A 56,386-nucleotide genomic window follows, 5' to 3' on the forward strand; every position below is an offset into this window, starting at 1 on the left:
GTGCGACTGCGGCCGGAACGTACGGGTCGTGCCCTCCGTGCTCGCCCAGGCGCCCATCATGTGCGGCGGCTGCGGGCAGCCCTTCCGGATTCCCGAGGCGGTCACGGTCGGCTGACCTGGAGCGGTGTGGCACAATGGGACGCTGTACTCGACAGTCGCATAGGACCCCTCTCTCCTCCGGCTGGCGCGTCCGTCGGGCATCCGAGTACCGCAACCCCACGTGGCATCTCGTTGTGCCCAACCACGTCAAGACCAGGAGACACCACTCCCGTGGCAGTCAAGATCAAGCTGAAGCGTCTGGGCAAGATCCGTTCGCCTCACTACCGCATCGTCATCGCCGACTCCCGTACCCGCCGTGACGGCCGGGCCATCGAGGAGATCGGTCTGTACCACCCGGTGCAGAACCCCTCGCGCATTGAGGTCGACTCCGAGCGTGTCCAGTACTGGCTGGGTGTCGGCGCGCAGCCGACCGAGCCGGTCATGGCCATCCTCAAGGTCACCGGTGACTGGCAGAAGTTCAAGGGCCTGCCGGCCCCGGCCCCGATGCTCGTCGCCGAGCCGAAGAAGGACCACAGCGGTCTCTTCGACGCCGTCGTGAGCGCCGCGGGCGAGGCGAAGGGTGAGGCCATCACCCCGAAGGCGAAGAAGTCGGAGAAGAAGGACGAGGCCGCTGAGGCCGAGTCCGCTGAGTCGACCGAGGCCTGAGGATGCTCGAGGAGGCCCTTGAGCACCTCGTGAAGGGCATCGTCGACAACCCCGACGAGGTGCAGGTCGCTTCTCGCAACCTGCGCCGGGGGCGCGTGCTGGAGGTCCGGGTCCACCCCGATGACCTCGGCAAGGTGATCGGCCGCAACGGCCGCACCGCTCGCGCCCTGCGCACCGTCGTGGGCGCCCTCGGCGGCCGTGGTATCCGCGTCGACCTCGTCGACGTGGACCAGGTCCGCTGAGAAGCGGTTGAGCACCGGCACGGGCCGGGAAGGGCTTGGGCCCTTCCCGGCCCGTTGTCGCGTACGGAGAGCAGAGAAGGAAACATGCAGCTCGTAGTCGGCAGGATCGGCCGCGCCCACGGCATCAAGGGCGAGGTCACGGTTGAGGTGCGTACGGACGAGCCCGAACTGCGGCTCGGACCCGGCGCCGTCCTGGCCACGGAGCCCGCTTCCGCGGGTCCGCTGACCATCGAGTCCGGCCGCGTGCACAGCGGCCGGCTGCTGCTGCGCTTCGCGGGCGTCGGTGACCGCACGGCCGCCGAGGCGCTCCGCAACACCCTCCTCGTCGCCGAGGTCGACCCGGAGGAGACCCCGGAGGACCCCGACGAGTTCTACGACCACCAGCTGATGGACCTGGAGGTCGTCATGGTCGACGGCACCGTCGTCGGCCGGATCACCGAGATCTCCCACCTGCCGTCGCAGGACCTGTTCATCGTGGAACGGTCCGACGGGACCGAGGTCATGATCCCGTTCGTCTCCGAGATCGTCACGGAGATCGACCTGGAGGAGCAGCGCGCCGTCGTCGACCCGCCGCGCGGCCTGATCGACACCGACGACGCGGAGATCGCGTCTGCGCGTGAGGCGGAGCAGGAGGCCGGAGAGGGCCTCCTGGAAGCGCATGAGGCGGGCTCCGCGGAGGCGCATGAGGCCGGCTCCGAACGGGGCGACGCCTGATGCGCCTCGACATCGTCACGATCTTCCCCGAGTACCTCGAACCGCTGAACGTCTCGCTCGTCGGCAAGGCGCGCGCACGGGGCCGGCTGGACGTGCGCGTGCACGACCTGCGCGAGTGGACGCACGACAAGCACAACACCGTCGACGACACGCCCTACGGCGGCGGCCCGGGCATGGTCATGAAGCCGGAGCCCTGGGGCGAGGCCCTCGACTCGATCATCGAGTCGGGCGAGGGACAGCCCGTCGTCGTCGTCCCGACGCCCAGCGGCAGGCCCTTCACCCAGGAGCTCGCCGTGGAGCTCTCAGAGAAGCCGTGGCTGGTCTTCACGCCCGCCCGCTACGAGGGCATCGACCGCCGGGTCATCGAGGAGTACGGCGACCGCCTCGACGTCCGCGAGGTCTCCATCGGCGACTACGTGCTGGCCGGCGGCGAGGCCCCCGTCCTCGTCATGGTCGAGGCCATCGCCCGGCTGCTCCCCGGCGTCCTCGGCAACGCCGAGTCCCACCGCGACGACTCCTTCGCCCCGGGCGCCATGGCGGACCTCCTCGAGGGCCCCGTCTACACCAAGCCCCCGGAGTGGCGCGGCCGCGGCATCCCCGACGTCCTGCTGAGCGGTCACCACGGCAAGATCGCCCGCTGGCGCCGCGACGAGGCCTTCCGCCGCACCGTGCGCAACCGCCCCGACCTGATCGAGCGCGCGGACCCCGCCGCCTTCGACAAGAAGGACCGCGAGATCCTCTCCATCCTGGGCTGGGGGCCCGGCCCCGACGGCCGATTTGGGCGAGTGGCCCCGGACGTGGAAGAATAAGCCGTTGCCTTGCGCCCGGCGTGCGCCCCTGCCACAGGGGGAACGACGCCCGCCCGGCGTTCCGGCACCATCCCCACTTCAGTACGAATTCCGCTGATGACCTGTGGCATCGGCGAGGAAGCAGACGAACATGTCCTCCCTGCTCGACAACGTCAACGCCGCGTCGCTGCGCACCGACGTCCCGGCCTTCCGCCCCGGCGACACCGTGAACGTCCACGTCCGCGTCATCGAGGGCAACCGCTCCCGTATCCAGCAGTTCAAGGGTGTCGTCATCCGCCGCCAGGGCGCGGGCATCAGCGAGACCTTCACGGTCCGCAAGGTCTCGTTCTCCGTCGGCGTCGAGCGCACCTTCCCGGTGCACAGCCCGATCTTCGAGAAGGTCGAGCTCGTCACCCGCGGTGACGTCCGTCGCGCCAAGCTGTACTACCTCCGTGAGCTCCGCGGCAAGGCCGCGAAGATCAAGGAGAAGCGCGACAACTGAGCTTCTGTCCGGAGTCCGCGCCTGGCCGGATAGGCTTTCGGCTCGATGGACACCGACGTACAGCTTTCGGAGCGCGACCGCTCTCCTCACCCCGCAGAGGGGGAGGAGCAGGGGTCGCGCTCCTCGCGTTTCCCCGCCTCACCGGCGGCCTCGGTCAGGGCCGTCCGGGCATGGCTGCGGGGCGGCGGCCCCCTGCGCCGTGCGGGCGTGCTGCTGACGCTCTGCCTGGTCTTCATGCTGCTGCTGAGCAGCTACGTGGTGCAGCCCTTCCTGATCCCCAGCGGGTCGATGGAGAACACGCTCCGTGTGGGGGACCGCGTCCTGGTCAACAAGCTCGCCTACACCTTCGGGGACGAGCCGGAGCGCGGCGACGTGATCGTCTTCGACGGCACGGGTTCCTTCGTCCAGGGCGGGCCGGCCGAGAACGCGGTGGCGGCGCTGATCCGCAAGGGTGCCTCGTCCGTCGGCCTCATGGGGCCCGCAGCGACGGTCTACATCAAGCGCGTGGTGGGTGTCGGAGGCGACCGGATCACCTGCTGTGACGCCCGCGGCAGGCTGCAGGTCAACGGTCACCCGGTGGACGAGGGCTTCCTCTATCCGGGCGACGAGCCCTCCCGGGTGCCCTTCGACGTCGTGGTGCCCGCGGGGAAGCTGTGGGTGATGGGCGACCACCGGGACGACTCCCGCGACTCGCGTGACCACCTGGGGGAGCCCGGCGGCGGCATGGTGCCGGTGAACAGGGTCGTCGGGCGGGCCGACTGGATCGGCTGGCCCTTCGGCCGGATGAGCGCCCTGAAGCGTCCCGGCGCCTACGCGCGCGTGCCGGAGCCCGACGAGGCGGCCGGGCACGGGGGAAGGCCGGCGGCACGGGGCGGGGCGCACGGGGCCCCGGGAAGCAGCCCGGCCGGGCAGCCCGGCGGACCGGCCGGAGAGCCCACGGAGCCCGCCGGCCACGCGGGGAGGCCCGGTGGGTAACCGGGGACGCACGCTACCGGGCCCGGCAGGCCCCCCGGACGCCGGACCGGCGGGTACGGGCGCCGTCGCCGCCCCGGGCGGCCGTGCGGCGCGGCGCAAGGCGGCACAGCGGGTCAAGCGGCGCCGGCGCCGCTCCGCGGTCAAAGAGGTGCCGATCCTCATAGCGGTCGCCCTGCTGATCGCCCTCGTGCTCAAGACGTTCCTGGTGCAGGCGTTTGTGATCCCCTCCGGCTCCATGGAGCAGACCATCCGGATCGGCGACCGCGTGCTCGTCGACAAGCTGACCCCCTGGTTCGGCTCCCGGCCGGAGCGCGGAGACGTCATCGTCTTCCGGGACCCGGGCGGCTGGCTGGACGGGGAGCAGACGGGCACCGGTCCCGACCCGGTGGGGGTCAAACAGGCGAAACAGCTGCTGACGTTCATCGGCCTGCTGCCGTCGGCGAACGAGCACGACCTGATCAAGCGGGTGATCGGAGTCGGCGGCGACACGGTCAAGTGCTGCGACAAGAACGGCAAAATCACGGTCAACGGAACGCCGCTCGACGAGCCCTACCTGCACCCGGGAAACCCGCCCTCCAAACTCGATTTCACGGTACAAGTGCCCCACGGACGCTACTTCGTAATGGGAGACCATCGCTCCAACTCGGCTGATTCCCGCTTCCACCTGGACGAGCCCGGACAGGGCACCGTGCCGCAGGACCTCGTGGTCGGACGCGCCGTGGTGATCGCCTGGCCGCTGGGCCACTGGCGGCAGCTGTCCGAAAGAGACACTTTCGCATCGGTCGGTGACGCGCCGCCCGCGGAGACGCAAGCACGCGGTTCGCCGCATAGTGTGTCCTCCATGGATCAGCAAGGATTGATCCAACTCCCGACCCCTGCGGAACTCCCGCTCGTTATGGGAGTGGTGGGCCTGCCTCATGCGTACGGCAGGCTGCAGCGTGGAGAGCGGAGCGAGAGGAGTGGATGTGGGGGACTTGGCGGTCGGCGCACGGTCCGGTCACGAAGAGCCCGAAAAGCGGCCCGGGGAGGCTGACGGGTCGCCAGGGGCCGGCGTGCCGGCGGAGGCCATGTCCCAGGCGTCCCAGGAGGCTACGGGCGGACCGGTGCGGACGGATGACGAAGACGTGAGCCCGAGCGGCGACGCCGACGGCGAGGGCACGCGCGGGGCGGCGCCCAAGAAGCAGCGGTCGTTCTGGAAGGAGCTGCCGATCCTGATCGGCATCGCTCTGGTCCTGGCGCTGCTCATCAAGACGTTCCTGGTGCAGGCGTTCTCGATCCCGTCGGACTCGATGCAGAACACCCTCCAGCGCGGGGACCGCGTGCTGGTGGACAAGCTCACCCCCTGGTTCGGCTCCGAGCCCGAGCGCGGCGAGGTCGTGGTCTTCCACGACCCGGACAACTGGCTCGGCGACGAGACCCAGACCCCGCAGCCCGGCCCGCTGGGCGGCGGGGTGCAGAAGGTTCTCAGCTTCATCGGCCTCATGCCCTCGGCCGAGGAGAAGGACCTCATCAAGCGCGTCATCGCGGTCGGCGGGGACACCGTCGAGTGCCAGAAGGGCGGCCCGGTCAAGGTCAACGGCAAGGCCCTGTCGGAGAAGGACTACCTCTTCCCCGACAACACCCCCTGCGACGACCAGCCCTTCGGCCCGATCACCGTCCCCAAGGGCAAGCTCTGGGTGATGGGTGACCATCGTCAGAACTCCCTGGACTCGCGCTACCACCCCAACCAGGACCACGGCTTCGTTCCCGTGAAGGACGCCGTGGGCCGTGCCTTCGTCGTCGCCTGGCCGATCAACCGCTGGTCCTTCCTCGGTGTCCCCGGCACGTTCGACCAGCCGGGGATCAACGCGGCCGCAGCGGCCGCGCCGTCCGCGCTCGGGCTCGCAGGAGCGGTGCCGCTCGTCCTGTGGCGCCGGCGCCGGCTCACCGCACGGAGCGGCACCGAGAGCCTCGTCCGCCGGAGCGCCCCCAGGGACTGACCGGCAGAGCCTCCCGAAGGGCTGACTCGCCTGCATACCGCCCGGTAGTGTGCGGTTCCCGTGCCCCTGGGCATGCGGAGACCGGATCTTCTACGCGGGGCGGGAGCACTGGGATGAGCGGAGCAGGACGTACGGACGACGGCCACGGCCGCGCGGGCAGGGTGCTGTCCGGGCTGGCCGTGGCCGTCGGCTGTGTGCTCTTCCTCGGCGGCTTCGTCTGGGGCGCCCTGCTCTACCAGCCGTACACCGTGCCCACCGACTCCATGGCGCCCACCATCGGCAGTGGGGACCGGGTCCTGGCGGAACGCGTCGGCGGCAGTGACGTACGGCGCGGGGACATCGTCGTCTTCAAGGACAAGGTCTGGGGCGACTCGCCGATGGTCAAGCGGGTCGTCGGCACGGGCGGCGACACGGTCGCCTGCTGCGACGGCCAGGGGCGCCTCACGGTCGACGGCAAGCCGATCGAGGAACCGTATCTGCAGGACAAGGGCCCGGCCTCGCCCACCCGCTTCTCCGTCACCGTTCCCGAGGGACAGCTCTTCCTGCTCGGCGACCACCGCAGCGACTCCGTGGACTCCCGCGGCCACCTCTCCGACGCCTCGCACGGCGCCGTGCCCCGCGCCGCCGTCAAGGCGCGGGTGGACGCCACCGCCTGGCCCGTGGGCGGCTGGGGCATGATGGACAGGCCGGAGTCCTTCGCCGCCCTCCCCGGCGGCACCTCGCAGCCCGGCCCGCTGCCGCTGGTGCTGGCCGCAGTCGTCGCCGGCGCGGTGCTGATCCTGGGCGGTGCGGCGTACGGGCCTGTGGTGCGCATCGTCACGCCGAGGCGCAGGGAGGAGGTGCCCGCCCATGGCCGGTGAAGCGCCCGGCAGCGCCGGCGCGCCGCGCAGGGCGTCCCGGATCGTGCTCCTCGATCCGTCCGACCGCATCCTGCTGATGCACGGCTACGAACCGGGTGACCCCTCGATCACCTGGTGGTTCACGCCCGGCGGCGGCCTGGAGGGTGCTGAGACGTGGGAGCAGGCGGCGCGCCGGGAGCTGACCGAGGAGACCGGGATCACAGAGATCGACCTGGGCCCCGTCCTGTGGCGCCGCACCTGCTCCTTCCCCTTCGACGGCCGCCTCTGGAACCAGGACGAGCGGTACTTCCTGGCCCGCACGGTGCAGCCCGGACGTTGGACGGGCGGCGGCACGGAGCTGGAGCGGCGCAGCGTCACGGGGCTGCGCTGGTGGACCTGCGAGGAACTTCTCGCGACCCGTGAGACGGTGTATCCGACCAGGCTCGCCGGGCTGCTGCGCACGCTGCTCGACGAGGGACCCCCGCGCACACCGGTGCTCCTGGAGACGGAGCGTGCCTGACGCACAATGGGGGGACGCACGGCTGAAGGGGAACATGCCATGAGCGCCGAGGACCTCGAGAAGTACGAGACCGAGATGGAGCTGAAGCTCTACCGGGAGTACCGCGATGTCGTCGGTCTGTTCAAATACGTGATCGAGACCGAGCGCCGCTTCTACCTCACCAACGACTACGAGATGCAGGTGCACTCCGTACAGGGAGAGGTCTTCTTCGAGGTCTCGATGGCGGACGCCTGGGTCTGGGACATGTACCGGCCGGCGCGCTTCGTGAAACAGGTGCGGGTGCTCACGTTCAAGGACGTGAACATCGAGGAGCTCAACAAGACCGACCTCGACCTTCCGGGTGGCTGAGTTCTCCACAACCGACGGGTTATCCACCAAGATCCAACGGGTCCGGGCAGCGGCGGCAGGGTGGGCGCCGGAGGTGGTGCCCGTGAACGCCCGACAGACACTCGGTCGCTACGGCGAGAATCTCGCCGTCCGCAAGCTGGCCCAGGCCGGCATCCTCGTTCTCGAACGGAACTGGAGATGCCGCGAGGGCGAGATCGACATCGTGGCCATGGAGGCCGACACCCTGGTGGTGTGCGAGGTCAAGACCCGCACCAGCGGTGTCTTCGAGCATCCGATGGCGGCCGTCACCCCGGTGAAGGCGGAGCGGCTGCGCCGGCTCGCGGAGCGCTGGCTCGCCTGCCACGGCGGCCCGCCCCCGGGCGGCGTGCGGATCGACCTCGTGGGCGTGATCGTCCCCGGCCGCGGGGCTCCCGCCGTCGAGCACGCCAAGGGGGTGGCGTGATGGGCTTCGCCCGTACGTGCTCGGTGGCGCTGGTCGGGGTCGAGGGCGTGGTGGTCGAGGTCCAGGCCGATCTGGAGCCCGGAGTCGCCGCCTTCACCCTCGTCGGGCTCCCCGACAAGAGCCTCGTCGAGAGCAAGGACCGCGTCCGCGCCGCCGTCGTGAACTCGGGCGCCGAGTGGCCGCAGAAGAAGCTGACCGTGGGCCTGAGCCCCGCGTCGGTCCCCAAGAGCGGCAGCGGCTTCGACCTCGCTGTCGCCTGCGCCGTCCTGGCCGCCTCGGAGCGCCTCGACCCGCGCGAGCTCGCCGACCTGGTCCTGATCGGGGAGCTGGGCCTCGACGGCCGCGTCCGGCCGGTGCCGGGTGTGCTGCCGGCCGTCCTGGCCGCCGCCGACGCCGGCTACCGGCAGGTCGTCGTCCCCGAGCGCACCGCCGCCGAGGCGTCCCTCGTGCCCGGTGTCTCGGTGCTCGGCATCCGCAGTCTGCGCCAGCTGATCGCGGTCCTCACCGACGAGCCGGTGCCCGAAGAGGAGCCACTGCAGGAGGGCCGCCCCGATCCGATGCTCGCGGGGCTCTCGGTGCCCGGAGCAGGGCTCGGGACGGGCGTCCTGCTCGGCGAACGGCAGCCCGACCTCGCCGAGGTCGCCGGACAGCACAGAGCCCGTACGGCCCTGGAAGTCGCCGCCGCAGGACGGCACCACCTGCTCCTCCAAGGCCCGCCCGGAGCGGGCAAGACCATGCTCGCCGAGCGGCTTCCCGGCCTGCTGCCCCCGCTCACCCCGCAGGAGTCCCTGGAAGTCACGGCGGTCCACTCCGTGGCGGGAACGCTCCCCGCCGGTCAGCCTCTCCTCGACCGGGCCCCCTACTGCGCTCCGCACCACTCGGCGTCCATGCCCTCCCTGGTCGGCGGGGGCTCGGGGCTGCCGCGCCCCGGCGCCGTTTCCCTGGCTCATCGCGGGGTGCTCTTCATGGACGAGGCACCCGAGTTCTCCGGACGCGTGCTCGACGCACTGAGGCAGCCGCTCGAATCGGGGCATGTGATCGTGGCCCGCTCCGGCGGCGTCCTGCGGCTCCCCGCCCGGTTCCTGCTCGCCCTCGCCGCGAACCCCTGCCCTTGTGGCAGGCACGGAATGCTGGGCGAGGGCTGCGACTGTGCCCCTCAGGCCGTCAGGCGCTACCGGGCCCGTCTGTCCGGCCCCCTCCTGGACCGGGTCGACCTGAGGGTGACGGTCGAGCCGGTGGCCCGTTCCGAGCTCATGGCGATCGGGGCGGGAGCGGAGACGACCGCCGTGGTGGCCGAGAGGGTCCGCGCCGCCCGGGAGCGGGCCGCCGCCCGCCTCGCGGACATGCCGTGGGCGACCAACAGCGAGGTCCCCGGCCACGAACTGAGGACCCGCTGGCGCGTGGCTCCCGGAGCCCTCGCCGAAGCCGAACGCGACATGGAGCGGGGCATGCTGACGGCGCGTGGCCTCGACCGCGTGCTGCGCGTCGCATGGACGGTCGCCGACCTCGCCGGGCACGACCGCCCCGACGCCGCGGACGTCAACTGCGCACTGGAGCTGCGTACGGGGGTCCACCGCGGCGCCGTCCTGGCGGGGGACCGCCCGTGACCGCCCCCGCCCCCGACGAACGGCTGGCCCGCGCCGCCCTCACCCGCCTGACCGAGCCCGGCGACGAGCGCGTGGGCCGCTGGCTGCGGGAGATAGGAGCGGTGGGGCTGGTGCGGGGGCTCACCGGGGCGGGGCCGGCGCCGCGGGGAGCCGGCAGCGAGCGGCTCGCCGGGTGCCGGCAGCGGGCCGCGGCCCTGGACCCCCAGCGGGATCTCGATGCCGTCGACCGGCTCGGCGGCCGCTTCCTCTGCCCCGGCGACCGGGAGTGGCCCCGGCAGCTGGACGACCTCGGCGACGCCCGTCCGCTCGGTCTGTGGGTGCGCGGCAGCGCCGACCTGAGGCTGTGGGCACTGCGCTCGGTCGCCGTGGTCGGCGCCCGCGCCTGCACCGACTACGGCTCGCATGTCGCGTCGCTCCTCGGCTCCGGGCTCGCCCGGCGCGGCTGGGTGGTCGTCTCCGGAGCCGCATACGGCGTGGACGGTGCAGCCCACAGGGGAGCGCTCGCCGCGGGCGGGGCGACCGTGGCCGTGCTGGCCTGCGGAGTCGACGTGCCTTACCCGCGCGGTCACGCGGACCTGCTCGGCCGGATCGTGGAACAGGGTCTCGTGCTCGCCGAGTTGCCGCCGGGCGGGCATCCCACCCGCAGCCGGTTCGTCCTGCGCAACCGCGTCATCGCGGCGTTGACGCGGGGAACCGTGGTCGTGGAAGCCGAGTACCGCAGCGGTTCGCTCGTGACGGCCCGCCGCGCACGCCGGCTGGGCAGGCAGACCATGGGCGTGCCCGGGCCCGTTACCTCCGGCCTCTCGGCCGGTGTCCACGAACTGCTCCGCGAGGACGCCGTCCTCGTCACCGACGCCGACGAGATCGCCGAGCTCGTCGGCGGCATCGGCGACCTCGCCCCCGAGCGCCACGGCCCCGTCGTCGCCCGTGACCTGCTGGCCCCCGCGGCGTCCATGGTCCTCGAAGCCGTGCCCGGGGGCAGCGGCGGCGACAGGGATCTCATCGCGCGAAACGCGGGCCTGAGCAGGGATCAGACGCTCGCCAGGCTGTACGAGCTGCAGTCGCTCGGCTTCGTCGAACGCCACGACGACCGGTGGAAGTTGGCCGCCCCACCGTCAACATCCGGCACCCCCAAGCCCCCCGGACGGCGCTCGTCCGCGCGGCGAGGCGGTTCTTGACCTGGGGCGATCGGGTGAAAAGGTTAAGGGGACGACCGCGGCCGCCGATAGGCGAGGCCCGTACGGCCACCGGCCCCGCAGTCGCACGCCGGTGCTCCGGCGGGGGAGCTCATCCGCAGACCGACCGGAGAGGACTCATCGCATACCGCAACGCAGCAGTCACGCTACGCTCACGGGATTCCAGCCATTCGTACCACTCGATCCACGTCACAGCAGAACGGCTCAAGACGACGAATGCCCCAGCACACCTCCGGTTCGGACCGCGCGGCGGTGCCCCCCGCGGCGCGCGGCGCCGAGCGCCCTCCCGCACCCTCGACGCTCGATGAGCTGTGGCGGTCGTACAAGACCTCGGGCGACGACCGGCTGCGTGAACAGCTGATCCTTCACTACTCGCCCCTGGTGAAGTACGTGGCGGGGCGTGTCAGCGTCGGCCTGCCGCCCAACGTCGAGCAGGCCGACTTCGTCTCCTCGGGGATCTTCGGACTCATCGACGCCATCGAGAAGTTCGACCCCGCACGGGAAATCAAGTTCGAGACGTACGCCATCACCCGGATCCGCGGGGCGATGATCGACGAGCTGCGCGCACTGGACTGGATCCCGCGCTCCGTCCGCCAGAAGGCACGCGCGGTCGAGCGTGCGTACGCCACGCTGGAGGCCGAGCTGCGGCGCACCCCCACCGAGGCCGAGGTCGCCGCGGAGATGGGCATCGCCATCGAGGAACTTCACGGCGTTTTCAGCCAGTTGTCCCTCACCAACGTGGTCGCCCTGGAGGACCTCCTGCACGCCGGCGCCGAGGGCGGCGAACGGCTGAGCCTGATGGACACCCTGGAGGACACGGCCGCCGACGACCCCGTGGAGATCGCCGAGGACCGCGAACTGCGCCGCCTCCTCGCCCGCGCGATCAACACGCTCCCCGAGCGCGAGAAGACCGTGGTCACCCTCTACTACTACGAGGGCCTCACGCTGGCCGAGATCGGGCACGTTCTCGGCGTCACGGAGAGCAGGGTCAGCCAGATCCACACGAAATCGGTGCTCCAGCTGAGGGCCAAGCTGGCGGACGCCGGCCGCTGACACCGGGCGGGAATCCTCCCTCGGCGTCGTCCCGGCCCCCGGCAATCCGTAAAGTGGGGACGTGCCCAGGATTCGAGCGGCCTCAGTGGCCGAGCACCGGACGATGCAGCGCGGCGCCCTGCTGGACGCCGCCCGCTCCCTGCTGTCCGAAGGCGGCACGGAGGCGCTGACCTTCCCCGCCCTGGCCGAGCGCACGGGGCTGGCACGCTCCTCGGTCTACGAGTACTTCCGCTCCCGGGCAGCCGTGGTCGAAGAGCTGTGCGCCGTCGACTTCCCCGTGTGGGCGGCCGAGGTCGAGGCCGCCATGGAAGGCGCGGACACCCCCGAGGCGAAGATCGAGGCGTACGTGCGCCGGCAGCTGGCCCTTGTCGGCGACCGCCGTCACCGCGCCGTGGTCGCGATCTCCGCCGGAGAGCTGGACCCGGGCGCGCGCGAGAAGATCCGGGCCGCGCACGGCGGGCTCATCGCCATGGTCGTCGAGGCCCTCGAAGGCCTCGGCCACGAGCAGCCGCGCCTGGCCGCCATGCTGCTCCAGGGAGTGGTCGACGCCGCCGTCCGCCGGATCGAGCTGGGCGCGGCCGAGGAGCCCGGACGCATCATCGAGGCGGCCGTGTCCATGGCGCTGCGCGGCGTCAGAGGCTGACCGCCGCCGTACCGGTCCCGCCGGACATGGGCAGCAGCCGGGACGGCGGCCTGCGCAGCATCCACGGCGGCAGCATGGACAAGGGGTCGAGGTAGATCTTCCCTCGCAGCAGCCCCCAGTGCAGGCAGCCCCCGGAGCAGTGCGAGGACCCCGCCTGGAGCGTGCCGATCACCTGGCCCGCCGCCACCTGGTCCCCTTGCTTCACCAGCGCGTCCACCGGCTCGTACGTGGTCCGCAGAGGAGGCTCGCCCGTCCCGGGATGCGTGACCGCCACCACGCCCCGTCCCGCGACGGTGCCGGCGAACGACACCGTGCCGGGCGCGGCCGCCCGTACCGGCTGACCGGCGCGCGCCACGAGATCCACCCCGCGATGCCCGGCGGCCCAGGGCACCGGCGGCGGCCGCCAGGCGCGCATGAGCAGAGGCCGGCCGCCGCGCCCACCGGCGACCGGCCAGGCCCGGTCGCCCCGGTCCGGACCGCCGCCTGCCGGCCCGGATGACCCGGACGGCCCGGAGGGCCGGGGTTCCGCGGCAGGGGACCGGGCAGGGCCGGCAGGCGCGGCGGCGTACGTGCCGGGCGGGGGAGCGGGCACCGGGGCAGGGGCCGCCGACGGTTTCGCCCCCGCGGTCGCACCCCCGGCGAACGCCGCAGCGAGAACACAGAGCGTGACCGCGCCGGCCCCGGCGAGCAGGCGAGTGAAAGATCCGAACCGCGTCAAAGATCCGATGAGAGTCATGCCGGTACGGTGACGGACCCCCGGCATTCGTGGGGATCTTGACGGAGATCTGTGGACTACTCGCGGGTTGTGCACAACGTCGTCACCCGGCCCTTCCCGGGTCCCGTACACTTCTCATGGCGATCCGGGTCACCGGATCGACTTCGCACGCCCCGCTACCGGCGCGTCAGTCCCTTTTCGGGCAGCCCGGTGGCCGTGTCTCTCGGTCCGCGGAACGGTTCTCGCAAGGGCGCCGTCCACGGCAGGCGCGTCGGGGCGTCAGGAGCGGCGGCCGCCCGGCCGTCGTGAAACCGAGTATTTCAAGGAGCGCGGCCATGGCCGTCGTCACGATGCGGGAGCTGCTGGAGAGCGGCGTCCACTTCGGTCACCAGACCCGTCGTTGGAACCCGAAGATGAAGCGTTTCATCTTCACGGAGCGCAACGGCATCTACATCATCGACCTGCTCCAGTCGCTGTCGTACATCGACCGCGCCTACGAGTTCGTCAAGGAGACCGTCGCGCACGGCGGCTCCATCATGTTCGTCGGTACGAAGAAGCAGGCCCAGGAGGCCATCGCCGAGCAGGCGACCCGCGTCGGCATGCCCTACGTCAACCAGCGCTGGCTGGGCGGCATGCTCACCAACTTCTCGACCGTCTACAAGCGCCTGCAGCGCCTGAAGGAGCTCGAGCTCATCGACTTCGAGGACGTGGCCGCCTCCGGCCTCACCAAGAAGGAGCTCCTGGTCCTCTCCCGCGAGAAGGCCAAGCTGGAGAAGACCCTCGGCGGCATCCGCGAGATGCAGAAGGTGCCGAGCGCCGTCTGGATCGTCGACACCAAGAAGGAGCACATCGCCGTCGGTGAGGCGCGCAAGCTCCGCATCCCGGTCGTCGCGATCCTCGACACCAACTGCGACCCCGACGAGGTCGACTACAAGATCCCGGGCAACGACGACGCGATCCGCTCCGTCACGCTGCTCACCCGTGTGATCGCCGACGCCGTCGCCGAGGGCCTCATCGCCCGCTCCGGTGCCGCCACCGGTGACGCGAAGGCCGACAAGGCCGCCGGCGAGCCCCTCGCCGAGTGGGAGCGCGACCTGCTCGAGGGTGAGAAGAAGGCCGACGCCGAGGCCGAGAAGCCGGCCGAGGCCGCTGCTGAGGCCGCTGAGGCCCCTGCCGAGGCTCCGGCCGCGGACGCCGAGCAGGCCTGACAACTCAGTCGGTAGATCACGGCGGGGGACGGCGCACCACGCGCCGCCCCCGTCGTGCACCCGTAGTCACCTAACGACTTTCGAGAGAGATTCACAGACCATGGCGAACTTCACCGCCGCTGACGTCAAGAAGCTCCGCGAGCTCACCGGCGCCGGCATGATGGACTGCAAGAAGGCGCTGGACGAGGCCGAGGGCAACCTCGAGAAGGCCGTCGAGATCGTGCGCGTCAAGGGCCTCAAGGGCGTTGCCAAGCGCGAGAGCCGCACCACCGAGAACGGTGCCGTCGTCTCCGTCATCGCCGACGACAACACCTCCGGTGTCATCGTCGAGCTGAAGTGCGAGACCGACTTCGTCGCCAAGGGCGAGAAGTTCGTGGCCGTCGCCGAGGCCCTCGCCGCCCACGTCGCCAAGAGCGCCCCGGCCGACGTCGAGGCCCTCATGGCCTCCGAGATCGAGGCCGGCAAGACCGTCCAGGCGTACGTGGACGAGGCCAACGCCACCCTGGGCGAGAAGATCGTCGTCGACCGCTTCGCGCGCTTCGACAACGGCTTCGTCTCCGTGTACATGCACCGCACCGCCGCGGACCTGCCCCCGCAGGTCGGCGTCCTGGTCGAGCTGGACAAGGAGAACGCCGAGGTCGCCAAGGACGTCGCGCAGCACATCGCCGCCTTCGCGCCGAAGTTCCTCAGCCGCGAGGACATCCCGGCCGAGACGGTCGAGAACGAGCGCCGCGTCGCCGAGGCCACCGCTCGCGAGGAGGGCAAGCCCGAGGCCGCCCTGCCGAAGATCGTCGAGGGTCGCGTCACCGGCTTCTACAAGGAGAACGTCCTGCTGGACCAGGCGTTCGCCAAGGACAACAAGAAGACCGTCCAGAAGATCCTGGACGAGGCCGGTGTCACGCTGAAGCGCTTCGCGCGCATCCGCGTCGGCGCCTGAGCCGTCAGCAGGGCAGCGATTGACCTGCGACCCGCTAGGGTCGTACGCAGCCGATCCCTCACCGGTCGGCCGCTGATGTGACGAGGAGGCCATTGCCGTACAGGGAACCGAAAGGACCCATCCGGCAATGGCCTTCTTCGTATGTGCACGAGGAGAGCTCCAATGAATCAGGGTGCGGACGCCCGGCAGGCTGCCGACGACACCAGTGCTGACCACGGCTCACGCCGCCGGTTCCTGCTCAAACTGTCCGGCGAGGCGTTCGCCGGCGGGGGCGGCCTCGGCGTAGACCCCGATGTCGTGCACGCCATCGCCCGTGAGATCGCGGCCGTGGTCCGCGAGGGCTACGAGATCGCCGTCGTCATCGGTGGCGGCAACTTCTTCCGCGGCGCCGAACTGCAGCAGCGCGGCATGGACCGGGCCCGCTCGGACTACATGGGCATGCTCGGCACCGTGATGAACTCCCTCGCCCTCCAGGACTTCCTGGTCAAGGAAGGCATCGAGACCCGCGTCCAGACCGGCATCACCATGGGGCAGGTCGCGGAGCCGTTCATCCCGCTGCGCGCCGTGCGCCACCTCGAGAAGGGCCGCGTCGTGATCTTCGGCGCGGGCATGGGCATGCCCTACTTCTCCACCGACACCACCGCCGCCCAGCGCGCCCTGGAGATCCACGCCGAGGCGATCCTGATGGGCAAGAACGGCGTCGACGGGATCTACGACTCCGACCCGAAGAAGAACCCCGACGCGGTGAAGTTCGACGCCCTCGAGTACAGCGAGGTGCTCGCACGGGGCCTGAAGGTCGCCGACGCCACCGCCATCAGCCTGTGCATGGACAACAAGCTGCCGATCCTGGTCTTCGAGCTGCTCGCCGAGGGGAACATCGGGCGTGCGGTCAAGGGTGAGAAGATCGGCACGCTCGTGAGCGACCAGAGCACGCGGGACTGACGACCCGCACAGCCGTCCGCAGGGGCCGGGCCCCGTGCGGACGGCAACTCCGTGCCGTGGGAAGACCTCGGCACGGGGATGGACAACTGCCTGCCGGTCGGACACCGTGCAGGAGAAGACGCGCGCAGGGGCGAGGCTCTGCTTACTGATAACACCAGGAGCAAGTGGTGATCGAAGAGATCCTCCTCGAGGCCGAGGAGAAGATGGAGAAGGCCGTTGTGGTCGCCAAGGAGGACTTCGCGGCGATCCGCACCGGGCGTGCGCACCCGGCGATGTTCAACAAGATCGTGGCGGACTACTACGGTGCGCTGACGCCGATCAACCAGCTGGCGTCCTTCTCGGTGCCGGAGCCGCGCATGGCGGTGGTGACGCCCTTCGACAAGAGCGCGCTCCGCAACATCGAGCAGGCGATCCGCGACTCCGACCTCGGCGTCAACCCGAGCAACGACGGCAACATCATCCGGGTGACCTTCCCGGAGCTGACGGAGCAGCGCCGCCGGGAGTTCGTCAAGGTCGCCAAGACCAAGGCCGAGGACGCCAAGGTCTCGATCCGTTCCGTCCGCCGCAAGGCCAAGGACGCCCTCGACAAGCTCGTCAAGGACAAGGAGTCCGGCGAGGACGAGGTGCGCCGTGCGGAGAAGGAGCTCGACGACACCACCGCGAAGTACGTGGCGCAGGTGGACGAGCTGCTCAAGCACAAGGAAGCCGAGCTCCTCGAGGTCTGATGAACGAGACATCCTGGGGGGCCACGCCGAGCGCCGGATACCGGGGGCCCACCGACCGGGGGCCGTCCTCCGCGTCCTTCTCGGCGGGTCCTGTGCACGAGGCGGGCGTGGCGGCGCAGACTCGGCCCATGCCCATCGTGCCCTCCTCAGGCGGAGACCAGGACGACCGTGACCAGGGGGCCGCCCATCTCCGCGGCCCCCTGTTCCGCGACGAACAGGAGCCCGACATCCGGCCCCACGACCCCGCCCCGGTGCCTGCCTCCCCCGAGTCGCCGAAGGCAGGAAAGAAGAGCGCCGGCCGTGACCTGCGGGCGGCGATAGGGGTCGGCGTCGGCCTGGGCGCGGTCATCCTCGCCTCCCTGTTCATCTACAAGCCCGTCTTCCTCGGCGTGATCGTGATCGCCGTCGTGGTCGGGCTGTGGGAGCTGACCTCCCGCCTCGCGGAGCGCAAGTCGATCCGGGCCCCGCTGGTGCCCCTCGCGGTCGGCGGTGCCGCCATGGTCATCGCCGGCTATGCCAGCGGCGCCGAGGGCGCGTGGGTGGCCGTGGCCTTCACCGCCCTGGCGGTCCTCGTGTGGCGCATGACGGAGTCGCCGGACGATTACCTGAAGGACGTCACGGCGGGCATCTTCGCGGCCTTCTACGTGCCCTTCCTGGCCACTTTCGTGGCCCTCATGCTGGCGGCGGGGGACGGCGCGTGGCGGGTGCTCACGTTCCTGATCCTGACCGTGGTCAGCGACACGGGCGCGTACGCGGTGGGCTGGAAGTTCGGCAAGCGCAAACTGGCCCCGCGCATCAGCCCGGGCAAGACGCGCGAGGGGCTGGTCGGGGCGGTCGCCTTCGCGATGGTCGCCGGCGCGCTGTGCATGCAGTTCCTGATCGACGACGGTGCGTGGTGGGAGGGCCTGCTCCTCGGCCTCGCGGTCGCGGTCAGCGCCACGCTGGGCGATCTCGGCGAGTCCATGATCAAGCGGGATCTCGGGATCAAGGACATGGGCGCGCTGCTGCCCGGGCACGGGGGCATCATGGACCGGCTGGACTCGCTCCTGCCGACCGCGCCGGTGGTCTGGCTGCTCATGGTCGTCTTCGTCGGCTCGGCCTGAAAACCGGGCCAGGTACCCTGGAAGGGCTCGCTGCTCGCGCGGCGGGCCCTTTTCCGGCCCCGCACCAGCGGGGGTGCCCCTGTGAGATCTCCGGGTTCCGGCATCGTCCTGCCGCTGGCTCCGCGATTGCGGAGGTCATCCGCCGTCGTCAATGAGGAGTCCTTGCTCATGGCCCCCGCGCCTGGAGAACTGACGTTCGTCGCCCCCCGCGGGGCCAAACTGCCCCCGCGGCACCTTGCCGACCTTTCGCCGGCCGAGCGCCGCGAGGCCGTCTCCGCGATCGGCGAGAAGCCGTTCCGCGCCAAGCAGCTCTCGCAGCACTACTTCGCCCGGTACGCGCACGACCCGGCGGCATGGACGGACATCCCGGCGGCTTCCCGCGAGAAGCTCGCGTCCGAGCTGCTGCCGGAGCTCATGAGTGTTGTGCGGCACATCTCGTGCGACGACGACACCACCCGCAAGACCCTCTGGCGGCTGCACGACGGCAAGCTGGTGGAGTCCGTGCTGATGCGCTACCCGGACCGGGTCACCATGTGCATCAGCTCGCAGGCCGGCTGCGGCATGAACTGCCCGTTCTGCGCCACGGGCCAGGCCGGACTGGACCGGAACCTGTCGACGGCCGAGATCGTCCACCAGATCGTGGACGGCATGCGGGCCCTGCGCGACGGCGAGGTCCCCGGCGGCCCCGCGCGGCTGTCCAACATCGTCTTCATGGGCATGGGCGAGCCGCTGGCCAACTACAAGCGCGTCGTCGGCGCCATCCGCCGCCTCACGGACCCCGAGCCGGACGGCCTGGGGCTCTCCCAGCGCGGCATCACCGTCTCCACGGTGGGCCTGGTACCCGCCATGCTGCGCTTCGCCGACGAGGGCTTCAAGTGCCGCCTGGCCGTCTCCCTGCACGCGCCGGACGACGAGCTCCGCGACACCCTGGTGCCGGTCAACACGCGCTGGAAGGTCCGTGAGGTCCTCGACGCCGCGTGGGAGTACGCGGAGAAGTCCGGGCGCCGGATCTCCATCGAGTACGCCCTGATCCGCGACATCAACGACCAGGCGTGGCGCGGTGACCTCCTCGGGCGGCTCCTCAAGGGCAAGCGCGTCCACGTCAACCTCATCCCGCTCAACCCCACCCCGGGCTCGAAGTGGACGGCCTCGCGCCCCGAGGACGAGCGTGCCTTCGTGGCGGCGATCGCGGCGCACGGTGTGCCCGTGACCGTCCGGGACACCCGCGGCCAGGAGATCGACGGGGCCTGCGGCCAGCTGGCCGCCACCGAGCGCTGACCGGGCGCCTCAGGCCGGACACCGATCCGTGGAGAGGGCACTGATACGGTGCCCTCTCGCGTCAACGAACAACTCGCACAAATGAACAATCCGACAGGGGAGCGCCCACGGGGCGCTGAGAGTGCGGCACGGCCCGCAGACCCTCGGACCTGATCCGGGTCATACCGGCGTAGGGAGTCAGCTCAACCATGAACACCAATCTGCGGCGTGCCATCGGCACGGCCGCCGTCACCGTGCTCGCCTTTCCGGCCCTGGCCGCGTGCGGGAGCTCGGACGACTCGGGCGGCGGTGCGTCCGACGGCAAGGACAAGAACGTCACCCTGGTCTCCCACGACTCCTTCGTCGCGTCCGACGAGGTCCTGAAGGAGTTCACCCGGCAGACCGGGTACAAGGTCAAGGTCGTCAAGGGCGGCGACGCCGGCCAGGCCGTGAACCAGGCCATCCTCTCCAAGAACCACCCGCAGGGCGACGTCTTCTTCGGCGTCGACAACACCCTGCTCTCCCGGGCGCTCGACAAGGGCATCTTCGCGCCGTACGAGGCCAAGGGCCTGGACAGGGTCCCGCGGAAGCTCCAGGCCGACGCCGGCGAGCACCGCGTCACCCCCGTCGACACCGGCGACATCTGCGTCAACTACGACCGCGCCTACTTCGCCGACCACAAGGTGGCCCCGCCGCAGACTCTGGACGACCTGGTCAAGCCCGAGTACAAGGGCCTGCTCGTCACCGAGAACGCCGCCACGTCGTCCCCCGGCCTCGCCTTCCAGCTCGCCACGGCCGCCAAGTACGGCGACGACGGCTGGCAGGACTACTGGAAGAAGCTCAAGGCCAACGGCGTGGAGGTCGTGGACGGCTGGGAGCAGGCCTACAACGAGCGCTTCTCGGGCTCCGCGGGCGGCAAGAAGGCCAAGGGCGACAAGCCCCTCGTCGTCTCCTACGCGTCCAGCCCGCCCGCCGAGGTGATGGGCGTGAAGCCGCAGCCCGCCGAGGCACCGACCGGCGTTGCCACCGGCACCTGCTTCCAGCAGACCGAGTTCGCGGGGCTGCTGAAGGGCGCGAAGAACCCCGAGGGCGGCAAGGCCCTGGTCGACTTCCTCCTGAGCCGTACCTTCCAGGAGGACATGCCCCTGCAGATGTACGTCAAGCCCGCCAACCAGGACGCCAAGCTGCCCGAGCTGTTCACCAAGTACGGCGCGCAGGTGACCGACCCCGGCACCATGGCCCCCGAGAAGATCGCCAAGAACCGCGACCAGTGGGTCAAGGCATGGTCCTCGCTCGTCCTGAAGTAGACGCGCGGGCCGCGGCACGGGGCCCCGCACGGGGCGCGGGCGGCGGACGGCGCACGGCGGTGCGGCTGGGCCTCATGGCCCTGCCGCTCGCCTTCTTCGGCGTCTTCTTCGCCTACCCCGTCGCCGCGATCGTCCTCCGGGGACTGAAGGACGGCGGAGAGTGGCAGTTCGCCCGCGCCGGGGAGGTCCTGACCGACCCGGCCATCGGACACGTGCTCTGGTTCACCACCTGGCAGGCGGCCGCCTCCACCGCACTGACCCTCGCCCTGGCCCTCCCCGGCGCGTACGCCTTCGCCCGGTTCGACTTCCCCGGCAAGCGCATGCTGCGCGCGGTGGTGACCGTGCCGTTCGTCCTGCCGACCGTGGTGGCCGGCTCGGCCTTCCTGGCGCTGCTCGGGCGCGGGGGGCTGCTGGACGAGTGGTGGGGAGTGCGCCTGGACACCACGGTCTGGGCGATCCTGCTCGCCCACGTGTTCTTCAACTACGCGGTGGTCGTCCGCACCGTCGGAGGCCTGTGGGCCCAGCTCGACCCCCGGCAGGAGGAAGCGGCGAGGGTCCTGGGCGCGGGGCGCTTCGAGGCCTGGCGGCGGGTCACGCTGCCCGCCCTGGCGCCGGCGGTGGCCGCTGCGGCCCTCATGGTCTTCCTCTTCACCTTCACTTCCTTCGGCGTCGTGCAGATCCTCGGCGGTCCGCGCTACGCCACCCTGGAAGTGGAGATCTACCAGCAGACCGCGCAGATGCTCGACCTGCCGACGGCCGCCGTCCTCACCCTGCTGCAGTTCGTGGCCGTGGCCGCGCTGCTGGCCGTCCACGCCCGCACGGTGCGGCGGCGTGAGGCGACCTTGCGGCTCGTCGACCCGGCGCGCACCGCGCGGCGCCCGCAGGGCGCAGGGCAGTGGGCGTTCCTGGCGTCCGTCCTGGCGGTCGTCGCCGTGCTCATCCTCGCTCCGCTCGTGGTCCTCGTCCTGCGCTCCTTCGACGGCCCGGACGGTTACGGGCTGGCCTTCTACCGCGCCCTCGCCTCCGCGGACGGCAACGGCGGCACGTTCGTCGTCGCCCCGCTGGAGGCGATCGGCAACTCCCTCGCCTACGGCCTCGCCGCCACGGCCATCGCGGTGGTGGTCGGCGGGCTCGCGGCCGCGGCGCTGACCCGCCGCGAGGGGCGCCTCGTGCGCGGCTTCGACGCCCTGCTCATGCTGCCGCTCGGCACCTCCGCCGTCACCGTCGGCTTCGGGTTTCTCATCAGCCTCGACGAGCCTCCTCTCGACCTGCGCACGTCCTGGATCCTGGTGCCCCTCGCGCAGGCGCTGGTGGGTGTTCCGTTCGTCGTCCGCACTGTGCTGCCGGTGCTGCGGGCCGTGGACGTACGACTGCGGGAGGCCGCCGCCGTACTGGGCGCCTCGCCGCTGCGGGCATGGCGGGAAGTGGACCTGCCACTGGTCGGCCGGGCCCTCGGGGTCGCGGCCGGCTTCGCGTTCGCCGTGTCCCTGGGCGAGTTCGGGGCGACTGTCTTCATCGCCCGCCCCGACAGCCCCACCCTCCCCGTCGCCGTCGCCAGGCTGCTCGGCCGCCCCGGGGAGCTCACCTACGGGCAGGCGATGGCCCTGAGCACGATCCTGATGCTGGTGTGCGCTGCAGCTCTGCTGGTGCTGGAACGTATCCGCACCGACCGTACGGGGGAGTTCTAGATGGCCCTGCTGCGCCTGGAGAAGGTCGCCGTCCGTTTCGGTGAGCGCGCCGTGCTCGACGCGGTGGACATGGAGGTGGCCGAGCACGAGATCGTCTGCGTGCTGGGCCCCAGCGGCAGCGGCAAGTCCACGCTGCTGCGGGTGGTGGCCGGCCTGCAGCCGACCGACACCGGACGGGTGCTCCTCGCGGGCCGGGACCAGAGCGGGGTCCCCACGCACCGACGCGGAGTGGGCCTGATGTTCCAGGACCACCAGCTCTTCCCGCAGCGGGACGTGGCGGGGAACGTCGGATTCGGGCTGCGCATGAGGGGGACCGGCCGCGCCGAAACGGCGCGGAAGGTCGCCGACCTCCTGGACCTGGTGGGGCTGCCGGGCGCACAGGGCCGTCCCGTCGCGGCCCTGTCCGGCGGCGAGCAGCAGCGTGTGGCCCTGGCACGGGCCCTCGCACCGCAGCCCCGGTTGCTGATGCTCGACGAACCTCTCGGGCAGCTGGACCGCGGCCTGCGCGAGCGCCTGGTGGTCGAGCTGCGCGACCTTTTCGGCCGGCTGGGCACTACGGTGCTGGCCGTCACGCACGATCAGGGGGAAGCGTTCGCGCTGGCCGACCGGGTGGTCGTGATGCGCGACGGCCGGATCGCTCAGGCCGGCACACCTCTGGAGGTCTGGCGGCGGCCGGCGTCCGAGTTCGTGGCGCGCTTCCTGGGCTTCGACAACGTGGTCGAGGCCTCGGTCAGCGGAGATCGCGCGGACACCGCCTGGGGCACGGTCCCCGTCCCCCCTGGCTCGCGCCAGGGCACCTGCAGGCTGCTCGTACGCCCTGCCGGCGTGCGGCTGGTGCCTGAGGCCGAGGGCCTGCCGTGCACCGTCACCGGCCGGACGTTCCGGGGTGATCACGTTGTGCTGATGCTGCGTCCTGCGGACGGCCCCGTGCTGGAGGCGGCATGCGGGCTGCACGGGGCCCCCGAAGCCGGCGACCGTGTGGGCGTCGCCTTCGACGTGGCCGACGTCGTCGTGCTGGGCGGCACTGCCGCCGGTGACGACTGAGCGGCGCGAGCACGCGCGCGGGGTAGGTCTGCGCCGGGGCGGGATACGTCCAAGCCCCGGCTGCCGTGCGGCGGCCGGGGCTCGGGCGATGGTCAGCGCACCGCCGAAGGTTCGAGTTCCTGTGGTTCGGGCTCCGTCACGGGTGTGTCCGGCTCGCCGAACCAGGCGACTGCGACGGCGCCTGCGACCGCCAGTACGAAACCGAGGACGGCGACCCAGGCGAAGCCGGGGCGCGAGTTGTCGCCGAGCAGCAGGACACCGATGATGCCGGGAAGAATGGTTTCGCCGACCACCAGGGCCGCCGTGGCACCGTTGACCGAACCGATCTGCAGGGCCACCGTGTGCAGATACATGCCGACTGCACCGGATATCAGGATCGCGTAGAGCGCCGGGTCGGCGATCAGCGTCGGCAGGTCGAACGGATCGATGCCGTCCAGGATCCGGACGCCCACACCGATCGCACCGAAACCGAGTCCGGACAGCAGGCCGGCCAGGATCGCAGCCCGTCCGCCCATGAGGCGAACGGCCACGGTGCCGCCGCCCATCAGCACGACCGAGATGATCAGCAGCCACCAGTGCGTGGACATCGAGGTGTCGCCGCCGCCCTCGTGGCCCGCGGCCGTTGCCAGCAGTACCAGCGCCGAACAGACCACACCGATGGAGGCCCACTCGGGCCGGGTCAGCCGGAGGCCCAGAAGCTTGATGCTCAGCAGCGCGGTCACGACGAGGTTGGCGCTGATGACCGTCTGGGAGAGGAAGAGCGGCAGCATGCGGGCGGCCAGGGCGCCGAGCCCGAAACCGAGGAAGTCGAGGACCGTGCCGACCATGAACTCCCACGTCACCGCAGCCTTCGCGGTGGAGGACAGGCTCGGCCCACCGTGCTGGGTGGTGCCCGTCGAGGAGGCCTTCGAGGCCTCCCGGCGGGCCGATTTCCGCGAGCCCACGGCTTGCAGGACCGAACCTGTGCCGTAACAGGCCGAGGCCGCGACAGCCGTCACAAGGCCGATGATCACCAATAGCTCCGTTCGCCGGATATCCGTCGTGCTCCTCAGCAGACGTGCAATCCGGCGACGAAGTTGCCTTGAGTCAAGAACTGGTCAAGAACTGTTGTGCGGGAGGTGCTTGGCGGGCCCGGGCGAGGGGCCCGCCCCCATGCGCCTTCAACGCGACATGGGCAGCGTCACGAGCTCCGCGATCGCCCACGTCAGCGGTGTCAGAACGGCCAGCAGCACGCATGTGCGCAGAACGGCCGCGCCGCGGAGCATGGACGCGGGGATGCCGATGCGCTGCAGGGCCGCCGTGGTGCCCGTCCGGCTCTGCCGGCTGTCGAGGGCCGCAGTGATGGCCGTGGCCGTGACACACGCCATGACGAGCGCCGCTCCGAGGCCCGTGAGAGGGCCGAAGGGACGGGGCCCGGAGGAGTCCCATGCTGCGCCGTAGAGTTCGGCGGCGGCCAGAGCGCCCGAGGCGACCGCGCACAGGACGCCCAGCGGGCGGCCGATCCGGGTGGCGGCGTCCTGCAGTATCCGCCCGGCCAGCAGCCGGACCGCTCCGGGCCGTCCTGCCGCCAGGAGTACACCGCACCAGTGGGTCAGCCCCGGGCCGGCCAGCACGAGCCCCAAGGAGGCCAGGAGCCAGCCTCCCAGTACACCGGGGGACGCACCGTTCGTCCGGCCGGGCAGCGAGATCAGCTTGTTGGGGTCGGGCGCCGGACCGTGGCCCACGTAGGCCTCCAGAGCGAGCCCGACCGCGATGATCGCGACGCCCCATGGGAGGCCCGCGTAGACCGGCTTGGGGGCGAAGGCGGGCGCGGCGGGCGGGACCGGCGGAGCGCCGACGGAGAGTTCGTCCGGTTCCGCCTGCCCCGTGCCCTCCAGGGACTCAATGGCTTCCGTCGGCTCTGTGACGGCCTGCCGGGTCGTGGCCGCCGCCTCACGCCGCGGGTGCAGCGCGATGACGCAGGCACCCGCAGCAAGGGTCGGCAGAAGGCCCAGCAGGGTCAGCGTCGCGCCCCACGGGAGGTGCACCTGGCCGTCCAGCAGCCGTCTCGCCGAACCGCTCAGCGGGCCGCCGAGGTCACCCCGCAGCTCCATGTACAGCAGCAGGGCGAAACCGCTGCCGAGCACGCACGAGATCGCAGTGGACGCCGCCGCGAGAAGCGAGAGCTGGACGGGGCCGAGACCCGCGGCGTCCAGGCCGTCACGGGGCCGCGTCGCCGGATCGCTACGAGCCACTGCAAGCGCGAACTGGACGACTGCCGCCAGCGGCACCGCGCACCAGACCAGCCGGACGAGCGACTGGCCCGTCGACTGCGGGTGGGCCACCGCGTACCCCAGGGTGCACAGCAGCAGGAAGCCCACGCCGGCCGCGGCGGCCGCCACCAGCAGCCTGCGCAGCAGGACGAGCGGGTGCGCGCCGCGCGCTAGGCGGAGACTGAGCACGCCGCCCTGCCCTCTCCGTCGGGTGCGTCGGGTACCGGGATGGCGGTGCCGCGGCGGCCGTCCACCAGGGAGACCGTACGGTCGGCCAAGGTGGCGATCTCGTCGTCCAGCGAGGCGATCACGACCGTGATGTGGTGCGAGCGTGCGGCCGAGGCCAGCGTACGCAGCACTTGCGCCCGGTCCGCGTTGTGCAACGGCGCCGTCGGCTCGTCGGCGAACAGCACGGTGGGCTCGCTCGCCAGCGCCCGTGCGATGGCGATCCGCTGGCGCTGGGCCTGGAGCAGAGCGGCGGGCCGCTTGCGGTTGCAGTCGCCGACGTCAAGGCGCTCCAGCCACTCTCCGGCGGTGCGCTTGGCGGCCCGGTGCCCGACGCCGCGCATCAGCAGCGGCAGCGCCGCGTTCTCCCAGGCGGTCAGCTCCGGTACGAGGTGGGGCTCGCTGTCGATCCACCCGAACCGCTCCCGCCGCAGCCGCTCCCGGGCGGCGCGCGAGAGGGTGTGCACGGGGGCGCTGTTGAACCACACCTCGCCGGGCGCGGGAACGATCTGCCCGGACAGGCATTTGAGGAGCGTGGTCTTGCCGGAGCCGCGTGGCCCGGTGATGGCGAGAATCTCTCCCTCGCGTACGCCGACGGAGACCCCGGCGAGCGCGGGGGAACCGCTATGGGCGTAGTGCAGGCCGCGTGCCCAGAGCACGTCGTTGTCCGGCGGGGCCACCATATCGAGCACCTCGGGTCGCTGTAGGGTCCGTTCCCCTGTCCGGGGGAACGAACCGGAGGCCATTGGGTCACTGGCACCGTACGGAACCGGGATCCTAGCCTTTGCCCAGGCTCGGCGCTGGAGGGCCCACTTTCCTCCGGTCGGCCTCATGCCCCAGGGGTCGCATATGAGTCGGAGCGCACATGCGGCGGAATCGGGCGACCGGGTGTGCGGTGCGGCGTGGTGCGCATGCGACGGGCGTGCGTCTCGCGTGCGACCGGTGTGCGGGTGCGTGCGCTGAGCTCACCGCCGGCCCAGCGGTGCATGAGGCGGGGCATGGGGCCCGGGGGAGGGCAGGTGTCGGCCCGGCATGAGGCCACCTCGAGCGGGTCCTGGCATGGGGCCGGGCATGGGGCCCTCGGTGCGGAAAGCGCCATCCCTCCCCCGCATACGGCGAAGCCGTGGCCCACGCGCGCATGACCTGTGGGGGGTCGCGCGGGGCCACGGCGGGAAGGGCGTACCGCGGGCGGGTGCCGGCGGTACGCCTGGGTCCGTCAGATCCTGCTCCACGCCTCCGCGAGCACGCCGCGGAGGATCTGCTCGATCTCGTCGAAGGTGGACTGGTCGGAGATCAGCGGCGGAGCGACCTGGATGACGGGGTCACCGCGGTCGTCGGCGCGGCAGTACAGGCCGTTCTCGAACAGTTTCTTCGACACGAAGCCGTAGAGCAGTTGCTCGCACTCCTCCGGCGTGAAGGACTCCTTGGTGGCCTTGTCCTTCACCAGCTCGATGCCGTAGAAGAAGCCGTTGCCGCGCACGTCGCCGACGATCGGCAGGTCGTGCAGCTTCGACAGGGTCGCGTGGAAGGCCGACTCGTTGTCGAGCACGTGCTGGTTGAGGCCTTCGCGCTCGAAGATGTCGAGGTTGGTGAGCGCGACCGCCGCCGAGACGGGGTGGCCGCCGAAGGTGTAGCCGTGCAGGAAAGTGTTGCTGCCCTTGAAGAACGGTTCGGCGACCCGGTCGGAGACGACGGTCGCGCCGATGGGGGAGTAGCCGGACGTCATGCCCTTGGCACAGGTGATGATGTCCGGAACGTAGCCGAACTTGTCGCACGCGAACATCGTGCCGAGGCGGCCGAAGGCACAGATGACCTCGTCCGACACGAGCAGCACGTTGTACGTATCACAGATCTCGCGTACCCGCTGGAAGTAGCCGGGCGGGGGAGGGAAGCAGCCGCCGGCGTTCTGCACCGGCTCGAGGAAGACGGCCGCGACCGTTTCGGGCCCCTCGAAGAGGATCTGCTGCTCGATCTGGTCGGCGGCCCAGCGGCCGAACGCCTCGGGGTCGTCACTGTGGACCGGGGCCCGGTAGATGTTGGTGTTGGGCACCTTGTACGCGCCGGGGACGAGCGGTTCGAAGGGGGCCTTGAGGGCCGGGAGGCCGGTGATGGCCAGTGCGCCCTGGGGCGTGCCGTGGTAGGCCACGGCACGGGATATGACCTTGTACTTCATCGGGTTGCCCGTGAGCTTGTGGTACTGCTTCGCAAGCTTCCACGCGGTCTCCACGGCCTCGCCGCCGCCGGTGGTGAAGAAGACCTTGTTGAGGTCGCCCGGAGCGTAGTGGGCGAGCCGCTCGGCAAGCTCGACGGCTTTGGGGTGCGCGTAGCTCCAGACGGGGAAGAACGCCAGCTCCTGCGCCTGCTTGGCGGCCGCCTCCGCGAGCTCGGCCCGCCCGTGGCCCGCCTGGACCACGAACAGCCCTGCGAGGCCGTCCAGGTAGCGCTTGCCCTTGTCGTCGAAGATGTAGGTGCCCTCGCCGCGCACGATGGTCGGGACGGGAGCGTTCTCGTACGACGACATGCGGGTGAAGTGCATCCACAGGTGGTCGTACGCAGTCTGGGAGAGGTCCTTGCTCACGGCTATCGGGTTCCCCATGTGTAGGTCTGCTTGCGGAGCTTGAGGTAGACGAAGCTCTCGGTCGAGCGCACGCCCGGCAGGGTCCGGATGCGCTTGTTGATCGTTTCGAGGAGATGGTCGTCGTCCTCGCAGACGATCTCGATGAGGAGGTCGAAGGAGCCTGCGGTCACGACGACGTACTCGACCTCGTCCATCGCGGTCAGGGCGTCGGCGACCGGATCGAGGTCGCCCTCCACGTTGATGCCGACCATCGCCTGGCGCCGGAAACCCACGGTGAGCGGGTCGGTGACGGCGACGATCTGCATCACGCCTTGATCGAGCAGCTTCTGGACACGCTGCCGTACGGCTGCCTCGGACAGCCCCACGGCTTTGCCGATCGCCGCGTAGGGGCGGCGGCCGTCTTCCTGGAGCTGCTCGATGATCGCCAGGGAGACGGCGTCGACGGGCGGCGTGCCGTGCACGTTCTTCGGGTCCGGACTACGAGTGGCCACGCCTCCACTGTGCATGCGTCTCGTCAGTGTGGCAACCCTGGAGCGATGAAATTCGTTGTCGGCACATGGAGGAATAACTGATTCCGTCGTTCATAGCTGTGAGGTATGTCGAAAACGCGGGCTCACTGACTAGGCTGACGGGTCTCACCCAGTGGACATCTGACAGGAGGGGTGGCAGCCATGACCACCGAGCTGCGTCGTCTTCGCAATTTCATCGACGGGGAGTTCCGGGACGCCGCCGATGGCCGGACCACCGAGGTGGTCAACCCGGCCACAGGCGAGGCGTACGCCACCGCTCCGCTGTCCGGCGCCGCGGACGTGGACGCCGCCATGGCCGCGGCCGAGGCCGCCTTCCCCGCGTGGCGTGATCTGGTGCCGGGCGAGCGCCAGAAGGTCCTGCTCAAGATCGCGGACGCCATCGAGGCGCGTGCCGAGGAGCTCATCGCCGCCGAGTCCGAGAACACCGGCAAGCCGCTGGCTCTCACCCGCACCGAAGAGGTCCCCCCGATGGTGGACCAGATCCGCTTCTTCGCGGGCGCCGCGCGGATGCTGGAGGGCCGCTCCGCCGGCGAATACATGGAGGGCCTGACCTCCATCATCCGGCGCGAGCCGATCGGCGTCTGCGCGCAGGTCGCCCCGTGGAACTACCCGATGATGATGGCGGTGTGGAAGTTCGCCCCGGCGCTCGCCGCGGGCAACACCGTCGTCCTCAAGCCCTCGGACACCACGCCCGCCTCCACGGTCCTCATCGCCGAGATCATCGGCGGCGTGCTGGAGGAGCTCGGCCACCCCAAGGGCGTCTTCAACGTCATCTGCGGCGACCGGGAGACGGGCCGCCTGATGGTCGAGCACCCGGTGCCGGCCATGGCCTCGATCACCGGCTCCGTGCGGGCCGGCATGCAGGTCGCGGAGTCCGCCTCCAAGGACCTCAAGCGCGTCCACCTGGAGCTCGGCGGCAAGGCCCCCGTCGTCGTCTTCGACGACGCCGACATCGCCAAGGCCGTCGAGGACATCGCCGTCGCCGGCTACTTCAACGCCGGCCAGGACTGTACGGCCGCGACCCGGGTCCTCGTCCACGAGTCGGTCCACGACGAGTTCGTCACCGCGCTCGCCAAGGCCGCCGCCGACACCAAGACGGGGCAGCCGGACGACGAGGACGTGCTCTACGGGCCCCTCAACAACGCCAACCAGCTCAAGCAGGTCGCAGGCTTCATCGAGCGGCTGCCCGGCCACGCCAAGCTGGAGGCCGGCGGGCACCGGGTGGGCGAGAAGGGCTACTTCTTCGCCCCGACCGTCGTCTCCGGCCTCAAGCAGGACGACGAGATCATCCAGCACGAGGTCTTCGGCCCCGTGATCACCGTCCAGTCCTTCGCGGACGAGGACCAGGCCGTCGCGTACGCCAACGGAGTCGAGTACGCGCTGGCCTCCTCGGTGTGGACGAAGGACCACGGCCGCGCCATGCGGATGTCCAAGAAGCTTGATTTCGGCTGCGTGTGGATCAACACCCACATCCCGCTGGTCGCCGAGATGCCGCACGGAGGCTTCAAGAAGTCCGGATACGGCAAGGACCTCTCGGCCTATGGCTTCGAGGACTACACGCGCGTCAAGCACGTCATGACGTCGCTGGACTGAGGGGGAGGGGGTGGGGGCGGGCCGGCGGCCTCATGCGGCGGGCGGGACCGCCTCATGCGGGAAGCAGCGCCCGCCTCATGCGGCAGGTGACCCGCCCCGTGCGGCGGGCCGGCCCCGCCTCGTGCGGCCAGCAGGCCCCGCCTCATGCTGTGGGCGGGGCTGCCTCATGCCGGCAGAGGGGCCCGGCCCACCGCTGTAGGGCACCGCACTCATGGTGCAGGGGCCCTCGCGCCCCACGCGCTGTACGGTCCGCAGCGCCCCACGCCGAACGGCCGAGGTGGCCTCATGCCGGAAGGCACGAGGCCACCTCGCATGCCGGCACCGGCCCGCACCAGGCACTCGTTTCCGGTGCAGGCCGCCGCCTGCCGGGCGCCGGTATCATCGACGGCTGGCCGTTCCCGGCCGTCAGGCTGTCGGGAAGTGCGGTCGTCTCCCGGACAGGCCGTACATTGTCCGCGAAGATCCGACCCACCATGCTGCCGGAATGCGAGAGAAGCCCGTGAAGCCCCTGTCCCGCCGGTCTCTGCTGCGCGCTCTGGGCGCCGGAGCCGGGGCCGCCGCGCTCGCCGGATGCGGCGTGCCCGCCGCGTACGTCGAGCCGGCCGACCGGGCCGCCCGCGACCGCTCCGGCAGCGACAAGAGCCTCGTCTTCGCCAACTGGCCGCTCTACATCGACGTCGACGAGAAAGACCCGCAGAAGCGCCCCACGCTCGACGCTTTCGAGAAGTGGAGCGGCATATCGGTGAAGTACACCGAGGAGATCAACGACAACGACGAATTCTTCGGCAAGGTCAGCCCGGCCCTGATGAACCATCAGGAAACCGGGAGGGACCTCATCGTCGTCAGCGACTGGATGGCATCCCGCTACGTGCGCCTCGGCTGGGTCCAGGAGATGGACCGCTCGCGCCAGCCGAACGTCGACAGGCACCTCGACCCGCTACTGCGCAAGCCCTCCTTCGACGCCGGCCGGCTGCACACCGTCCCGTGGCAGTCCGGCATCACGGGTATCGCGTACAACCGCAAGAAGCTCGGCCGGGAGATCCGCCACACCTCCGACCTGTGGAAGGACGACCTGCGCGGCCGCGTCACGCTGCTGGCCGGCATGGACGAGGCGTACTCGCTGCTCATGCAGGGCAACGGCGCCGACGTCACCCGTTGGACCGCCGACGACTTCCACACCATGACCGATCAGTTGCGCCGCCTCGTGCGCCAGCGCCACATCCGGCGCTTCACGGGCAACGACTACATCAAGGACCTCTCGTCCGGTGACGTCCTCGCCTGCCAGGCCTACTCCGGCGATGTCATCCAGCTCCAGGCCGACAACCCCGACATCGAGTTCGTCGTCCCGGAGGAGGGCGCCGAGCTGTGGGCCGAGAGCCTCATGGTGCCCAACCTCGCCCGTCACAAGCGCAACGCCGAAGCACTCGTCGACTACTACTACCGGCCGGAGGTCGCTGCACAGGTCGCCGCCGCGGTCAACTACGTCTGCCCCGTGCCGGCCGCCCGTGACGTCCTCGCCTCCTCCTCGGACAAGGAACTGGCGGCCCTCGCCGAGAACCCGCTCATCTTCCCCAGCGATGACATGCGTAAACGCCTGGCGACGGCGCGTGACATGACCGCGAGGGAGCGGCCGGGCTTCACCAAGGAGTGGAACGAGATCGTCGGTCTCTGACCGGCTCCGTGCGGCGGCCCGTCGCCGGCCGCATCCACTCAGCTTGTCAGCAGCGAGCGAAGAGTGCCCACCCGGTTGGTGGTGATCGCATCGACGCCCGCAGCCAGCAGCCGCCTCATCGTGAACCGGGTGTCTGCTGTCCAGGCCGACACCAGCAGCCCGTCGGAGTGGTTACGCGCGACTAGCTCGGGGCTCACCAGCCCGAAGCGGTAGTTCAGCCAGCGTGGAGCGATTGCGGCGAGCAGGGCACGGCGCGGCGGCATCAGCGTCGTCCACGTCAGAGCAGTCTCCGCGTCCGCGTCGGCTCGGCGCACCGCCAGCATCGATGCCGCGCCACCGCAGTAGTACACGCGCTCGGCGGCCCCGCTCGCGTGCACTGCCGCGACCGCAGCCTCGGCGGCCGACGCGTCCGGCAGGTCGATGAACAACCTCGGCCCCGTGTGCCCCGCGCCGAGGTGCAGGGCCTCATGCAGGGTGGGTACGCCGCCACTGGTCAGCTCCCGCAGCTCGTCCGCCGAGAGCGAGCCGAGGACCCGCGTGAGGCCCCACAAGCGCTCCAGCGTCGCATCGTGCAGCAGCACGGGCACACCGTCGCGCGTGAGGCGGACGTCGACCTCCACCGCCCCCGCGCCGGCCTGCAGGGCAGAGCGGATCGAGGGGAGAGTGTTCTCCCGGAACCGGTACGGGTCGCCGCGGTGAGCGACGGCGGTCACGGTGCGGGCTTCCACGGCAGGGGAGTTCGGGCTGGGCATGGGGCCATTGTCGCCGGGCCGCGCGCCTGTCGCCGTCAGCCCCGCCAGGCGGCGGTGTACGCGTCGATCTCGGCCCTGAGCGCGGCCTTGGCCACCGGGTCCATGAACGACGCCTCCACGGCGTTCTTGGCAAGCCCGGCGACGCCCGCAGCGTCAAGGTCCAGCAGACGGGCGGCGACACCGTACTCGCGGTTGAGGTCGGTGCCGAACATGGGCGGATCGTCGCTGTTGACGGTCACCAGGACGCCCGCGGCCACCATCTCCTTGATGGGGTGCCGGTCCAGGTCGGTCACGGCGCGAGTGGCCAGGTTGGACGTCGGGCAGACCTCCAGCGGAATGCGGCGTTCGGCCAGGTGGGCCAGCAGATCCGGGTCCTGCGGGGCACTGGTGCCATGGCCGATGCGCTCGGCGCGCAGATCGACGAGGGCGTCCCAAATGGTCTGCGGGCCCGTCGTCTCACCGGCGTGGGGCACGCTGTGCAGCCCTTCGGCGATGGCGCGGTCGAAGAACGGCTTGAACTGCGGCCTGGGCACCCCGATCTCCGGCCCGCCCAGCCCGAAGGAGACCAGCCCCTCGGGCTTGAGCTCACAGGCGATCCGCGCGGTCTCCTCCGCGGCCTCCAGCCCTGCCTCGCCGGGGATGTCGAAGCACCAGCGCAGCACCACGCCCAGCTCCGTCTCGGCGGCCTTGCGGGCGTCCTCGATGGCCTCCACGAAGGCGGCATCGGGAATGCCGCGCCGGGTCGAGCTGAAGGGGGTGACGGTCAGTTCGGCGTAGCGGATGTTCTGCCGCGCCATGTCGCGTGCGACCTCGTACGTGAGCAGCCGCACGTCCTCGGCGTCGCGGATCAGGTCGACGACCGAGAGGTAGACCTGGATGAAGTGGGCGAAGTCGCGGAAGGTGAAGAAATCGGCCAGTGCCTCGGGATCGGTGGGCACGGGCGAGTCCGGGTGGCGGGCGGCGAGTTCGGAGACGATACGGGGAGACGCCGACCCGACGTGGTGCACATGGAGCTCCGCCTTCGGGAGCCCTGCGATGAACGAGTCGAGTACGGACATGCGTGCCTCCATGGCGCGGTCGGCTGGAGCCGGTCGACAGGGTGCCGTTCATCGTATGCGGGACGTGCGCTGCCGTTGTGCTCAGGCCTTAGCATGACGGGGTATCTAGTGGGGAGGACTATGTCCGACAAGGCCACCGGGGCCGACGAGCAGCCGGAGCCGCGGGACCCCGATCCCTGGACTCCGCCGCAGCCGCGGATATCCCTCGACAAGCCCGCTTCACAGCCGGGCGAAGCAGGCTCACAGCCGGCACTCGGGCAGGACGCCGGTGCCGGCCCTGCGCCCCATGCGGCTTCTGCGCCTCATGCCCCTGCACCGTCGGCGCCTCATGCGGCCTCCGCGCCTCATGCCGCTGCATCACCGCGGCCTCATGCGGAGCCTGCGCCCCATGCCATGTCCTCGCCTCATGCGGCCCCGGTGCCGCCCCCCGGGCCGGCCCCGGACACCGTTCCTCCCGTGCCCCTCGCGCCGACCGGGCCGGGCACCCCCAGCGCGTACCGGAGCCCGTACGACCAGACGTCGTACGGAATGCCCAATCGGTCCTCCGCGGCCCCGGGCGCTGCCCCCTACGGCATGCAGACGCCACCGTACGGTCAGGGCCTCTACGGGCCGGGTGCCTATCAGCCGGGCGCGTACGGCTATCCGGCGGCACCGTTCTACATGCCGCCGGCGCCCAGCAACGGCCTGGGGCTCGCGGCCCTCGTGCTCGGCATCGTCGGCACGGTGCTCGCGCCTACAGTCGTCCTCGGAGCGGTGCTCGGCATCCTGGCGGTCGTCTTCGGCGCCGTGGGCCGGGCGAAGGTCCGCAAGGGGGAGGCCACGAACCCGGGACAGGCGCTCGCGGGGTTGATCCTCGGGGGCGTGGGGCTCGTCGTCACCGTCCTGATGGTCATCGTGTACATCAACATCGATGTCGACGACAGCGACGGCCCGGCCCCCGACGAGGATCCCGGAGCGACCTACGGCGCATACCTGTCGGCGCCGGTGCTGGTCGTGGACCGCTCGGCCAGCCGCTGACGCGCCTCCATCAGCGCGAAGCCGAGGAGGTTGTCGCCCTGCCAGCGAGCCGGGTCCTGGGCCCGCTCGTCGTCGGCGGCGAGTCCGATGCCCCAGACCCGGTCGAGCGGGCTGGCTTCCACCAGGACCCGGTCTCCGGTGCCCAGCAGGTAGGCGCCCAGTGCAGCGTCCTGCGCGAACTTGTGGACGCTGCCCTCCACCACCAGGTCGAAGCGGTGGCGCCGCCATGTCTCCTCGTCGAAGCCGCGCACCTTGCGTCCTGCGTCCTTCGCCTGCTTCGGATGCGAGGCCGCGATCGCCTCAGCTTCCGCCTCTTCATCACTGAAGAGCCGGGCCTTGCCGGCCATCATCCAGTGCTCGGCGGTGGCGTAGACGGTGCCGTCCACTGTGAACGGCGAAGACCACCACTGACTGAAGCAACCCGCTCCTATGCTGCCGTGCCGCCGCGGCTGATGCCCCCAGAAGCAGACGTACTTGAACTGTTCCCCGCGGGCGACCGCCGCCGTCAGTTCCGCAACCGATCGCGGCCCGTCCGCCTGCCGCTCCGTGCACTGCCCCATGCGCTCGTATCCCCGCTCGTCCCCGTTGATCTTCATGGGCGCCATTCTGTCCTCTTCGCCGTCCCCCGAACTCGGCTGACCGTGCCCGACCGTTCCCCATAGCATTGCCGGACGCAGTTCAACGGAGGGGACATTTTTCATGTCTGACTACAACCAGAATCCCTATGGGGCGCCGCAGCAGCCGCCCCAGCCGCCCCCGGTGCCGCCTCAGCAGCCCGGCTACGGCTACCCGAACCAGGCCCAGCCGGTGCAGAGCGGTTACCCCGGGCAGAGCGGTTATTCCGCTCAGGCGCCGAGCGCCTATCCGGCGCAGAGCAGCTACCCCTCCGCACCGCCGGTCCAGGCCTACCCCGCAGGCGGCTATGCGGGCCCCATGCAGCCCAGCAACGGCATGGGCACCGCCGGCCTCGTCTGCGGCATCATCGGCGCGGTCTGCAGCCTCCTCGTGTTCCTGTGGTTCTTCGGGCTGATCCTCGGCATCCTCGGCATCATCTTCGGCGCCGTCGGCCGCTCCAAGGTCACGAAGGGTGAGGCGACCAACCGGAGCGCCGCGACCACCGGCATCGTCCTCGGCATCGTGGCCCTCGTGCTCCCCGTGCTGTGGTTCGCCTTCTTCGCCAGCCTCCTCGGCATGGGTGCCAGCTTGTAACCCCGGCCGTCAGCTCCAAGCCGCAGTGCCGGACCTCGCACACGCGCTCAGCAGCATCGGCTGAGTCGGCACCGCGGCCACCCCTGCCTACGTGCAGTGCCCCTGTACGGGGCGTTCGTTCGAAGGATCGCCGACCCGGTGGTGTCCGTCCGGCTCGGCGACCCTTTCGACCCCCGCGACGGACCTCGGCTCATATACCCCACGCGGCTGTCGTGCACTGCTTTCTTCCCGGCCTGACGACCTGTTCCGAATTCGGTTGGCCGGTGACCGGCCGGGTTCAGGGTCCGCCGTGCTCGCGGACCTTCCCGTAATAGACCCGTGCCCAGTACTCGCAGCTGCCGGTTTTTGTCTTCGCCAGGGTGCGGCAATAGGTGTACAGATCCGCCTTGAAGTTGTTGTCGATGGCGAGGCGCGTGTCGTGGCCGAAGCGTCCCTGCTTCTTGTAGTTCCGGTAGCCGAAGTCGTGCCGCTGGCACGACGGAAGGAAGTTGAAGCCCATGGGGCGGTCCGGCGCCCAGGAACAGCCGTCGGATGACCAGTCGAGCTTGGCGGTATGCCCGGCATCATCGCGTACGGACTGGAACTGCTTCATCGAATAGGTGAAGAGCAGCTTGTCGGTGTATGTCTGGAGCGGAGGCTTTGGTGACGGTTTGGCGAGGGCTGGTTCGGCTGCGGCTCCCACGAGTAGTACGGCGCCCAGCGCCGCGATAGTCGTCACCATTTTTCTGTAGCTCACTATTTCCCCCGTTTGGCGCCGCGAGCGAGCCCGTGCTGCCCGCTCGACCCTCCGTGTGTGCGTACGCACGGGGAGCAGGTTGGCAGGTTCATGGTCAGACGATCAATGTGGACCGTGGAACCGTTGCGTAACCAAAAGGAAACAACGGAATCCCTTGTTCAAGTCGCCAGGCTCTGTCAGGATCCTCGCTCAAAGTCCGTCGCGGCTACGGAAAGAGCACCTGCATGGAGCGCTACCAGCCACGTACCGTGCTGAACCCTCGTGCCCTGCCGCACGCGGGAAGGGAAGGAACGCTCGCCTACGGCGGGTACGCCGCCCCGGCAGGCTGTGGCATCCCGCCTGCGAGGCGCCCGGATGCCGCCCTGGGCGCCTGCGGGAACCGCTCCACGCGGGATCGGGTCCCCGCCTTCTCCGCGGGGACCGAGAGCATCGACCTCGGTCCGGGTAGCAAGGGGCGCCCCATGCTCAACCACTTCCGGCGCCGGACCGGCAACCATGTAATGTCCCCCGAAGGCATCAGAGGCAGCGTCGAATTCTTCGGAGAAGTCGACAATCAGCTCGCCGCCGATAACGGCTTAGGCCGGGACCTGATCTGCGTCTCCGACCGGACATCCGGCTGCATGCTCAAGCGCGGCTGGGCCTGGCGGTTCGCCCTAGCGCACCTTCCCGGCGCCTATGGCAACCTTTTCCCGGGCATTCCGGAACCCCGGGCGCTCGCATTCCCGCCCCTGGGCCGGCATTCCTGCCGTCATCGCCCACCCTCGCAAATCCGCCGGTGGCCGCAAGGCCGACCCGATACCCCAGCTTCCGGAAGACCGCCCGGCTCAAAGGATGCTTCGGCCTCCTCCCCGAAATGCGGGACACGGTCGGACCCACCCTCCTCGGTATGGGAAAACAGCCGTGAAAACGTCACCGTCGGCGAATGTGCGGCGGCCATCCCCCGCCTGCGCCGGGCGCCCGGCCGCGGTCAGATCCGCCGCTTACCGGCAACGACCACAGGACTGACCTCAGCAAGGACGGCGTCGCCGTATGCACCGCCCGGGCGGGAGACCGCGTCCGGTTCCAGGCCGGCGACCTCGACATCCAGTGCGCAACCCCGAACTCGGACCACACGCTTTCGAGCGACAATCTTCTGGTCCCCTGCAACGCACGCCCCAGAGGAACGCCGAGCGCCTCATCGACTACGACGACCACCGGCCCGAGGCCGCCCCACAGCTCGCGCCGCCGGTGGCTGCCTGATCATCTCCGGCTAGGCGGTACACCGGCGAAGGCTCGCTCCTCCGCTCCCCGACCGCCGCCGAGGAGAAGGCGTCCGGGGCGGCTGTCTGCAGGTACGCCGGCGCCTGGACCGCGGAAACGGCGACCGGCGCGGCGCCCGGCCCCGGACATATGAGAACGTACGCGGCTGTACGTGCCGTACGCGCTCACGCCCCTCGAGACCCCTGGATCCAAGCCCCATGACGACAACCGCCCCGACCGACAGCAGCAGCGGCACGGACGTCCGCCTCACCGCCATCAGCAAGAGCTACGGTGCCTTCACCGCCGTACAACCGCTCGACCTGTCCGTCCCCGCCGGCTCCTTCTTCGCCCTGCTCGGCGCCTCGGGCTGCGGCAAGACCACCACCCTGCGCATGATCGCCGGTCTCGAGCAGCCCACAACCGGCACCGTGGAGCTCGCCGGCAAGGACGTCACCGCCCTCCCCCCGCACAAGCGCCCCGTCAACACCGTCTTCCAGAGCTACGCGCTCTTCCCGCACCTCGACATCTACGAGAACGTCGCCTTCGGTCTTCGCCGCCGCGGCATCAAGTCCGTCAAGAAGCAGGTCGGCGACATGCTCGACCTCGTCCAGCTCGGCGACTTCGCCCGCCGCAAGCCCCACCAGCTCTCCGGCGGCCAGCAGCAGCGCGTCGCCGTCGCCCGGGCCCTGATCAACCACCCACAGGTCCTCCTGCTCGACGAGCCCCTCGGAGCCCTCGACCTCAAGCTGCGCCGCCAGATGCAGCTCGAGCTCAAGCGCATCCAGACCGAGGTCGGCATCACCTTCATCCACGTCACCCACGACCAGGAGGAGGCCATGACGATGGCCGACACGGTCGCGGTCATGAACGCCGGCCGGGTCGAACAGCTCGGCGCCCCCGCCGACCTCTACGAGACCCCCCGCACCACCTTCGTCGCCAACTTCCTGGGCACCTCGAACCTCATCACCGCCGAGGTCCTCGACACCTCCGGCGAGAACCTCGTCCTGCGCGCCGCGGATACCAAACTCGCCCTGCCCCGTGCGCGATGTACCGTCGCCCCCCATGCGGGCGGGAAGCTCCTCGTCGGAATACGACCGGAGAAGATCACCCTCACGCATGCCGACGACGCCGGCACCATCCCCGAGGGGCGCAACCGCGTCCACGGCCGCATCACCGCGTCCAGCTTCATCGGCGTCTCCACCCAGTACCTCGTCGACAGCCCCGCGGCCACGGGCCTTTCCGTCTACGAGCAGAACATCGAGCGCGACTCCCGCCTCGCGCCGGGCACCGACGTCGTCCTGCACTGGAACCCCGGCCACAGCTTCGGCCTGGACGCCGCGCAGAGCATCGAGGCCGGCACGGACGCGGGGGAGGGCACCTGATGGCACTCGTCACCGACAAGCCCCCCGCGCCCCGTGCGGCTCTCCGCACGGCCGCACGGGGCAGGAAGCTCACCCCGTACTGGCTCCTGCTCCCGGGCATCCTCTGGCTGCTGGTCTTCTTCGCCGCACCGCTCGTCTATCAGGCGTCCACTTCCGTACAGACCGGCTCCCTCGAAGAGGGATTCCAGGTCACCTGGCACTTCGCCACGTACTGGGACGCGCTGACCGAGTACTACCCCCAGTTCCTGCGCTCCGTGGCCTACGCCGCGACCGCCACCGCGCTCTGCCTGGCCCTCGGCTACCCGCTCGCCTACCTCATCGCCTTCAAGGCCGGCCGCTGGCGCAACGTCCTGATGATCCTCGTCATCGCGCCGTTCTTCACCAGCTTCCTGATCCGCACCCTCGCCTGGAAGACGATCCTCTCCGACGGCGGCCCCGTCGTCTCGGCCCTCGCAAGCCTGCACGTCCTCGACGTCACCAACGCGCTCGGCGTCACCGAGGGACACCGAGTACTGGCCACGCCCCTGGCCGTCGTCTGCGGCCTGACCTACAACTTCCTGCCCTTCATGATCCTGCCGCTGTACACCTCCCTGGAGCGCATCGACGGACGGCTGCACGAGGCGGCCGGCGACCTCTATGCGCGGCCGCTGACGACCTTCCGCAAGGTGACCTTCCCGCTCTCCATGCCCGGCGTCGTCGCGGGCACGCTGCTCACCTTCATCCCCGCCACCGGCGACTACATCAACGCCGAGCTGCTCGGCTCCACCGACCAGAAGATGATCGGCAACGTCATCCAGTCCCAGTTCCTGCGTGTCCTGGACTACCCGACGGCCGCCGCCCTGTCCTTCATCCTCATGGCCGCCATCCTCGCCATGGTCACCGTCTACATCCGCAAGTCCGGGACGGAGGACCTGGTCTGATGTCTGCCCTGCCCACCCGTCCGGCCACTCTCGCCCGCCCCGTGCGATGGCTCCGCCGCAACCTCGTCGTGCTCGCGGGGCTGGCCACCCTGGCCTACCTCGTCCTGCCCAACGTCGTCGTCACCGTCTTCTCGTTCAACAAGCCCAACGGCCGCTTCAACTACGAGTGGCAGCGCTTCTCCACGGACGCCTGGACCGCCCCGTGCGGCGTCGCCGACCTCTGCGGCTCCCTCTCGCTCAGCCTGCAGATCGCCGTCTGGGCGACCCTCGGCGCCACCGTCCTGGGCACGGCTCTCGCCTTCGCGCTGGCCCGCTACCGATTCCGAGCCCGCTCCTCCGTCAGCACCCTGATCTTCCTGCCGATGGCGATGCCCGAGGTCGTCATGGCGGCCTCGCTGGCCACGCTCTTCCTCAACATGGGCGTCACCTTCGGCTTCTGGACGATCCTCATCGCCCACATCACGTTCTGCCTGAGCTTCGTGGTGACGGCCGTCAAGGCCCGGGTGATGTCCATGGACCCCCGCCTCGAACAGGCCGCCCAGGACCTCTACGCCACCCCGCTGCAGACCTTTCTGCGGGTGACCCTCCCGATCGCGGCACCGGGCATCGTGGCGGGCGCCCTGCTCTCCTTCGCCCTGTCCTTCGACGACTTCATCATCACCAACTTCAACGCCGGCTCGACTGTGACCTTCCCCATGTTCGTCTGGGGATCCGCACAACGGGGCACACCCGTTCAAATCAATGTCATCGGAACGGCGATGTTCGCCATCGCCGTGCTGTGCGTCCTCGCCGGTCAGCTGATCGGCGGGCGCCGAAAAAGGAGCTGAGAACATGGCCGCTCGTGCCATGAACCCTGTCCAAGCACTTTCCGAAGCCGCTCCCCGGCCCTACTGGCTCGACGACCCCTCCCGGCCGGAGGCGCTCCCCGCGCTCGTCGGCGACGAGCACTGCGACCTGCTCGTCGTCGGCGGCGGCTACTCCGGCCTGTGGACCGCGCTCCTCGCCAAGGAGCGCGACCCCGGCCGGGACGTCGTCCTCATCGAGGCCCAGGAGGCCGGCTGGGCGGCCTCAGGCCGCAACGGCGGCTTCTGCTCCGCCTCCCTCACCCACGGCTGGGCCAACGGCGCCGCACGGTGGCCGGACGAGCTCACCACCCTCCACAGGCTCGGCCTGCAGAACCTCGACGACATCGAGGCCACCCTCAGCCGCTACGGCATCGACTGCGACTTCGAACGGACCGGCGAGATCGACATCGCCACCGCTCCCCACCAGGTGCACGAGCTCCAGGAGGCCGCCGAGGAACTCGAAGCCCTCGGCATCACCGGCTACGAGTACCTCGACCGGAACGCCCTGAGTGCGGAGGTCCGCTCCCCGACCTTCCTCGCCGGTCTCTGGGACCGCGACGGGGTCGCCATGCTGCACCCCGCGCGGCTCGCATGGGGCCTCAAGCGTGCGTGCACGGAGCTCGGGGTGCGCATCTACGAGCACACGCCCGGCACCGAGCTCTCCTCCCGCGCCGCAGGCATCGCCGTCCGCACGCCCTACGGCCGGGTCTTCGCCCGCCAGGCCGCGCTGGGCACCAATGCCTTCCCCTCACTGGTCAAGCGCGTCCGCCCCTACATCGCACCCGTCTACGACTACGCCCTGATGACGGAGCCTCTGAACGCAGAACAGCTCGCCGCCATCGGCTGGAAGGGCCGGCAGGGGCTCGGGGACGCCGCGAACCACTTCCACTACTTCCGCATCACACCTGACCACCGCATCCTGTGGGGCGGCTACGACATCGTCTACCACTACGGCGGTGGCGTCAGGGACGAGTACGACCACCACCCGGCCACGTACCAAAAGCTCGCCGAGCACTTCTTCCGCTGTTTCCCGCAGCTCGAGGGCGTGCGCTTCACCCACAACTGGGGCGGTGCCATCGACACCTGCTCGCGCTTCTCGGCCTTCTTCGGTACGGCGCACGGAGGCAAGGTCGCCTACGCCCTCGGCTACACGGGGCTGGGTGTCGGCGCCACCCGCTTCGGCGCCGACGTCATGCTCGACCTGCTCTCCGGGGAACGCACGGAGCGCACCGAGCTGGAGATGGTGCGCAGCAAGCCGTTGCCGTTTCCGCCCGAACCGGTGCGCTCCATGGGCATCGGCATCACCCAGTGGTCGATGACGAGGGCCGACGAGAACGGCGGCCGCCGGAATCTGTGGCTCAAGGCGATGGACAAGGTCGGCCTGGGCTTCGACAGCTGACGCGGGGCCGGGCGCATGGGGCCGCCGGGTGCGGCCGCGCTGCATCGTGGCCTCATGCGCGGCCCTGGAGCCACGGCCTCATGCGCGCCCTGCCTGACCGCCCCATGCGCGGCCTCCTGGCGCACCGGAGCGCGCCGTCCCGCGGAGAGTGAACCCTTCACCTCCGCCCGGCCCGGAAACCCGCGTAATGATCCGCACTCCGCGGCCTCTCCATCCGTGAACGCAGAACGAGCGGACACGGAACGGAGGACTGCCATGAGTGACGAAGCGGGAAAACGGAGCGCGATGGAGTGGCTGGCGACGGCGGCGCCCGATCCGGGGACCTGCCGGTGGGAGTGGGAGCGCAACCCCCTCGGAGTGGCCTTGCTGCCCGCCGGCAGGCTCTGGGACGTCCTCATCCTCTCCAGCGAACTGGGCCGCCCCACGCTGGAGGTCCTGAGCCGTTGCACGGAGCGGGTGGGCCCTGTCCTGGCCGACTTCGGCGACTGCCGTATGGGCTTCTTCGTTCCTCCGGGCACTGCTGCCGGGTGGATCGCCACGGGGGTACGTACTGCCGGGGCCGGGAGCTGGGTCGTCGTGCCTCATCCCGGGCGTGCCGCCTCGGGCGTCCGGTGGGTGGTGCCGCCCGACGGCACGGGCACGCTCACCGACCCGGTGCTCCTTGAGCTGTCGATGCATGAGGCCGCTGTGACCCTCGCCCGCGAACGGGATGTCTGAGGGCCTGTGCCAGCCCCCACAGCAGCACGCCGGACAGGCACCAGGCACCCACCACGTCCAGCGGCCAGTGGTACCCGCATCGCACCAGGCCGGCCGCGACGCCCGCGTTCAGCACGAGGTACCCAATCGCCGCCCACGCGCGCGTGCGCGCGTGGAGGCCGCGGGGCCTCAGGCGGGAAAGGCACGCATGGGGCCGGACCATGGACCGGCCGGCATGGGGCGCTGTACGGGCCCCCGCCCTCGCACGGGGCGGCGCCGGGAAGACTCCGGCATGAGGCCGCGTACGCAACGAGGGGGCACGGGGCGGCAGGAGAAGCAGCACTGCAGCCCCGTACGCGACAGCAGCGGTGGCCGTATGGCCCGAAGGGAAGAAGCCGTCGTGCACTCCGGACGCCGCCATGGCGGGCGGCCCCGAGCGGCCGATCCAGGCCTTCAACGGCACGATCACGGCGGGCACGGCCGCCATGGTGAGAGCGGCCCATACGGCCGGCAGCCAGCGCCCGGGGCCCCGCCGAAGCAGCGCTGAAGCCACCATGGCGGCGATCAGCACGGGCACAGCGACCGAAGCGTTGCCGAGTTCGGCGAGGAACTGCGCGGCACCGCCGGGAAGGGACGAGCTCGCGACCGTACGGCCGAGGGCCTCGTCGGACGCCCGCAGGGGTCCCCGAGCCGCGACCTGCCAGGTGACCAGAGCGAGGAGCAGCGTGCACAGGGCGGGAAAGAGCCCGCGGACGAGGCGGCGCGATGCCGGCGGCCCCGGAACAGGGGGGGAGGTTCCGAGGCCGCCGTGGGGACCGGGGTGCCGCGCGCCCCGGGGGGTATGGGGCGGGCGGCCATCCGATCGGTGAGGATGTCCGGAGCGCAGGGCTCCAGTGGTGTGCGCGAAGGCACGGCCGGGTCGGCACTGGGGACGTACCGGCTCGGCTCCGTCCGCAGTCCCCTGCGGACGAGGTGTTTCTCTCATCTGCAGAAACCGTACGGCAGGCCGGGCGACCCGGACAGCCGGATCACCCGTCCAACACCCGCTCCGCACAGGTTCTTCACCCCTGTTCCCCCCTGCCGGCGCCCTACAGACGGGCGAAGGCGGCCTCGATGATGTCCAGGCCCTCGTTGAGCAGGTCCTCGCCGATGACCAGCGGCGGCAGGAAGCGCAGCACGTTGCCGTACGTGCCGCAGGTGAGCACGATCAGGCCCTCCGCGTGGCAGGCCTTGGCGAGCGCACCGGCGGCCTCCGGGTGGGGGTCCTTGGTGCCCGACTTGACCAGCTCGACCGCGATCATCGCGCCGCGCCCGCGGATGTCGCCGATGATGTCGAACTTCTCCTGCATGGCGGAGAGGCGGCCCTTCATGACCTCCTCGATGCGCTTGGCCTTCGCGTTGAGGTCGAGCTCGCGCATGGTCTCGATCGAGCCGAGCGCCGCCGCGCAGGCCACCGGGTTACCGCCGTACGTGCCACCCAGGCCGCCCGCGTGCGCGGCGTCCATGATCTCCGCGCGGCCGGTCACGGCGGCGAGCGGCAGGCCGCCCGCGATGCCCTTGGCGGTGGTGATCAGGTCGGGGACGATGCCCTCGTCCTCGCACGCGAACCACTGCCCCGTGCGGCAGAAGCCGGACTGGATCTCGTCCGCGACGAAGACGATGCCGTTGTCCTTCGCGAACTGCGCGACGCGCGGCAGGAAGCCCTTGGCCGGCTCGATGAAGCCACCCTCGCCCAGCACCGGCTCGATGATGATCGCGGCGATGTTCTCGGCGCCGACCTGCTTGGTCATGGCGTCGATGGCCTGGGCCGCGGCCTCCTCGGCGCAGTTCTCCGGGCCGGTGGGCCAGCGGTAGCCGTAGGCCACCGGCACGCGGTAGACCTCGGGGGCGAACGGGCCGAAGCCGTGCTTGTACGGCATGTTCTTGGCGGTGAGCGCCATCGTCAGGTTCGTACGGCCGTGGTAGCCGTGGTCGAAGACGACGACGGCCTGGCGCTTGGTGTACGCGCGGGCGATCTTCACCGCGTTCTCGACGGCCTCGGCGCCCGAGTTGAACAGCGCGGACTTCTTGGCGTGGTCGCCCGGCGTCAGCTCGGCGAGCTTCTCGCAGACCTCCACGTAGCCCTCGTAGGGCGTCACCATGAAACAGGTGTGGGTGAAGTCGGCGAGCTGCGCGACCGCACGGCGCACCACGGCCTCGGCGGAGTTGCCGACCGACGTCACGGCGATGCCGGAGCCGAAGTCGATCAGGGAGTTGCCGTCCACGTCCTCGAGCACGCCGCCGCCGGCGCGCTTGGTGAACACCGGCAGCGTCACGCCGACGCCGCCCGCGACGGCCGCGTTCTTCCGCGCCAGCAGCTCCTGCGACTTCGGGCCGGGGATCGCGGTGACGATACGGCGCTCCTGGGGGAGGGCCGGGCCTCCAGTCAGTTCGGTCATGAGGTGCTCCAGGGGGAGAGAACGGGCTTCAGTCGGACTTTTAGTCGCAGGCTAGGGGCGACAGCGGGGGTCGGGCATGTTCCGTTCGGGAGAAGTGGGCGCGTCGCGTTGTCCGTACCGGACATGGCGACCCGGATCGCGCCCGCCCGCACGTTCCCCGGGTGATCATGACAACGGCCCGGCCCGGGGCGCTGAACTCGCCGTGCCGGGCCACTAGATTGAGCTGCGGCGCGCACTTGGACGAGGTCCGCTCGGACGAGAGGCACGGAACCGGCCGGCGGGGGGCGAGGGGCAGCGATGGAGCACGAGGGCACGTACGACGCACCGGGCGCACGAGGCGGTCCGCCGCACGGGGCGGCCGATGCGGCTGCGCCGACGGCCGGCGCCCCGCCTTGGCCCCGTCAGCAGCCGGGTTCGCCGGAGCCCCCGCCCCCGCCCCATGCCGTGCCCCCCATGCCGCTCGGAGCACCCCCCCTCATGCCGCTCGGGGAGCCATCCTCCACGCCTGTGGAGGCGCCGCCTCCGCCCCGTACCGCGCCACAGCAGTCCGGGGCGGCGCACGGGGCAGCGCATGGGGCGGTCTCGCGCGAGCGGTCCCCGTTCCTCACCTGGCTCCGTGCCTCGCGCATCCCGGCCGGTCCCGGCATCTGGGCCTACGGCTACCGCCCCAAGCCGCCGGAGGAGCCGGACCGCATCCCTGGCCGGCAGCTCCTCAGCGGAGCGGTCATCGCCCTGCTGTGCGGCTGGCTGCTGGGATCTCTGCTGTGGAACGGCTACCTCGGTACGTACTGGGTCTGGCCCCTCACCGTCCTGACCCCCGATTCCTGGCACAAGGGCATGGCGGCGGTGTGGACCGCCTACATCTACTACGCCATCTGCCTCGGCGCGCTCCTCGTCGTCTTCGGCCGCCTGGGGCGCTGGCCCCAGGTCTGGAGGCGGTACGTCGCACCGCTCCTTTCGCGGCTGTGGGACGACGGCGGGGTGGTTCCTGCCGCTGTGGGCGGCTCCCGCCAGGACCCGGCCGACTGGCCGCAGCTGCGCGCCGGGGGAGCGCACGAGGCCGCGGACCGGCTCGGTGCGGAGGCCCGGGCCGGGCTGATGAACGACGTCGACCACTCGCGGATCGAGCGGGCCTGGCAGTCCGTACGCGTACAGCCGGGGCGGCTCGCCGCCTTCACCGAAACCGTCCTGCGGCACGGGGCGGCCGCCTGCGCGCATCCCTCCGGTGCCCGCGACCTTCCCGTCCGCGCCGCGCGCCACGACCTCGTCACCCGGCAGGTGCGCATCGGCACCGCAGTCGACGACGAACGCAATCCGTACGTCCACCGCGGTGCCGGTTGCGCCCTCGACCCCGGCCTGCTGGGCACGTCCCTGCTCGCCGTCGGCCCGCCCGGCAGCGGCAAGACGGACCGGCTGGTCCGCCCCGTGCTGGAGTCGCTGTGCCTGCAGGCCCTCGCCGGCCGGGCGGCCGTCGTGGCGGTCGGTGCGGCGGGGGCGGGGCTGGCGCCCGACGAGGCGTTCGACGTCGTGGTGCGGATCGGCCGGCAGGATTCCGCGTACGACCTCGATCTGTACGGCGGCACCGACGACCCCGACGAGGCCGCGGCCGTCCTCGCCGAAGGCCTCGTGGGCGACCTCACCGCCACGCTGCCGGGCGAAGGAGGCCGCCGGGCGGCGACGGTGCTGTCCCAGATCCTCGGCCCCTACCGGGCCGCCCACGGGCGTTTCCCGTCCGTCCCCGAACTGCGTGAGCTCCTGGACGGCTCGCCCTCCGCGGTCGGCGCCCTGCGCACCGCTCTCGCGGACACAGGACACGACGCACTCATCCGGGAGGTCGACGCACGTGAACGGCAGGCCCACCGTCCCGGCGACGCCGGCCCCATGCTCGCCGACCGTCTCGCACTCCTCGACCGCCCCGCCTTCGCCCGTTTCTTCGACACCGCGACGCCCTCCCGCACGTTCTCGCTGCGCGCCCTCGAGCACCCGCTGCGCGTCCGGATCGATCTGCCCGAGCGCGGGCACGCCGAGGCGTCGCGGATGCTGGCCAGGCTCGTCCTAGCTCAGTTCACGGAATGCGCGGTCGCCCGAGGGGACCGTTCCCTTTTCGCCTGCCTCGTCCTGGACGACGCCACCCATGCCGTCACCCACGAGGCGGTACGGGGCCTGGCGCGGCTCCGTTCCGCGAACGCCGGGGCAGTGCTCACCCTCCGCACGCTCGACGACGTGCCCGAGGCCCTACGCAGCGCCCTGCTCGGTGCCGTCGGCTGCCGTATGGCGTTCTCCGGCGTCACCACGTGGGACGGGGCGCGCTTCGCCGAGGTGTGGGGCAAGGAGTGGGTGGAGACCCGCGACGTCACCGACCGCCAGATCATCGCCCATGAGCCGCTGACCCGGGTCACCCATGTGGTGCGCAGGCTGGTCACGGGCCGCGCGGTCACGGCCCAGTCCGTGACGGTGCGCAAGGTGGAGCGGGAGCGCTGGTCCGCCTCCGAGCTGGCGCACGGTGTGCCCGCGGGGCACGCGGTGCTGTCCGTGACCTCCGTACGGGGCGCCAGTGCGCCTCCGGTGCTGGTCGATCTGCAGCGGTGAACCGGCTCGCGTTCCCCGCGATTGCTCCACTGAGGCAGAATCGGTCACAGCAGTTCATACGTGACGGCACCGTTGCCGCGACGCCCCCTCCGAAGGTGCCATGCCCCCGACGCTCGCTTCACTCGTCCACCACTCCGCGCTGAAACTCACCGTGCTCGCGGGGGAGGACCACCTGGACAGGCCTGTCCGCTGGGCGCACGTCAGCGAGCTGGCCGACCCTGTGCCGTGGATGGACGGCGGCGAGCTGCTCCTGATCACCGCGTTGAAGATCGACGCGGAGGACCCCGAGGCCATGCAGCAGTACGTCCGCCGCCTCGTGCGCGCCGGCGTCGTGGGCCTGGGCTTCGCGGTCGGTGTCAACTACGAGACGGTGCCCGAGGCACTGGTGGGGGCGGCGGCAGCAGAGGGCCTGCCGCTCCTCGAGGTGCCCCGCCGTACGCCGTTCATCGCCATCACCAAGGCAGTGTCGGCCGCCATTGCAGCTGACCAGTACCGGGCGGTGACGGCCGGCTTCGAGGCCCAGCGCGAACTGACCAGGGCCGCCCTCGGGCCGGAAGGCCCGGCCGCCCTCGTCGCCAGGCTCGCCGCGCACCTCGACGGCTGGGCAGCGTTGTACGACGCCTCGGGCGCCGTCGTGGCCGCAGCGCCCGAGTGGGCCGCGCGCCGTGCCGCGCGCCTCGGAGCGGACGTCGAGCGGCTGCGGGAGCGCCCCGCGCCCGCAACGGCAGTCCTGGGCACGGATCCCGCCGAGGAGGGAGCCGACCGGGTGGAACTGCAGTCCCTCGGCTCCGGGCGGCGCGCACGCGGAGTCCTCGCCGTCGGGACGGGCGCGCCTCTGGGCACCGCCGAACGCTACGCCGTGCATTCCGCCATCGCTCTGCTCACCCTCACCACCGAGCGCTCGCGGGCCCTGCAGGAGGCGGAGCAGCGGCTGGGCGCGGCACTGCTGCGCATGCTCCTGGCCGGCGAGCCGGACCACGCACGGGCCGTCGCCGGCGACCTGTACGGCGGCCTGCTGGACGCGCCCTTCCGAATGATCGTCGCGGAGGCGGTGGAGGCACCCGGCGATGCCGAGACTGCGGCCCACGACGGGGAGACCGAGGCCCCTGTGGACCCGCTCGCCGTGCTCGCGGACACCCTGGAGACGGCAGCGGGCAGGGTGGCGGAACCCCTGCTGATCGTCCCGGACGGCGGCCGGCTCGTCGTCCTGGCGCCCGACGGAGGAGCTGTGGCGGCCGCTTGCGGGGAGCACGCCCGCGCCATCGAGGAACGCCGCGGGACGAAGGCCCGGCCGCGGGACCGCAGCGCCTCGGCACCCGCCTGCGACCTCGTCGTCGGCCTTTCCGCCCCGGCGGGGCCCATCGCCGCCGCGGCAGCCTTCCGCCAGGCGGAGCAGGCGCTCTCCGTCGCACGCCGCCGCGGCAGGGTCCTCGTCGAGCATGAGGAGGTCGCCGCCGGCTCCGTTCTGCCGCTCCTCGCGGACGACGCCGTACGCGCCTTCGCGGACGGGATGCTGCGGGCCCTCCGGGAGCACGACGCCACAGGCCGTGGAGATCTCGTGGCCTCCCTGCGGGCCTGGCTCTCCCGCCACGGCCAGTGGGACGCGGCCGCGGCGGACCTCGGCGTCCACCGCCACACGCTGCGCTACCGCATGCGCCGAGTGGAGGAGATCCTGGGCCGCTCCCTCGACGACCCGGACGTCCGCATGGAGCTGTGGCTGGCCTTGAAGGCGACCTCGGCGCCAGGCCAGGAGTAGGGGCGGCTCAGGCCGCGGGCAGGACGGCCTCATGCCGGGCCCCATGCCTGCCTCCTCAGGCCCGGCCCCATGCGGCGAGGCCGTCAGGCCTCATGCGCTCCCACGGCCCCCGGAGCCAAGCTGAGCGCGGGCCCGAGTGAGGGTGGCTCTGGCCCAGGGAGCAGGAAGGCCGTGGAGCCTGCGAGAGGCCCCGCCTACCCCGCCATTGCGGTGCTCCCTCCCGGAGTACTGCTCCACCACGGACAATCGGCGTCGGGCCTGCCCGCCCCTACGGTGGGGGAGCAATATCCACACCACTTGGGAAGGGCCGGGATTGTGACTGCTCCCCACGCGTTCTGGCTGGCCGGCCGCGAGGCCACCGGCGAGGAGACCTTCGACGTCACGAACTCCTGGGACGGCCGTCTCGTCGGCACCGTGAGCGTGCCCACCGAGGCACAGGTCGAGGAGGCCGTTGCCGCCGCGCACGCCGTACGAGAGGAGTTCGCGGCGACGCCCGCCCACGTGCGGACCGCCGCCCTCGACCACGTCGCGAAGCGGCTCACCGAGCGCGCCGAGGAGATAGCCCAGCTCATCTCCGCCGAGAACGGCAAGCCCATCAAGTGGGCCCGCGGCGAGGTCGGCCGCGCCGTCTCCGTCTTCCGCTGGGCCGCCGAGGAGGCACGCCGCTTCAACGCGGGCGACGCCCAGCGCCTGGACACCGACGCCGGCGGCACCGGCCGCCTGGCGCTGACGCGCCGCTTCCCGCGCGGCACCGTGCTCGGCATCGCGCCGTTCAACTTCCCGCTGAACCTGAGCGCCCACAAGGTCGCCCCGGCGATCGCCGTCGGTGCGCCGATCATCCTCAAGCCCGCGCCGGCGACCCCGATCTCCTCCCTCGTGCTGGGCGAGATCCTGGCCGAGACGGACCTTCCGGCAGGCTCCTGGAGCGTGCTGCCGGTCCCGAACGACCGCATGCCCGCCCTCGTCCAGGACGAGCGTCTGCCGGTCATCTCCTTCACCGGCTCCGGCCCGGTGGGCTGGTCGATCCTCGACTCCGCCCCGCGCAAGCACGTCACCCTTGAGCTCGGCGGCAACGGCGCGGCCGTCGTCCTCGCCGACTGGTCCTCCGAGGAAGACCTCGACTGGGCCGCGCAGCGCATCGCCACCTTCTCCAACTACCAGGGCGGCCAGTCCTGCATCTCGGTGCAGCGGGTCATCGCGGACGCCTCGCTGTACGAGCGCCTCGTGCCCAAGGTCGTCGCCGCCGTCGAGGCGCAGGTCACCGGTGACCCGTCGGACGCCACGACGGACGTCGGCCCGCTGGTCAGCGAGGACGCCGCCAAGCGCGTCGAGTCCTGGGTGAACGAGGCTGTGGAGAACGGCGCCACTCTGCTCGCCGGCGGCAAGCGTGACGGCGCCACTTACGCTCCGACCGTGCTCGTGGACGTGCCGGCCGACGTGACCATCGCCTGTGAGGAGGTCTTCGGCCCGGTTCTCACGATCACCAAGGCCGAGGGCGAGGAGGCCGCTTTCGCCGCGGTCAACGACTCGCCGTACGGTCTGCAGGCCGGTGTCTTCACGCACGACCTGCAGACGGCGTTCCGGGCGCACCGCGCGCTGGAGACCGGCGGTGTCATCATCGGCGACGTCCCGTCGTACCGCGCGGACCAGATGCCCTACGGCGGCGCCAAGCAGTCCGGCGTGGGGCGCGAGGGCGTGCGCTACGCAATGGACGACTACACCTACGAGCGGGTGCTCGTCCTGACGGGCCTGGCCCTCTAGGAGGGGCCCCGCCCCTGTAGTCAGCAGAGCCCCACCGGACGGCCGAGGTGCGCAGCGAGCGCGCCTCGGCCGTCGGCGTTCCCGGGTCGGCCGCCTCGGCCTCGTGGCCCGATCTTTGCGAACCATGGCAGTCAGGCCACTCGTTGCCGTAAGCGATCTCCACGAGTCTGGGGACATCGAAAGGCACGACTGCAAGGAGCGACACCATGACCGCGACCCCCGCCCGCATGCTCGCCATCCGCCAGGAGACCGCCGGCGGCCCCGAGGTGATGGAACTGGTCGAGACCGACCGCCCCGTGCCGGGACCCACCGAGATCCTGGTGCGGGTGCGGGCCGCAGGGGTCAACCCGGTCGACTGGAAGACCCGGACGCGCGGCTTCTACTACACGGGCGAGATCCCGCCTTTCGGACTCGGCTTCGACGTCTCCGGCGTCGTCGAAGCGGTCGGCGACGGCGTGACCCTGTACGCCCCGGGCGACGAGGTCTACGGCATGCCGCGCTTCCCGCACCCGGCGGGCGCCTACGCCGAGTACGTCGTCGCGCCCAGTCGGCACTTCGCCCCCAAGCCCCGGGGCCTCGACCACGTGCAGGCTGCCGCCCTGCCCCTCGCCGCCCTCACTGCCTGGCAGGCCGTGGTCGACACGGCCGGGGTCACGGAGGGCCAGCGGGTGCTGATCCACGCCGCGGCAGGGGGCGTCGGCCACCTGGCCGTCCAGATCGCCAAGGCACGGGGCGCATACGTCATCGGCACGGCCAGCGCCGCCAAGCACGACTTCCTGCGCGGCCTCGGTGCCGACGAGCTCATCGACTACCGTGAGCAGGACTTCGCCGAGGAGTTGAAGGACCTCGACGTCGTCGTGGAGTCCATCAGCGGCGACTATCCGGCCCGTTCCCTGCGTACTCTGCGCCCCGGCGGCACGCTCGTCTCCCTGCTTCCTCTGGAGGAGCCGGTTCTGGCTGAGGCCCGCGACCGCGGCATCCGCGCTGCCCGCATGCTGGTCGAGCCCGACCTGGCGGGCCTGCGGGGCATCAGCGAACTCGTCGAGTCCGGGCGTCTGCGTACCGAGATCGCGGCTGTCCTGCCCCTCGCCGAGGCCGGCAAGGCGCACGAACTGGGGGAGACGGGTCGTACCTCCGGGAAGATCGTGCTGACGGTCGGCCACTGACCGTTCCCCAACCACCTGCCCTGCCTGCTCCATGCGCGAGCGACGTGGCCTCGTGCGCAGGGCTTGGGCGCCCCATGCGGACGCATGGGGCGCTCGGTAGCCCGACACAGGCCCCGACTCGCCCCATGCCGCGGCATGAGGCGGATCCTGCTGCCGCCTCATGCCGCCTCATGCCGCCTCATGCCGACCGCGCCGCCTCATGCCGTCGCCCCCGTCGCCCCAGGCCCGCACAGTGCGCTCCGCAGCCCGTCGCCGGAGTACGGAGCGCACTGCGTTCCCCCGTGGATCCCCCGTTCCGCCGGCCGTTCCCCCGTGACCTGCTGTCGGCCGACTCCACCGACGGTACGGAGTGCCTGCGCGCCGGTCGTCCCGTAACGGGTGGAATTCCGCCCTCAACCCATGCGGTAGCCGCCCGGGATTCTCCAACCAGCGCCGTAGGCGGGACAGCCTCCGCCTGATCGATGCCGAGTCGTCACCAGGGCGGCTACGCTGCGGCGATGCGGACGGTTCGGGCGCTGGAAGGACATGTCGCGGGCTGGCCGAGGGCGGTGCTGGACGTGCCGTTGGCGCTGGGGTTCACCGTCGTGGCGCTACTGCTCGCCAGCGAGCGCCCGCCGGAGGGCTGGTACTGGGACCGGCCCAATGCTTTGGGCTACACGCTGATCTGCATCATCAATCTCCTCCTCGCCGCCCGCCGGTCCGCCCCAGTGGCGGTCTTCGCCGGTGCCACCGCTCTGTGGCTGTGGTACATCGCCGCCGGCTTCTGGCCGGTCGTCAACAGCGCGGCCCTGATGCTGGCGCTGTACACGGTCGCCTCCATGCGCCGTACAGCCCATGCCGCAGTCTGCGGCACCGTGTTCGCCGCGGTGTGGGTGCTGGGGGCACTGCTCGCTCGCAGCAACGACATCACGACGGCCGTTGCCCAGGCGCTCGTCGTGCCGTTCATCATGTGGAAGTTCGGGGACAACGCCCGCAAGCTGGCGGCCCGCAACCGCACCCTGTCCGAGCTGACCGAACAGCTCCGCCGTGAGCGCGAGGAGAACGCCCGCCGGGCCGTGGCCGAGGAGCGGGTCCGCATCGCGCGGGAACTGCACGACGTCGTGGCTCACCACATGTCGGTGATCTCGGTTCAGGCGGGCCTCGCGCACTACGTCTTCACCGCCGACCCCGGCACCGCCCGCGGCGCGCTCGGCACCATCTCGGCCGCCAGCGGCGAGGCCCTGGAAGAACTGCGCCGGCTCCTGGCCGTACTGCGCGTCGGCCCCGAGGGCGTCGGTGAGAACGCCGGAGAGGGCCCGTACCAGCCGACACCCGGCCTGGACCGGCTGGAGGACACGGCCGAGCGCGTACGAGCAGCCGGGGTGGAGGTAGAGCTGCGGATCGTGGGGGAGCGGCGGCCGCTCGCACAGGGGCCGGACCTATGCGCGTACCGCGTCGTCCAGGAGGCACTGACGAACGTCATCAAGCATGCCCGCCCCGCGCGGGCCACCGTCCACGTGGAGTACCTGCCGAACCAGTTGTCCGTCCGGGTCACCGACGACGGGCGGGGAAACGTTCCGGCCATCCCGGGACCGCCGGGCGGGCACGGGTTGATCGGCATGCGCGAGCGCGCCAGGATCTACGGGGGAACCCTGGCCGCCGGCCCGCGCGACGAGGGCGGGTTCGAGGTCCGGCTCACCCTTCCCTTGCAGCCGGCGGCGCACGGGAGAGGGACGGCGGGGGATGACGGGGAAGGCCGACGAGACGAAGGCGCCTGAGGCGGGCGGCACGGGGGACATACGCGTCCTCGTCGTGGACGACCAGGTGCTCATCCGCGCCGGCGTCGCCGCCCTGCTGCGTGCTGCACCCGGCATGGAGGTCGTCGCCGAGGCCTCGGGCGGCGAGGAGGCCGTGGCGCTCGCCGCCGTGCACCGGCCGGACGTGATCCTTATGGACATCCGGATGCCCGACCTCAGCGGCATCACCGCCACAGAACGCATCCTCCGCGACGCACCGCCCCCGGCGCCCCGTGTCCTGGTGCTGACCACCTTCGACCTCGACGAGTACGTGTACGCGGCCTTGCGGGCCGGCGCGGCAGGCTTCCTGCTGAAGGACGCGGGGCCGCAGCGGCTCCTGGCCGCCGTCACGGCGGTCGCAGGGGGCGACACCCTCTTCGCGCCGAGCGTCACACGCCGCCTCGTCGAGGCATTCACCCGTCGGGCGGATGCGGGCACCTCCGCCCTGTCCGGAACCGCTCTCGACGCGCTCACCGGCCGGGAGGTCGAGGTGCTCCGCCTCACCGCACGGGGCCTGTCCAACGCGGAGATCGCCGCCGAGCTCGTGATCAGCGAAGCCACCGTCAAGACCCATCTCAACCGCGCCATGGCCAAGCTCGGGCTGTGCAGCCGGGCCCAGGCGGTCGTCGTCGCCTACGAGAGCGGTCTGGTCACGCCGGGCACGGGTCACTGAGCGGCCCCGGGCCCCGGCCCCAGGCACCGGCTCCCTCAGGCCCTCCGCCTCAGCCTCCGCTGGTCCGGCCCCGCGCCTCATGCCTGCGGCCCCATGCCGCCTCGTGCCACCCCCGAGCCACCGCCGCGCCCCCGGGCTGGATCGTTGCGCGAGGTCTGGTAGATGCCGGGAGGATCGGGTACATACGGTCCAGTAGTACCGGTCGGTAGCCGACCGGGACGGCCCCGACTGAAGCGGCGAGGTGCCTCATGACCGCACCATCCGTACGACCGGTCTCCGAGCGCGAAGCACGCCAGGTCGCCGAAGCGGCCCGGGAACAGGACTGGAAGAAGCCCAGTTTCGCCAAGGAACTCTTCCTCGGCCGGTTCCGCCTCGATCTGATCCACCCGCACCCGTCCTCCGCCCTGGAGGACGTACGGCGAGGCGAGGAGTTCCTCGCCAAGCTCCGCGACTTCTGCGAGACGCGCATCGACCCCGCCCGCATCGAGCGCGAGGCGCGGATCCCGGACGAGACGGTGAACGGGCTCAAGGAGCTCGGAGCCCTCGGCATGAAGATCGACACCAAGTACGGGGGCCTGGGGCTCACCTCGGTCTACTACAACAAGGCCCTCGCCGTCGTCGGCTCGGTCAGTCCGGCCGTCGGCGC

General features: G+C 71.1%; 54 protein-coding genes and 1 riboswitch (2 of these 55 cut by a window edge). Of the genes, 42 read left to right on the forward strand and 12 right to left on the reverse strand.

Annotated elements, in window-relative coordinates:
- The 17 genes from ACFZCD_RS13615 to ACFZCD_RS13695 all read left to right on the forward strand — a co-directional run.
- On the forward strand, positions 1-115 hold the 3' end of the coding sequence (locus tag ACFZCD_RS13615) for a hypothetical protein (RefSeq protein ID WP_030369332.1). The gene continues 476 nt to the left of window position 1, outside the view; the window shows 115 of its 591 coding nt (coding positions 477-591); its start codon lies off the left edge, out of view; it ends in the stop codon at positions 113-115.
- A 155-nt stretch (positions 116-270) separates the two neighbouring features.
- A complete protein-coding gene (gene rpsP, locus ACFZCD_RS13620; protein ID WP_030369333.1) occupies positions 271-705 on the forward strand; it encodes a 30S ribosomal protein S16 in 435 nt (144 codons plus the stop codon).
- Positions 706-707: 2 nt separating this feature from the next.
- Positions 708-947, forward strand: a complete 240-nt coding sequence (locus tag ACFZCD_RS13625) for an RNA-binding protein (RefSeq protein ID WP_329823028.1) — start codon at positions 708-710, stop codon at positions 945-947.
- Positions 948-1,031: 84 nt separating this feature from the next.
- Positions 1,032-1,661, forward strand: coding sequence for a ribosome maturation factor RimM (gene rimM / locus ACFZCD_RS13630; RefSeq protein WP_391830188.1), 630 nt, complete (start codon positions 1,032-1,034; stop codon positions 1,659-1,661).
- Complete coding sequence (gene trmD, locus ACFZCD_RS13635) at positions 1,661-2,470, forward strand: tRNA (guanosine(37)-N1)-methyltransferase TrmD (protein ID WP_391830190.1); 810 nt, start codon at positions 1,661-1,663, stop codon at positions 2,468-2,470. The genes rimM and trmD overlap by 1 nt, the downstream gene beginning before the upstream one ends.
- 130 nt (positions 2,471-2,600) lie before the next feature.
- Positions 2,601-2,951, forward strand: coding sequence for a 50S ribosomal protein L19 (gene rplS / locus ACFZCD_RS13640; protein WP_030369336.1), 351 nt, complete (start codon positions 2,601-2,603; stop codon positions 2,949-2,951).
- A 45-nt stretch (positions 2,952-2,996) separates the two neighbouring features.
- Complete coding sequence (gene lepB / locus ACFZCD_RS13645) at positions 2,997-3,926, forward strand: signal peptidase I (protein ID WP_391830193.1); 930 nt, start codon at positions 2,997-2,999, stop codon at positions 3,924-3,926.
- The gene (lepB, locus tag ACFZCD_RS13650; protein ID WP_391830195.1) at positions 3,919-4,959 is read left to right on the forward strand and encodes a signal peptidase I; all 1,041 of its coding nucleotides are present in this window, start codon (positions 3,919-3,921) and stop codon (positions 4,957-4,959) included. The genes lepB (ACFZCD_RS13645) and lepB (ACFZCD_RS13650) overlap by 8 nt, the downstream gene beginning before the upstream one ends.
- Positions 4,901-5,905: a signal peptidase I gene (lepB, locus tag ACFZCD_RS13655; RefSeq protein ID WP_391830392.1), complete on the forward strand. Its 1,005-nt coding sequence runs from the start codon at positions 4,901-4,903 to the stop codon at positions 5,903-5,905. Before lepB (ACFZCD_RS13650) ends, lepB (ACFZCD_RS13655) begins: the two co-directional genes overlap by 59 nt.
- 113 nt (positions 5,906-6,018) lie before the next feature.
- Positions 6,019-6,765, forward strand: coding sequence for a signal peptidase I (lepB, locus tag ACFZCD_RS13660; RefSeq protein ID WP_391830197.1), 747 nt, complete (start codon positions 6,019-6,021; stop codon positions 6,763-6,765).
- Positions 6,755-7,264 carry an NUDIX hydrolase gene (locus tag ACFZCD_RS13665; RefSeq protein ID WP_391830199.1) on the forward strand — a complete coding sequence of 170 codons (510 nt, stop codon included), beginning with the start codon at positions 6,755-6,757 and terminating at the stop codon, positions 7,262-7,264. The genes lepB (ACFZCD_RS13660) and ACFZCD_RS13665 overlap by 11 nt, the downstream gene beginning before the upstream one ends.
- A gap of 39 nt (positions 7,265-7,303) precedes the next feature.
- Entirely contained in the window at positions 7,304-7,612 is a 309-nt protein-coding gene (locus tag ACFZCD_RS13670) for a DUF2469 domain-containing protein (RefSeq protein WP_007821609.1), read from the forward strand.
- Positions 7,613-7,694: 82 nt separating this feature from the next.
- A complete protein-coding gene (locus tag ACFZCD_RS13675; protein WP_391830201.1) occupies positions 7,695-8,054 on the forward strand; it encodes a YraN family protein in 360 nt (119 codons plus the stop codon).
- A complete protein-coding gene (locus ACFZCD_RS13680; protein ID WP_391830203.1) occupies positions 8,054-9,661 on the forward strand; it encodes a YifB family Mg chelatase-like AAA ATPase in 1,608 nt (535 codons plus the stop codon). Before ACFZCD_RS13675 ends, ACFZCD_RS13680 begins: the two co-directional genes overlap by 1 nt.
- The gene (dprA, locus tag ACFZCD_RS13685) at positions 9,658-10,839 is read left to right on the forward strand and encodes a DNA-processing protein DprA (RefSeq protein WP_391830205.1); all 1,182 of its coding nucleotides are present in this window, start codon (positions 9,658-9,660) and stop codon (positions 10,837-10,839) included. Before ACFZCD_RS13680 ends, dprA begins: the two co-directional genes overlap by 4 nt.
- A 234-nt stretch (positions 10,840-11,073) precedes the next feature.
- Positions 11,074-11,910 carry an RNA polymerase sigma factor WhiG gene (gene whiG / locus ACFZCD_RS13690; protein ID WP_391830207.1) on the forward strand — a complete coding sequence of 279 codons (837 nt, stop codon included), beginning with the start codon at positions 11,074-11,076 and terminating at the stop codon, positions 11,908-11,910.
- Between the two features lie 103 nt (positions 11,911-12,013).
- A complete protein-coding gene (locus ACFZCD_RS13695; RefSeq protein WP_391830394.1) occupies positions 12,014-12,553 on the forward strand; it encodes a TetR/AcrR family transcriptional regulator in 540 nt (179 codons plus the stop codon).
- Here the strand turns inward: ACFZCD_RS13695 and ACFZCD_RS13700 are convergent.
- Positions 12,543-13,316: a M23 family metallopeptidase gene (locus ACFZCD_RS13700; protein WP_391830209.1), complete on the reverse strand. Its 774-nt coding sequence runs from the start codon at positions 13,314-13,316 to the stop codon at positions 12,543-12,545. The genes ACFZCD_RS13695 and ACFZCD_RS13700 overlap by 11 nt on opposite strands.
- 287 nt (positions 13,317-13,603) lie before the next feature.
- On the opposite strand from ACFZCD_RS13700, the gene rpsB reads away from it, so the two are divergent.
- From rpsB to ACFZCD_RS13745, 9 genes are all read left to right on the forward strand, one after another.
- Positions 13,604-14,476, forward strand: coding sequence for a 30S ribosomal protein S2 (gene rpsB / locus ACFZCD_RS13705; RefSeq protein ID WP_391830211.1), 873 nt, complete (start codon positions 13,604-13,606; stop codon positions 14,474-14,476).
- Between the two features lie 100 nt (positions 14,477-14,576).
- Positions 14,577-15,413: a translation elongation factor Ts gene (gene tsf / locus ACFZCD_RS13710; protein WP_391830213.1), complete on the forward strand. Its 837-nt coding sequence runs from the start codon at positions 14,577-14,579 to the stop codon at positions 15,411-15,413.
- Between the two features lie 162 nt (positions 15,414-15,575).
- The gene (gene pyrH, locus ACFZCD_RS13715; protein WP_391830215.1) at positions 15,576-16,355 is read left to right on the forward strand and encodes a UMP kinase; all 780 of its coding nucleotides are present in this window, start codon (positions 15,576-15,578) and stop codon (positions 16,353-16,355) included.
- A gap of 167 nt (positions 16,356-16,522) precedes the next feature.
- Positions 16,523-17,080 carry a ribosome recycling factor gene (frr, locus tag ACFZCD_RS13720; protein ID WP_030369660.1) on the forward strand — a complete coding sequence of 186 codons (558 nt, stop codon included), beginning with the start codon at positions 16,523-16,525 and terminating at the stop codon, positions 17,078-17,080.
- Entirely contained in the window at positions 17,080-18,183 is a 1,104-nt protein-coding gene (locus ACFZCD_RS13725; protein WP_391830217.1) for a phosphatidate cytidylyltransferase, read from the forward strand. Before frr ends, ACFZCD_RS13725 begins: the two co-directional genes overlap by 1 nt.
- Before the next feature lie 168 nt (positions 18,184-18,351).
- Entirely contained in the window at positions 18,352-19,461 is a 1,110-nt protein-coding gene (gene rlmN, locus ACFZCD_RS13730; RefSeq protein WP_391830218.1) for a 23S rRNA (adenine(2503)-C(2))-methyltransferase RlmN, read from the forward strand.
- An 85-nt stretch (positions 19,462-19,546) separates the two neighbouring features.
- Positions 19,547-19,654: riboswitch (TPP riboswitch) on the forward strand.
- Positions 19,650-20,747, forward strand: coding sequence for a thiamine ABC transporter substrate binding subunit (locus tag ACFZCD_RS13735; RefSeq protein ID WP_391830220.1), 1,098 nt, complete (start codon positions 19,650-19,652; stop codon positions 20,745-20,747). (Overlaps the previous riboswitch by 5 nt.)
- Positions 20,723-22,435, forward strand: coding sequence for an ABC transporter permease (locus ACFZCD_RS13740; protein ID WP_391830222.1), 1,713 nt, complete (start codon positions 20,723-20,725; stop codon positions 22,433-22,435). The genes ACFZCD_RS13735 and ACFZCD_RS13740 overlap by 25 nt, the downstream gene beginning before the upstream one ends.
- Complete coding sequence (locus ACFZCD_RS13745) at positions 22,436-23,479, forward strand: ABC transporter ATP-binding protein (protein WP_391830224.1); 1,044 nt, start codon at positions 22,436-22,438, stop codon at positions 23,477-23,479.
- 92 nt (positions 23,480-23,571) lie between these two features.
- On the opposite strand, the gene ACFZCD_RS13750 is transcribed toward ACFZCD_RS13745, so the two are convergent.
- The 5 genes from ACFZCD_RS13750 to ACFZCD_RS13770 form a co-directional block, all read right to left on the reverse strand.
- Entirely contained in the window at positions 23,572-24,492 is a 921-nt protein-coding gene (locus tag ACFZCD_RS13750) for a hypothetical protein (protein WP_391830226.1), read from the reverse strand.
- Positions 24,493-24,639: 147 nt separating this feature from the next.
- Positions 24,640-25,920, reverse strand: coding sequence for a hypothetical protein (locus tag ACFZCD_RS13755; RefSeq protein WP_391830228.1), 1,281 nt, complete (start codon positions 25,918-25,920; stop codon positions 24,640-24,642).
- A complete protein-coding gene (locus ACFZCD_RS13760) occupies positions 25,902-26,639 on the reverse strand; it encodes an ABC transporter ATP-binding protein (RefSeq protein WP_391830230.1) in 738 nt (245 codons plus the stop codon). The genes ACFZCD_RS13755 and ACFZCD_RS13760 overlap by 19 nt, the downstream gene beginning before the upstream one ends.
- Before the next feature lie 533 nt (positions 26,640-27,172).
- Complete coding sequence (locus ACFZCD_RS13765; RefSeq protein WP_391830232.1) at positions 27,173-28,552, reverse strand: aspartate aminotransferase family protein; 1,380 nt, start codon at positions 28,550-28,552, stop codon at positions 27,173-27,175.
- The gene (locus ACFZCD_RS13770) at positions 28,537-29,040 is read right to left on the reverse strand and encodes an Lrp/AsnC family transcriptional regulator (RefSeq protein ID WP_391830234.1); all 504 of its coding nucleotides are present in this window, start codon (positions 29,038-29,040) and stop codon (positions 28,537-28,539) included. The genes ACFZCD_RS13765 and ACFZCD_RS13770 overlap by 16 nt, the downstream gene beginning before the upstream one ends.
- A 165-nt stretch (positions 29,041-29,205) precedes the next feature.
- Here ACFZCD_RS13770 and ACFZCD_RS13775 point away from each other — a divergent pair, with 165 nt between their 5' ends.
- Both ACFZCD_RS13775 and ACFZCD_RS13780 read left to right on the forward strand, forming a co-directional pair.
- Entirely contained in the window at positions 29,206-30,657 is a 1,452-nt protein-coding gene (locus ACFZCD_RS13775) for a gamma-aminobutyraldehyde dehydrogenase (RefSeq protein WP_391830236.1), read from the forward strand.
- 484 nt (positions 30,658-31,141) lie between these two features.
- The gene (locus ACFZCD_RS13780) at positions 31,142-32,329 is read left to right on the forward strand and encodes a spermidine/putrescine ABC transporter substrate-binding protein (protein ID WP_391830238.1); all 1,188 of its coding nucleotides are present in this window, start codon (positions 31,142-31,144) and stop codon (positions 32,327-32,329) included.
- Positions 32,330-32,367: 38 nt separating this feature from the next.
- Here ACFZCD_RS13780 and ACFZCD_RS13785 read toward each other — a convergent pair whose 3' ends face one another.
- Together ACFZCD_RS13785 and ACFZCD_RS13790 are read right to left on the reverse strand one after the other, a co-directional pair.
- Positions 32,368-33,081, reverse strand: coding sequence for a glycerophosphodiester phosphodiesterase (locus tag ACFZCD_RS13785; protein WP_391830240.1), 714 nt, complete (start codon positions 33,079-33,081; stop codon positions 32,368-32,370).
- Positions 33,082-33,116: 35 nt separating this feature from the next.
- Positions 33,117-34,139, reverse strand: a complete 1,023-nt coding sequence (locus ACFZCD_RS13790; RefSeq protein ID WP_391830242.1) for an adenosine deaminase — start codon at positions 34,137-34,139, stop codon at positions 33,117-33,119.
- A gap of 456 nt (positions 34,140-34,595) precedes the next feature.
- Between ACFZCD_RS13790 and ACFZCD_RS13795 the strand changes: the two genes are divergently transcribed.
- Positions 34,596-35,156: a DUF4190 domain-containing protein gene (locus tag ACFZCD_RS13795; RefSeq protein ID WP_391830243.1), complete on the forward strand. Its 561-nt coding sequence runs from the start codon at positions 34,596-34,598 to the stop codon at positions 35,154-35,156.
- Here the strand turns inward: ACFZCD_RS13795 and ACFZCD_RS13800 are convergent.
- Positions 35,099-35,752: an NADAR family protein gene (locus tag ACFZCD_RS13800; protein WP_391830245.1), complete on the reverse strand. Its 654-nt coding sequence runs from the start codon at positions 35,750-35,752 to the stop codon at positions 35,099-35,101. The genes ACFZCD_RS13795 and ACFZCD_RS13800 overlap by 58 nt on opposite strands.
- 103 nt (positions 35,753-35,855) lie before the next feature.
- Here ACFZCD_RS13800 and ACFZCD_RS13805 point away from each other — a divergent pair, with 103 nt between their 5' ends.
- Positions 35,856-36,365 (forward strand): DUF4190 domain-containing protein, encoded by a 510-nt coding sequence (locus tag ACFZCD_RS13805; RefSeq protein WP_391830247.1) that lies wholly within the window; start codon positions 35,856-35,858, stop codon positions 36,363-36,365.
- Between the two features lie 277 nt (positions 36,366-36,642).
- Here the strand turns inward: ACFZCD_RS13805 and ACFZCD_RS13810 are convergent, their stop codons facing one another.
- Positions 36,643-37,083, reverse strand: a complete 441-nt coding sequence (locus tag ACFZCD_RS13810; protein WP_391830249.1) for a phospholipase — start codon at positions 37,081-37,083, stop codon at positions 36,643-36,645.
- 1,475 nt (positions 37,084-38,558) lie between these two features.
- Between ACFZCD_RS13810 and ACFZCD_RS13815 the strand changes: the two genes are divergently transcribed.
- The 5 genes from ACFZCD_RS13815 (at position 38,559) to ACFZCD_RS13835 (ending at position 43,603) form a co-directional block, all read left to right on the forward strand.
- Entirely contained in the window at positions 38,559-39,722 is a 1,164-nt protein-coding gene (locus ACFZCD_RS13815) for an ABC transporter ATP-binding protein (protein ID WP_391830251.1), read from the forward strand.
- Positions 39,722-40,642: an ABC transporter permease gene (locus ACFZCD_RS13820; RefSeq protein WP_391830253.1), complete on the forward strand. Its 921-nt coding sequence runs from the start codon at positions 39,722-39,724 to the stop codon at positions 40,640-40,642. The genes ACFZCD_RS13815 and ACFZCD_RS13820 overlap by 1 nt, the downstream gene beginning before the upstream one ends.
- Entirely contained in the window at positions 40,642-41,469 is an 828-nt protein-coding gene (locus ACFZCD_RS13825) for an ABC transporter permease (RefSeq protein ID WP_391830255.1), read from the forward strand. Before ACFZCD_RS13820 ends, ACFZCD_RS13825 begins: the two co-directional genes overlap by 1 nt.
- Positions 41,470-41,473: 4 nt before the next feature.
- The gene (locus tag ACFZCD_RS13830; RefSeq protein WP_391830257.1) at positions 41,474-42,886 is read left to right on the forward strand and encodes an NAD(P)/FAD-dependent oxidoreductase; all 1,413 of its coding nucleotides are present in this window, start codon (positions 41,474-41,476) and stop codon (positions 42,884-42,886) included.
- A 255-nt stretch (positions 42,887-43,141) separates the two neighbouring features.
- Entirely contained in the window at positions 43,142-43,603 is a 462-nt protein-coding gene (locus ACFZCD_RS13835; RefSeq protein WP_391830259.1) for a hypothetical protein, read from the forward strand.
- Here the strand turns inward: ACFZCD_RS13835 and ACFZCD_RS13840 are convergent.
- Positions 43,530-44,567, reverse strand: a complete 1,038-nt coding sequence (locus ACFZCD_RS13840) for a phosphatase PAP2 family protein (protein ID WP_391830261.1) — start codon at positions 44,565-44,567, stop codon at positions 43,530-43,532. The two genes, ACFZCD_RS13835 and ACFZCD_RS13840, sit on opposite strands and share 74 nt — an antisense overlap.
- A gap of 103 nt (positions 44,568-44,670) precedes the next feature.
- A complete protein-coding gene (gabT, locus tag ACFZCD_RS13845) occupies positions 44,671-46,020 on the reverse strand; it encodes a 4-aminobutyrate--2-oxoglutarate transaminase (RefSeq protein WP_391830263.1) in 1,350 nt (449 codons plus the stop codon).
- Between the two features lie 297 nt (positions 46,021-46,317).
- Here gabT and ACFZCD_RS13850 point away from each other — a divergent pair, with 297 nt between their 5' ends.
- The 7 genes from ACFZCD_RS13850 to ACFZCD_RS13880 form a co-directional block, all read left to right on the forward strand.
- On the forward strand, positions 46,318-48,609 hold the full coding sequence (locus ACFZCD_RS13850; RefSeq protein WP_391830265.1) for an ATP-binding protein: 2,292 nt from the start codon (positions 46,318-46,320) through the stop codon (positions 48,607-48,609).
- Between the two features lie 100 nt (positions 48,610-48,709).
- Positions 48,710-50,365, forward strand: a complete 1,656-nt coding sequence (locus ACFZCD_RS13855) for a PucR family transcriptional regulator (protein ID WP_391830267.1) — start codon at positions 48,710-48,712, stop codon at positions 50,363-50,365.
- 315 nt (positions 50,366-50,680) lie between these two features.
- Positions 50,681-52,126, forward strand: coding sequence for an aldehyde dehydrogenase family protein (locus ACFZCD_RS13860; RefSeq protein ID WP_391830269.1), 1,446 nt, complete (start codon positions 50,681-50,683; stop codon positions 52,124-52,126).
- A gap of 206 nt (positions 52,127-52,332) precedes the next feature.
- Positions 52,333-53,292 carry an NADP-dependent oxidoreductase gene (locus ACFZCD_RS13865; protein WP_391830271.1) on the forward strand — a complete coding sequence of 320 codons (960 nt, stop codon included), beginning with the start codon at positions 52,333-52,335 and terminating at the stop codon, positions 53,290-53,292.
- Between the two features lie 497 nt (positions 53,293-53,789).
- A complete protein-coding gene (locus ACFZCD_RS13870) occupies positions 53,790-55,049 on the forward strand; it encodes a sensor histidine kinase (protein ID WP_391830273.1) in 1,260 nt (419 codons plus the stop codon).
- On the forward strand, positions 55,015-55,740 hold the full coding sequence (locus ACFZCD_RS13875; RefSeq protein ID WP_391830275.1) for a response regulator: 726 nt from the start codon (positions 55,015-55,017) through the stop codon (positions 55,738-55,740). The genes ACFZCD_RS13870 and ACFZCD_RS13875 overlap by 35 nt, the downstream gene beginning before the upstream one ends.
- A gap of 248 nt (positions 55,741-55,988) precedes the next feature.
- Positions 55,989-56,386, forward strand: partial view of an acyl-CoA dehydrogenase family protein gene (locus tag ACFZCD_RS13880; protein WP_391830277.1) — the 5' end (the start) only. The gene runs 1,537 nt beyond the window's last position; 398 of the gene's 1,935 nt are visible here — the first part of the coding sequence; it begins with the start codon at positions 55,989-55,991; its stop codon lies off the right edge, out of view.

This window comes from Streptomyces sp. NPDC008001, assembly GCF_042958085.1.
GTDB lineage: Bacteria > Actinomycetota > Actinomycetes > Streptomycetales > Streptomycetaceae > Streptomyces.

Coding starts and splice junctions, on each gene's coding strand:
- ACFZCD_RS13625 (WP_329823028.1), top strand. CDS start 708: ATGCTCGAGGAGGCCCTTGAGCACCTCGTGAAGGGCATCGTCGACAAC.
- rimM (WP_391830188.1), top strand. CDS start 1,032: ATGCAGCTCGTAGTCGGCAGGATCGGCCGCGCCCACGGCATCAAGGGC.
- trmD (WP_391830190.1), top strand. CDS start 1,661: ATGCGCCTCGACATCGTCACGATCTTCCCCGAGTACCTCGAACCGCTG.
- rplS (WP_030369336.1), top strand. CDS start 2,601: ATGTCCTCCCTGCTCGACAACGTCAACGCCGCGTCGCTGCGCACCGAC.
- lepB (WP_391830193.1), top strand. CDS start 2,997: ATGGACACCGACGTACAGCTTTCGGAGCGCGACCGCTCTCCTCACCCC.
- lepB (WP_391830197.1), top strand. CDS start 6,019: ATGAGCGGAGCAGGACGTACGGACGACGGCCACGGCCGCGCGGGCAGG.
- ACFZCD_RS13665 (WP_391830199.1), top strand. CDS start 6,755: ATGGCCGGTGAAGCGCCCGGCAGCGCCGGCGCGCCGCGCAGGGCGTCC.
- ACFZCD_RS13670 (WP_007821609.1), top strand. CDS start 7,304: ATGAGCGCCGAGGACCTCGAGAAGTACGAGACCGAGATGGAGCTGAAG.
- ACFZCD_RS13680 (WP_391830203.1), top strand. CDS start 8,054: ATGGGCTTCGCCCGTACGTGCTCGGTGGCGCTGGTCGGGGTCGAGGGC.
- whiG (WP_391830207.1), top strand. CDS start 11,074: ATGCCCCAGCACACCTCCGGTTCGGACCGCGCGGCGGTGCCCCCCGCG.
- ACFZCD_RS13695 (WP_391830394.1), top strand. CDS start 12,014: ATGCAGCGCGGCGCCCTGCTGGACGCCGCCCGCTCCCTGCTGTCCGAA.
- ACFZCD_RS13700 (WP_391830209.1), bottom strand. CDS start 13,316: ATGCCGGGGGTCCGTCACCGTACCGGCATGACTCTCATCGGATCTTTG.
- rpsB (WP_391830211.1), top strand. CDS start 13,604: ATGGCCGTCGTCACGATGCGGGAGCTGCTGGAGAGCGGCGTCCACTTC.
- tsf (WP_391830213.1), top strand. CDS start 14,577: ATGGCGAACTTCACCGCCGCTGACGTCAAGAAGCTCCGCGAGCTCACC.
- pyrH (WP_391830215.1), top strand. CDS start 15,576: ATGAATCAGGGTGCGGACGCCCGGCAGGCTGCCGACGACACCAGTGCT.
- ACFZCD_RS13725 (WP_391830217.1), top strand. CDS start 17,080: ATGAACGAGACATCCTGGGGGGCCACGCCGAGCGCCGGATACCGGGGG.
- rlmN (WP_391830218.1), top strand. CDS start 18,352: ATGGCCCCCGCGCCTGGAGAACTGACGTTCGTCGCCCCCCGCGGGGCC.
- ACFZCD_RS13735 (WP_391830220.1), top strand. CDS start 19,650: ATGAACACCAATCTGCGGCGTGCCATCGGCACGGCCGCCGTCACCGTG.
- ACFZCD_RS13740 (WP_391830222.1), top strand. CDS start 20,723: ATGGTCCTCGCTCGTCCTGAAGTAGACGCGCGGGCCGCGGCACGGGGC.
- ACFZCD_RS13745 (WP_391830224.1), top strand. CDS start 22,436: ATGGCCCTGCTGCGCCTGGAGAAGGTCGCCGTCCGTTTCGGTGAGCGC.
- ACFZCD_RS13760 (WP_391830230.1), bottom strand. CDS start 26,639: ATGGTGGCCCCGCCGGACAACGACGTGCTCTGGGCACGCGGCCTGCAC.
- ACFZCD_RS13765 (WP_391830232.1), bottom strand. CDS start 28,552: ATGGGGAACCCGATAGCCGTGAGCAAGGACCTCTCCCAGACTGCGTAC.
- ACFZCD_RS13770 (WP_391830234.1), bottom strand. CDS start 29,040: ATGCACAGTGGAGGCGTGGCCACTCGTAGTCCGGACCCGAAGAACGTG.
- ACFZCD_RS13775 (WP_391830236.1), top strand. CDS start 29,206: ATGACCACCGAGCTGCGTCGTCTTCGCAATTTCATCGACGGGGAGTTC.
- ACFZCD_RS13780 (WP_391830238.1), top strand. CDS start 31,142: ATGCGAGAGAAGCCCGTGAAGCCCCTGTCCCGCCGGTCTCTGCTGCGC.
- ACFZCD_RS13785 (WP_391830240.1), bottom strand. CDS start 33,081: ATGCCCAGCCCGAACTCCCCTGCCGTGGAAGCCCGCACCGTGACCGCC.
- ACFZCD_RS13790 (WP_391830242.1), bottom strand. CDS start 34,139: ATGTCCGTACTCGACTCGTTCATCGCAGGGCTCCCGAAGGCGGAGCTC.
- ACFZCD_RS13800 (WP_391830245.1), bottom strand. CDS start 35,752: ATGAAGATCAACGGGGACGAGCGGGGATACGAGCGCATGGGGCAGTGC.
- ACFZCD_RS13805 (WP_391830247.1), top strand. CDS start 35,856: ATGTCTGACTACAACCAGAATCCCTATGGGGCGCCGCAGCAGCCGCCC.
- ACFZCD_RS13815 (WP_391830251.1), top strand. CDS start 38,559: ATGACGACAACCGCCCCGACCGACAGCAGCAGCGGCACGGACGTCCGC.
- ACFZCD_RS13820 (WP_391830253.1), top strand. CDS start 39,722: ATGGCACTCGTCACCGACAAGCCCCCCGCGCCCCGTGCGGCTCTCCGC.
- ACFZCD_RS13825 (WP_391830255.1), top strand. CDS start 40,642: ATGTCTGCCCTGCCCACCCGTCCGGCCACTCTCGCCCGCCCCGTGCGA.
- ACFZCD_RS13830 (WP_391830257.1), top strand. CDS start 41,474: ATGGCCGCTCGTGCCATGAACCCTGTCCAAGCACTTTCCGAAGCCGCT.
- ACFZCD_RS13835 (WP_391830259.1), top strand. CDS start 43,142: ATGAGTGACGAAGCGGGAAAACGGAGCGCGATGGAGTGGCTGGCGACG.
- ACFZCD_RS13840 (WP_391830261.1), bottom strand. CDS start 44,567: ATGAGAGAAACACCTCGTCCGCAGGGGACTGCGGACGGAGCCGAGCCG.
- gabT (WP_391830263.1), bottom strand. CDS start 46,020: ATGACCGAACTGACTGGAGGCCCGGCCCTCCCCCAGGAGCGCCGTATC.
- ACFZCD_RS13850 (WP_391830265.1), top strand. CDS start 46,318: ATGGAGCACGAGGGCACGTACGACGCACCGGGCGCACGAGGCGGTCCG.
- ACFZCD_RS13855 (WP_391830267.1), top strand. CDS start 48,710: ATGCCCCCGACGCTCGCTTCACTCGTCCACCACTCCGCGCTGAAACTC.
- ACFZCD_RS13865 (WP_391830271.1), top strand. CDS start 52,333: ATGACCGCGACCCCCGCCCGCATGCTCGCCATCCGCCAGGAGACCGCC.
- ACFZCD_RS13870 (WP_391830273.1), top strand. CDS start 53,790: ATGCGGACGGTTCGGGCGCTGGAAGGACATGTCGCGGGCTGGCCGAGG.
- ACFZCD_RS13875 (WP_391830275.1), top strand. CDS start 55,015: ATGACGGGGAAGGCCGACGAGACGAAGGCGCCTGAGGCGGGCGGCACG.